The following is a 57,671-nucleotide window of genomic DNA, read 5'->3' as shown; positions in this document are numbered from 1 at the left end:
GGATTGCGCAGCAGAGGGATTCCGGCGGCGGCCCATTCGGCCGGCTCGAGCAGGCGACTGGCGGAAGCGGCGGACGCGGCGGTCGACAACGAGGCCGCCGAGGACGAGGCGAATCCGAAGGTCACGTTCCTCCCTTCGGCTACGCGCCCACACTGCGGGCGAGGTCGGATTCGAGGGACCGCGCACCGCAGCAGAGCCCGACCGATCACGGGCGAGCCGCGCGGGGAGCGGACCTCAATTCTTCCTGCCGAACTTGGATGCGGCAACGAGCAATTGGCGCCACCGACTGTTATCTGCTGGTGCGTGGCTTATATCCTTACCCAAAGCTCAGCCCGCTGACGCCTGAGGCGCCGGACCGTGTCACTGTACGGCGGCCGCCGCGGGTAAGCGGTCAGCCCTGGACGGCCAGGACCAGCGGCAACACCGCCCGCGCGCCGGACTTTCTGAGCAGACGTGCCGCGACCGCGAGCGTCCAGCCCGTATCCGTGAAGTCGTCGACCAGCAGCACCGGGCCGTCGGCCGCGGTGAGCGCCGCGGTGAGGGCGGGCGGTACCGTCAGCGCACCGTCGAGGGCCTTCAGCCGCTGCGCGCTGTTGCTGCGCGACATCCGCGGCACGTCGTCGGCGTACTCCACCGAGCCGAGCAGCGGCAGTCGGCCGATCTCGGCGATCCGGGCGCCCAGGGAGTGGATCAGCAAGGGCCGGGTTCGCGAGGCCACGGTGACGATGCCCACCGGCCGGGCCTGGGCGTCGGACACACCTGAGGTCCAGCCGCCGGGGCCCTTCGCCCAGTCGGCCAGGACACCGACCACGGCCCGTGCCACATCGTCCGGCACAGCGGTGTCCGGCGCCTGCGGTGCGAGGAGCGGACGCAGCCGGTTGCCCCAGCCGATGTCCGACAGTCGACCCAGAGCCCGCCCCGACGAGGCCTGTTCACCGGCCGGAATGCGTCCCTTGAGATCGATGCCGATGGCCGGCAGGCCCGTCGGCCACATGCGGCGGGGCTCCACCTCGACTCCGGCCCGGCCCAGGTCGCTGCGCGCGGCGTCCACCGCCGCCGTGGACGTGTCGGCGGTGAAGCGCGGGCCGGCGCAGTTGTCGCAGCGGCCGCAGGGTTTGGCACCCTCGTCGTCCAGTTGGCGCTGCAGGAACTCCATCCGGCACTCGGTGGTGGACGCGTAGGCGCGCATCGCCTCCTGCTCGGCCGCTCGCTGCCGCGCCACCCAGTCGTAGCGCTCGGTGTCGTACGACCAGGGCTGCCCGGTGGCGATCCAGCCGCCCTTGACGCGGCGGACCGCTCCGTCCACGTCGAGGACCTTCAGCATGGTCTCCAGCCGGGAGCGGCGCAGCTCGACCAGGGGCTCCAGCGCGGGCAGCGACAGGGGGCCGTCCGCCCGGGCGAGGACGTCCAGTGTCCGCCGGACCAGTTCCTCGGAGGGGAAGGCGAGCGACGCGAAGTACTGCCAGATCGCCTCGTCCTCCTTCCCCGGCAGCAGCAGTACCTCGGCGTGTTGGACTCCGCGGCCCGCCCGGCCGACCTGCTGGTAGTAGGCGATGGGGGAGGAGGGGGAGCCGAGATGGACCACGAAACCGAGATCCGGCTTGTCGAAGCCCATGCCGAGTGCGGAGGTGGCGACCAGCGCCTTGACCCGGTTGGCGAGCAGATCGTCCTCGGCCTGCTGGCGGTCGGCGTTCTCCGTCTTGCCCGTGTACGAGGTGACGGTGTGCCCGCGCTGGCGCAGAAACGCGGTGACCTCCTCGGCGGCGGCGACGGTGAGCGTGTAGACGATGCCGGAGCCCGGCAGGTCGTCGAGGTGGTCGGCGAGCCAGGCCATACGGTGCGCGGCGTCCGGCAGCCGCAGCACGCCGAGACTGAGGCTCTCCCGGTCCAGTGGCCCGCGCAGCACCAGTGCGTCCGAGGTGCCGCCGGTGCCCAGCTGCTCTGCGACATCGGCGGTCACCCGGGCGTTGGCCGTGGCGGTGGTGGCCAGCACGGGGACACCGGGCGGGAGGTCGCTGAGCATGGTGCGCAGCCGCCGGTAGTCGGGGCGGAAGTCGTGACCCCAGTCGGAGATGCAGTGGGCCTCGTCCACGACCAGCAGGCCGGTCGCGGCGGACAGTTTCGGCAGGACCTGGTCGCGGAAGTCCGGGTTGTTCAGCCGCTCCGGGCTGACGAGCAGGACATCGACCTGGCCGGCCGCGATCTCGGCCTGGACGGCGTCCCACTCCTCGGTGTTGGAGGAATTGATGGTGCGGGCGTGGATGCCGGCCCGGGCCGCGGCCTCCACCTGGTTGCGCATGAGCGCGAGCAGGGGCGAGACGATCACCGTGGGTCCACTGCCTCTGGCGCGCAGCAACGAGGTCGCCACGAAGTACACCGCGGACTTGCCCCACCCCGTGCGCTGCACGACCAGGGCCCGGCGCCGCTCGGCGACCAGCGCCTCGATCGCCCGCCACTGGTCCTCGCGCAGCCGGGCCGCGCCCGTGGCATCCCCGACAAGCCGGGCGAGGACGGCGTCAGCCTGCGCCCGGAGATCCGCGTTGCTCGTGTGCTCCATGCGTCCCATACAACAGGACGGGACCGACAATCGGGCGGGCCGCTGCCGCGGGCTGTGGACAACCGGGCCGCTCTTGTCGTGTCCCTGATCCGACTTGTCCACAGGCTCAACCGGAATCACAAGATCCGCGAGATCGTCTGCGCATGACGAATCACAGCGAAACCACCGGACCATTCGAAAACAGCGACATCCCGGGACAGGAGCCGTTCACCGGCCCGTCCGCGCACGACACGCAGGTCACCCTGCGCACCCCGGCCGAGCTGGCCGACGCCCTCCCCTACCTCCTCGGCTACCGGCCGGAGGACAGCATGGTGCTGGTGGCCCTGCACGACCGCGAAAGCCGGGGCAGGTTCGGCGGCCGCGCCCGGCTCGGCATCCCGCCGAACGAGGAGGACTGGGAGGCGGCCGCACGCCAGCTGGCCCACGGACTGGTGACCGGCAGTGAACGGCGGGGCGCCCGGCCCGAACAGATGGTGGCCTACGTCTGCCAGGAACCGGCCCCGGGAGAGTCGGGCCGCGACGTCAAACGACGGCTCGAGCGGCTGGCCCACCTGCTGCGCACCCAGTGCGGCGACCTCGACGTGCCGGTCATCGAGGCACTGTGCATCTCCGACGGCCGTTTCTGGTCGTACTGCTGCCCGATCGAGAGCTGCTGCCCCGAGGACGGCTCGCCCATGGGCCTTCCCGGCACCTCCGTCCTTGCCGCCGCGGCCACCTACGCCGGCATCCAAGTGCGCGGCACACTCAGGGAGTTGCGTGCCAGGCTGCAGCCCTGGGAGACGACCGCGGCTCTGGAGCAGGAGATCGCCCTCGACGCGGCCGGTATGACCCTGGTGCCCCGGATTCTCGAGGAGGCGTCCCGCGCGGAAGTGGCGGAGGAGACCCTGGACCTCGCCGAGCGGATCATCCACCGCTTCGCCGCCGCGGCACCGGTCTCCGGCACGCATCCGGCGGACCTGCGCGACGACCGCCTGCTCGCCCACGACGAGGCGGCGACTCTGATCCTCGGGCTCCAGGACCGCACGACCCGCGACCGGGCGGCCGCGTGGATGGAGGGCGACGAGGCGGGTCCGGCCCTCCGGCTCTGGCGCGCCCTGGCCCGCCGATGCGTCGGACCCTACGGCGAGCACGCCGCGGCCCCGCTGACCCTGGCCGGCTGGGTCGCCTGGTCGACAGGTGACGAGCTGGAGGCTCGTGAAGCGCTGGCCATGGCCCTGGGCGCGGATCCCGACTATCTGTTCGCCCGGCTCCTGCACCAGGCATGCAATGAAGGCCTCGACCCGGAAGCGATCCGCCGCTGCCTGCGCGGGGTCCCTGCCGGTCGCGCGAGTTGTACGCCGGCGGAGACGAGCTCACAGCCGCACGCGGAGGAGACAACGACTCGGGCCGAGCCCCCGGCAACCGAAGACACGACGCACGCGAGCGCCGGAGCGGACGACCGAGGCGCCGAAGCGGGCCGAGGGACCGGCACGCGCCGACGACGCCGTGCTCGATCCGCCGACGGGGGCGATGCCCCTCGCGCGGCCAGGCCCACGGGCGGACGGCGGAGGCCGGCCCGTTCCCACCCCGGCTCGTTGACGGCCGAACCCTCGCGCCCCGGCAGCCGCGGCCTCGGCAGCACACGCACCCGAGCGACGGAACCGGGCGGCACCACGACCGGCGCAGCCCTGTCGAAGAACGACCGCCGCAAGCCCGAAGGGGAGGGTTGATCGCTATGCGAGGGAGCACGGGCGGGTGCCTGGCCGAGCAGCACCCCTGGGATGCCGCACACGCCCCAGCGCGGCGCGCACACGAAGGGCCATCGCGTGCCCACTGGCGGAAGCGGCTCGCGGCGGGGTTGAGCGACGCCATTGCTCTCCTACGCCGCCATCCGGTCGGCCTCTCCGGGGCGAGCCGTGACCTGGACGAGCCCCCCTCCGTTCACCTGAGTGGCGGAACGCCTGGACGGGCCCGGCCGCCGTACGACCCTTGTCCGCCGGGGCGTCCCACGGGTCGCCCAGCATGTTCGAGGCGCCGCGAGCGCAGAGGAAGCCACCCCATGCACCAGCAGCCGACTCCGCCCTCCGCCGTCGATGACGAACGTCCGCCCTGGGACAGGGACGAGTGGCCGCGGCCGGACCGTGCCGAGGTCCCCGAACGGCTGATCATCGGCGCCTCGCCGGCACCCAAGGACGTTCGGGTGAACTCCTCGACGGACCAGGGCACACCACCGGCGCCGACGACCGTCCCAGGCCAGGGCAGGCCACCGGCGTCGACGCCCGTGCCACGCCGGGGAAGGTCACCCGTGCAGGCTCCGGCTGGGGGCCGAGGCGACGCACCGGTACCCACCCCGGTCATCCCGAGCCGCGGCCGCCGGTCCTCCGTGGCCCCGTCGGTGCGCACACCGCAGGGCAGTCGACCGGCGCCCGAGCTGCCGCCCACGCACACCGCCTTGATCTGTGTCGCCCTGCCCGGTCTCGCCATCTCCGATGGCGGGCAACTGACCGGCCGGGGACTGGAGGGGTTCTACCGTGCCGGCAGGCGCCTGCTCTCGCGGTGCCAGGTGCGCGTGGCCGGACGCGAACCGCTCGCCGTTCTGGCCAGGATGACCGGCGCCGACAGCGCCCGCTTCGTGGGGACACTGCAGGCTTCCCCGACAAGGGGTCCCGATCCGGATGTCGTGGTCGAACGGACCCGTCGTGCCGACGGCACCGAGCGGATCACGCTCCGCAGTGCCGCCGTGCGACCGCTGAGGCTGCCCGTCGAGGTGGCCCTTGGCACGGACCTCGCCGACCTCGGCGCCATCGCTTCCGGCAGGGCAGGCCCCGAACTCCCGGCCACCGTCCACGACTCCGGCCTGCGCTGGGCCACAGCCGGCACCGCCGCCTCCGTCATCGCCGACCCGCCTCCCGCCGCCGCCCTCGCATCCGCCGGACTGCTGCGCTGGGAACTGGAACTCCCGCCGGGCGGTTCGGCAGCCGTGGAACTAAGGGTGCGGCTCGACGGCGCCGGCCCCCTGCGGGCGGCGGCACAGGCCGCGACCAGCCCGTTCGCCCCCGCCCGGGCGAGGGGCGACGACCCCCGCGTAGCCCCGGTACTGGACTGGGCGATCGCCGATCTCCAGGCGCTGCTTCTGAGGAACCCCGCCCATCCCTCCGACACCCACCTTGCGGCGGGCGTGCCCTGGCGCTGCGCAATGTCCCCTGCCGAGGCCCTGGCCGCAGCCCGCATGGCCCTGCCGCTCGGCACTCGGCTCGCCGCGGGCACCCTGCGTACCCTGGCCCGTACCCAGCTCCCGGACCGCAGCCCACAGGCCGGCATGATCCCGGGGCCACGACGCGACGCCGGCCCCCTCCTCCCGCCCGGCTGCACGGGTACGGAGGCCACACTGCTCTTCCCCGCCCTGCTCGCCGAGGCCCGCCGCTGGGGACTGCCCGAGCAGCAGACAAGCGAGCTGCTGCCTGCGGCAGAACGCTGCCTCACCTGGCTGCGGACGACCGTCGACGAGCGTCCCTACCTCCGCGATCCCCAGCCCGGGGGCCCGGCCCGCTGCGAGACACAGGCCTACGCGCATCGGGCGGCCCTGCTCGGTGCCGACCTCCTCGACGCCTACGACCGTCCCGGCGCCACCGAGTTGCGCCAGTGGGCCCAGGCCCTGCAGACGGCATTCCGGGCCGACTTCTGGGTCGATGATCTTGGCGGCGGACGTCCGGCCGCGGCCCTGGCACCGGACGGCCGACCCGTGCCGCACCTGGGCTCCGCGGCAGTCCACCTCCTCGACACCGGCCTGCTCGGTTCCGGCCGGCTCGCACCGGGCCTGCTCGACTCCGCACAGACCGCACACCGCGCCCGGCTGTTCGGGGCCCCCGCCATGGACACGGGCTGGGGACTGCGAGGTCTCGGCGCCAAGGAGGCGGTGCACAACCCGTTCGGCCACCGGACCGGAGCCGTCCGGGTCCACGACACTGCAGTCGCCATCGCCGGACTGGCCGCCGCCGGCTACGAGAAGGAAGCCGGCGGCCTGCTGAAGGGACTGCTGGACGCGGCGGAACACTTCGGCCACCGGCTGCCCGAGATGTTCGCCGGGGAGCAGCGCTGCGCCGCAAGCGCTCCTCTCCCGCATCCCGCGGCCTGCCGGCCGGCGGCTACCGCGGCGGCGTCCGCGATCATGGTTCTCGCCTCGCTCGCGGGCATCCGCCCCGACACCCCCGCCCGCACGATCACCCTGTGCCCCGTGCGCAGCGCGCCGCTCGGCGAAATCGGCCTCACCGGGCTGCGCGTCGCCGGCGCCCCGTTCGCCGTGCGCATCAGCCGGCTGGGGCTCGCCATGGTCGAGGAGGCGGCGGACGGCCTGCAACTGGGAGTGTGACCTCGCACGACGCCACGCAGGTGAAGACGCGGAGCCGGTCCGGCGCCCGATCCCAGAACGAAGCGGAACCACCATCGATGCGGCCGGGGAAGGGAGTGTTTATCGTCAGGCAGACGACTATGATCGCGGCATGCCCTACGACCCGTCAGCCTTTCCGCCCTTCGCCGTCACCGTGGACCTGGTCGTGCTGACCGTGCGCCGCCATGCCCTGTGCGCGCTGGCGGTCCGCAGGGGCGAGCCACCGTTCCAAGGGCGCTGGGCACTGCCTGGAGGCTTCGTACGGGCCGATGAGGATCTCTCCCAGGCGGCGGCGCGCGAGCTCGCCGAGGAGACCGGCCTGTGTGCACACGACCCCTCGGCCCCGGTCCAGGACAACGGGGCTCATCTCGAGCAGCTCGCGACCTACGGGGACCCCAAGCGGGATCCGCGCATGCGCGTGGTGAGCGTCGCGCACCTCGCGCTCGCGCCCGACCTGCCCGCCCCGCGTGCGGGAGGCGACGCCAGCAACGCGCGCTGGGCGCCGGTCGAGGAACTGCTCCAGCAGAGCGGTTACGGCCGCGACGGCGAGCCCGTGGCACCGCTCGCCTTCGATCACGCCCAGATCCTCGCCGACGGGGTGGAACGGGCACGCTCCAAGATCGAGTACTCGTCGCTGGCCACCGCGTTCTGTCCGAGCGAGTTCACCGTCGGCGAGTTGCGCCGGGTGTACGAGGCGGTGTGGGGGGTGGCCCTGGACCCGCGCAACTTCCACCGCAAGGTCACCGGAACCCCCGGATTCCTCGTCCCCACCGGAGGAACGACCACGCGCCAGGGCGGTCGACCGGCGCAGCTCTTCCGAGCGGGCGGTGCCACCCTGCTCAACCCGCCGATGCTGCGCCCCGAGGTCTGAGGCGCACTCGGGACCGCGCGCCCGGACGATCAGGTGGGCCGACCGCACGGGCGGGGCGTCGGTTCACCCGAACGGCGGACGTGAACCGGGTCTATCGGCAGTATGTGTGGTAGCAGATCGAGTGATACCCGAAAAAACGGACACTCCGCGCTATCTTGCTGCAGGTGATCGAGGCCTTCGGACTGACCAGCAATCCCCGCAAGGCGCACCCGCCCGCCGTCGACGACCTCTCCTTCGAAGCGCGCGCGGGACATGTCACCGTGCTGCTCGGAGGCGACGGCGCGGGCAAGACGACGGCGCTCAGACTGATGCTCGAGCTTCAACATGGGCGCGGTGCCACCTACTTCAGGGGGCGGCCCCTGCACCGGATCGCCCATCCCTCGTGGGAGGTCGGCGTGCTCCTCGGCGATGTGCCGGGGCATCCGGCCCGCTCCGTCCGCGGGCATCTGCGCATGCTGTGCGCGGCATCGGGAGTTCCGGCGCGACGGGCCGACGAGGTCCTGGAAGTGGTCGGCCTTGTCAGCTTCCGCGAGGAACGCCTCGGCACGCTCTCGCGCGGGATGGACCGCAGGCTCGGCCTGGCGTGCGCTCTGCTGCCCGACCCGCACACGCTCGTACTGGACGAGCCCACCGACGGTCTCTCCGTCCGTGAGGCGCAATGGCTGCACGGCATGCTGCGAGCGCACGCCGGCCAGGGTGGCACGGTGCTCTTCACCACGGCCGACCCCAAGGAGGCCGCCCGCGCGGCCGACCGGGTCGTGACCCTCGATGGCGGCAGACTCGTGGCTGATCAGGAGGCCAGGGAGTTCGCCCGCACCCGGCTGCGCCCGCGCGTGGCCGTCCGCAGTCCGCACGCAACACGTCTCGCGGCCCTGCTCACCAAGGAGGCCCGCACCGGGCGCCGGTCCGTCGAGGTCGTGCGAGAGGGCGGCAATCGCCTCTCGGTGTACGGCTCCACGACCGCCGACGTCGGCGAGACGGCGTTCCGCCACGGCATCCTCGTGCACCAACTCGCGGACGAGGTCGGCGACATGGGGCCGGTATCCGGCGGCGGGGCCGCAGTCTCGTCCGGAGAGGCAGCCGCGGAGGCGGCGAACGAGCCACCTGCGGAGCGGGCGGACGTCGGGCCCGGTTCCTCACCCGTGGAGCCCGAGCCGACGGTCCATGGCTTGGCGACGGTGGAGACGTGCGCCTCGGAGGTCGGCCTGGCCGCGTCCGTGTCCGGTGTCCCGGCGCCCGGCTCACCGGCGGCCGAGTCCAGCGGGCCGTTGTTGGGCATGTCCGTGTCGAAGCAGGCCTCCATGGCGTCCGGAGTTTCGCAGGGGGAGCCGGGTGCCACGGCGTCGGGTTCCTCGGGGAGGGAACGGGGTGCGATGCCGTTCGGCTTCTCGGTGGGGGAACGGGAGGACTCCCCGGCGGACACCCCGGCGCCGCAGCGGGCTGTGTCCAGCGTCTCCTCGGGCGAACCGCTGGCCGGCGAGCGGGCACAGGCCCCCAGCGGCGAGCAGTCGCCGCTCGAGGAGACGTCCGAGGCCCGGCCGGGGACGGAGCACACGGAACCCATCCGGGGCGTACCGGCCGAGGGAGTGTCGCCGGACGACGCGGCACCGGGAACCGGCAGCGCGGCACACGGCGATGACAGGCCCGCTGATGACGACGTACTGGACGGAGGCGCCGCAGTGGTGCCCGCCGAAGTGCTCGCGGGAGTCGACGGCGGCCGGACCGCGGAGGCGGCCGCCACCACGGACTCCGGGAGCGATGCCGCCTCGGCTGTCCAGGCACCGCAGACCGGCAGCGCGAGCACTGCGGCAGCGGTCATCTCCACACTGCGCACCCACCTCCCCGGCGCCAGGAATCCCGGCACCCGTCAGGCGCAGGCCACCGGCGTTGTCCGCCCCGACGGTGTACGTTCCCTTGATTCCCTCTCGCCCCTGCCGCCCCCCATCTCCCCCCGCCCCGCCCCCAGCCCCCTGCGCCCTCTTCGCTACGAGATCCGACGCGCCGCCGGCATCGGCGTCGGCTTCCTCACCTGCGGTGCCGTACTGGTGGTGTCCGCGCTCACCGCCGTACTGCTGGCCAGGACCGGGCACACCCCGCAGGCGCGGCTGTTCGCCGCGTGGCCGCGTCAGCTGCCGCTGCCGCCCGCGGCGCTCGCGGCGGGGCTGCTCGGTGCACTGTCCTTCGGAGACGAGTTCCGCCACCCCGCCCTCGCGGCGGACCGCGGCACCGTGCCCCGCCGGCTGGGGCTGCTCACCGCGAAACTGCTCGTCTCCGGGGCCACCGCGGCCATGCTGGCCTTCCTCACCGTGGGCTGCGATGCCGAAGCGCTCTACATTCTCTACGGACGGGAGCTGACGCAAGTTCCCGCGGACTGGCTCTCGTTGGGCGCGAGTTGGTTCGGTCTGGTCGTCGGCTGCGCCTGGGCGGGTGTGCTGGCGGCCGGTGTGTTCCGGTCCACCGCGGGCGGCATGGCCGCCGTTCTCGCCGTACCCGTTGTCGTCGTCCCCCTCGTGCACGAGGCGCTGCAGGGGCCCGCCCCGCGCATGGCCGCCGGTTTCCCGGTGCGGATGCGAGAGGCCCTCTTGCTGCAGTGGCCCTTCGGCGGTGAGCGCTACCTGCTCGGGATGGCGCGGGTGCTCGCCCAACCAGTGGGCAGCGCACTGGCGTTGTCGCTGTCGGCGCTCCTGTGCGCGTATCTGTATGCGACGCTGCGCACCCGGTTCCGATGACGGACGTGCGTCCACTTCCGATCCCGCCGTGTGCACAACTCCCCGAGGAAAGCCCATTTCTTTCCGATAAGGCGTCAATTGCGACGGGGTGAGCGATCACCCTTTCGTGTGCTTTTCACCAAAGACCTCAAGGGAGTTGGAGGCGGCGCCGACAAAGGATCCGTGAGTACCCTTGCGCACACCATGATGACCGCCGCCCGCTCCACCGACTCCGGTCTGGCCGGCCCGGGCGAACTCGACCGCTACCCCTACGCAGAGCCCCAGGTGGCCGATCGCGTCGGAGCACCCTCCTGGGAGGGCGCGGACCCCGACCTGGGCCGCGTCGGCCGGCGCGCCGCGGGCAGCCGCGGACGCGGACTGCACGGCCAACTCGTTCAGCAGCTGGGACAGATGATCGTCTCGGGCGACCTGGGCGCGGACCGCCCGCTGGTCCCCGAGGAGATCGGCCAGCGCTTCGAGGTCTCCCGCACCGTCGTCCGCGAGTCCCTCCGTGTCCTCGAGGCCAAGGGCCTGGTCAGCGCCCGCCCGAACGTCGGCACGCGCGTGCGTCCCGTCAGCGACTGGAACCTGCTGGATCCGGACATCATCGAGTGGCGGGCCTTCGGGCCCCAGCGCGACGACCAGCGCCGCGAGCTGAGCGAGCTGCGCTGGACGATCGAGCCGCTCGCCGCCCGCCTCGCCGCCGGGCACGGGCGGGAGGACGTACAGCAGCGCCTCTGTGACATGGTCGAGATCATGAGTCACGCCATGGCTCAGGGCGACGCGCTGACGTACTCGCGCGCCGACAACGAGTTCCACGCACTGCTCATCCAGATCGCCGGCAACCGCATGCTGGAGCACCTCTCCGGGATCGTCTCGGCGGCCCTCCAGGTGTCGGGCGGTCCGGTCACGGGCTGCGACCGGCCGAACGAGGCGTCGCTCGCACAGCACGCGCGGATCGTCGACGCTCTCGGCACCGGCGACGGCGCGGCCGCCGAGACGGCCATGCGCCAACTGCTTACGGTCCACCCCGAGGTCGAGCGTGTGGTGCCCGCCCCGCGTGAGCACTGACCTCACGCGGTCGGCGCGGTGCGGTCGCCGGTGTGCGCCGTCGGCCTGACTGTCGTCGCGACCGTCTCGGCGCCGGGCTCGTTGACGGCCGCCGCTGGACCCCGCCGGACCCTGTGCGGTCCGGCGGGGTCCAGCGGCGCGACGGGCCCTGGGGTCATGGCGCGCGACGGGGCAGGGCGGCAACGGTGATCTCCTCTGCCCATGTCTGACCGTTTTTGACCGCTTACGGGGTGTGACTCGGGCCACGCAGATTGGGCGTAACGCTTGTGGGAACAGCGCGATGACCTAAGAGGTGACAGCCGCGGAGGGAATACGGACGCCATCACAGGCGCTGTGCACCTTCCCGGCCCCCGCCCGCGCCGTCGGCCCATCCCCAGGCCGGTGGTCGGCTCCTGTCCGAAGTGGACGGTGCCGGAAGCCGTTTTCCAACGTTCCGAGAGGTTGTTCGTGTCGGCCAGCACATCCCGTACGCTCCCGCCGGAGATCGCCGAGTCCGTCTCTGTCATGGCGCTCATTGAGCGGGGAAAGGCTGAGGGGCAGATCGCCGGCGACGATGTGCGTCGGGCCTTCGAAGCTGACCAGATTCCGGCCACTCAGTGGAAGAACGTACTGCGCAGCCTCAACCAGATTCTTGAGGAAGAGGGTGTGACGCTGATGGTCAGTGCCGCAGAGCCCAAGCGCACCCGCAAGAGCGTCGCAGCGAAGAGCCCGGCGAAGCGCACCGCCACCAAGACGGTCGCGGCGAAGACGGTGACGACGACGAGGAAGGCCACCGCCACCACGGCCGCCCCCGTGGCGCCCGTCGCTCCGGCCGCAGCCGATTCCGCCGAGGAAGCCGCACCCGCCAAGAAGGCCGCGGCCAAGAAGACCGTCGCCAAGAAGACGGCCGCCAAGAAGACCGTCGCCAAGAAGACGGCCGCCAAGAAGACCACGGCCAAGAAGGACGAGGCCGAGCTCCTCGAGGACGAGGTTCTCGAGGACACCAAGGTCGCCGAAGAGCCGGAAGGCGCCGAGAGCGCGGGCTTCGTCCTGTCGGACGAGGACGAGGACGACGCGCCCGCGCAGCAGGTCGCCGCGGCCGGCGCCACTGCCGACCCGGTCAAGGACTACCTGAAGCAGATCGGCAAGGTCCCCCTGCTCAACGCCGAGCAGGAGGTCGAGCTGGCCAAGCGCATCGAGGCGGGTCTGTTCGCCGAGGACAAGCTGGCCAACGCCGACAAGCTGGCGCCGAAGCTCAAGCGCGAGCTGGAGATCATCGCCGAGGACGGCCGCCGCGCCAAGAACCACCTCCTGGAGGCCAACCTCCGCCTGGTGGTCTCCCTGGCCAAGCGCTACACCGGCCGCGGCATGCTCTTCCTGGACCTCATCCAGGAGGGCAACCTCGGTCTGATCCGCGCGGTCGAGAAGTTCGACTACACCAAGGGCTACAAGTTCTCCACGTACGCCACCTGGTGGATCCGTCAGGCCATCACCCGCGCCATGGCCGACCAGGCTCGCACCATCCGTATCCCGGTGCACATGGTCGAGGTCATCAACAAGCTCGCGCGCGTGCAGCGCCAGATGCTCCAGGACCTGGGCCGCGAGCCCACCCCGGAGGAGCTGGCCAAGGAGCTCGACATGACCCCGGAGAAGGTCATCGAGGTCCAGAAGTACGGCCGCGAGCCGATCTCCCTGCACACCCCGCTGGGTGAGGACGGTGACAGCGAGTTCGGTGACCTCATCGAGGACTCCGAGGCCGTCGTCCCCGCCGACGCCGTCAGCTTCACGCTCCTGCAGGAGCAGCTGCACTCCGTTCTGGACACCCTGTCCGAGCGCGAGGCCGGCGTCGTCTCCATGCGGTTCGGTCTCACCGACGGTCAGCCGAAGACCCTCGACGAGATCGGCAAGGTGTACGGCGTGACGCGTGAGCGCATCCGCCAGATCGAGTCCAAGACCATGTCGAAGCTGCGCCACCCGTCGCGTTCCCAGGTGCTGCGCGACTACCTCGACTAGGTCGCGGTTGTACGGCGGCGAAGGCCCGGCCCCCTCGCGGGAGCCGGGCCTTCGTGCTGCGCGCCACGGCGCAGTGGATCACTCTGGGTGTCCCGGTAACACCGAGAGTGAGGAGTCTGTATGCGCCGTTCCTTTGGGCGGGCACTGATCGGGCCGCTGGCCCTGGCCGCCGCCATGACCGCCATACCGCTGGTGAGCGCGGCTCCCGTGGCCGCCGACAGCGTGGTGGTCGGGGGCTTTCCGATAGACGTCTCCCAGGCCCCGTGGACGGTCGCGCTGTCCAGCCGTGACCGGTTCGGAGGTACGCGGGCGGGCCAGTTCTGCGGCGGGGTCGCGATCGCACCGACGGCGGTACTCACCGCGGCCCACTGCCTGAGCGAGGACGTCCTCGGGGCGCCCCCGAACCGCGTGCCCGACTTCCGGGTGATCGCGGGACGCACCGATCTGCTGTCGGGAGAGGGCCAGGAGATCGCCGTACGCGACGCCCGGATCAATCCCGGGTACGACAGCGCGACCAACGCCGGTGACTTCGCCGTACTCACTCTCGCCAAACCGCTGCCGCAGAGCGCGGTCATTGGCATGGCGGGCGCGGGCGATCCGGCCTACAAGGCGGGAACGCAGGCCTTGGTCTCCGGATGGGGTGACACGACGGGCAAGGGCGCCTATGCGCACAGGCTGTACGCCGCACACGTGCGCGTGCTGCCGGACGACCTCTGCGCCCGCGCCTATCCGAGCGGTCCAGACGGCACCTACCGGGCCGGCAGCATGCTGTGCGCCGGAGAGGCCGCCGGCGGTCCGGACGCCTGCCAGGGAGACAGCGGCGGCCCGCTGGTGGCGGGCGGGCGGCTGATCGGGCTCGTGTCGTGGGGGAGCGGCTGCGGCAGGCGTGGAAGTCCCGGCGTGTACACACGCGTCTCCGAGGCCGTCAGAACCCTGGAAGGAGCCTCAGGGGGCCTGAAAGGGGCCCATGGGCACTCCTGAGGCGCCGGCACGGGACATGAGCACGGGCGGCCACTCCTGGGAAGGAGCGGCCGCCCGTTCACCGGCCTGTACCGGGGCTGGCTCGTCGTGTGTGCGAGATTCAGCGCTCTTCTTCGGAAGCGGTGTTCGGAGCGGAGGTGAGCCGCTCCGTCTCGTCCTGTATCTCAGCGGCGATCTTCTTGAGTTCCGGCTCGAACTTGCGACCGTGGTGGGCGCAGAAGAGCAGTTCTCCGCCGCTGAGCAGGACGACGCGCAGGTATGCCTGGGCGCCGCAGCGGTCGCAGCGATCGGCGGCCGTCAACGGGCTCGCGGGGGTCAGAACAGTAGTCACGTCGCCTCTTCTCTAGCTCGACGAGCTGTCGTACCAGGGTCAACATCCAACCAGCCCGTAAACGTTCCCGCTCGTGGCTTTTCCTCGAAAAAATCTTCCGGGGCGGCTGTCTGCTGCCGGTTGGCGGCGAATGTGCCGTAGTGCGTCTCTCGTGGTGCTTACGGTTTCGCGCGGTGTTGTATCTCGGTCCTCCAGGCCGGGTTGCCTGTTGTTCATGAGGACGTGCCCGGAGCCTAAATGGTTCATGCCTCCAATGGAACGTGATATGTACTTCACTCCATCGAGGGATCGAACATGCATGCGAGTCTGGACTAGTCTGAGTTCTCGACGAGGGTGGCGTTACACCGGCTCTACCAGGCCTCGGTACCCTCTGAGCGGCAACCGAAGCCGCCCCCTTACCCAGTAGGGGGTCAACTGAAATTCAGCGAGGAGCGAACCGCGTGACCGCCGACACGTCCGTGCCGTCCACAGCGCTGCTGGCAGGAGCAGACCGGGACGGTTCCAACTACACCGCGCGGCACCTGCTCGTCCTCGAGGGCCTCGAGGCCGTGCGCAAGCGCCCGGGCATGTACATCGGCTCGACCGACAGCCGCGGTCTGATGCACTGCCTGTGGGAGATCATCGACAACTCCGTGGACGAGGCCCTCGCGGGCGTCTGCGACCGCATCGAGGTGATCCTCCACGACGACGGCTCCGTGGAAGTGCGCGACAACGGCCGCGGCATCCCCGTCGACGTGGAGCCCAGGACCGGCCTGTCCGGCGTCGAGGTCGTCATGACCAAGCTCCACGCCGGTGGCAAGTTCGGCGGCGGCTCGTACGCCGCCTCCGGCGGTCTGCACGGCGTAGGCGCGTCCGTGGTCAACGCCCTCTCCGCCCGTCTCGACGTCGAGGTGGACCGCGGCGGCCACACGCACGCCATCAGCTTCCGGCGCGGCGTGCCCGGTGCCTTCGCGGCCGACGGTGCCGACGCCAAGTTCGAGGCCAAGAGCGGTCTGCGCAAGACCAAGAAGGTCCCCAGGACCCGTACCGGCACGCGCGTGCGCTACTGGGCCGACCGCCAGATCTTCCTCAAGGACGCCAAGCTCTCCCTGGAGAACCTCCACCAGCGCGCTCGGCAGACCGCCTTCCTGGTGCCGGGCCTGACGATCGTCGTCCGCGACGAGTTCGGCCTGGGCGACGGCGGCAGCAAGGGCGAGGAATCCTTCCGCTTCGACGGCGGCATCAGCGAGTTCTGCGAGTACCTGGCGGGCGACAAGCCGGTCTGCGACGTCCTCCGCTTCTCGGGCAAGGGCATCTTCAAGGAGACCGTCCCCGTCCTCGACGAGCACGGCCAGATGACCCCCACCGAGGTCACCCGTGAACTGGGCGTGGACATCGCGATGCGCTGGGGTACGGGCTACGACACGACCGTCCGGTCGTTCGTCAACATCATCGCCACCCCCAAGGGCGGCACCCATGTCTCGGGCTTCGAACAGTCCGTGACAGGCGTGTTCAACGATGTGCTGCGCGCCAAGAAGCTGCTGCGGGTGGCCGAGGACAACATCGTCAAGGACGACGCCCTCGAGGGCCTCACCGCCGTCGTGACCGTGCGCCTGGCCGAGCCGCAGTTCGAGGGCCAGACCAAGGAGGTCCTGGGCACGTCGGCGGCTCGCCGCATCGTGAACAACGTGGTCACCAAGGAGCTGAAGGCGTTCCTGACCAGCACGAAGCGGGACGCCGCCGCGCAGGCCCGCGTCGTCATGGAAAAGGTGGTGGCCGCCGCCCGCACGCGCGTCGCGGCTCGCCAGCACAAGGACGCCCAGCGCCGGAAGACCGCCCTGGAGTCCTCGTCCCTGCCGGCGAAGCTCGCCGACTGCCGCAGCGACGACGTCGACCGCAGCGAGCTGTTCATCGTCGAGGGCGACTCCGCGCTCGGTACGGCCAAGCTGGCGCGGAACTCCGAGTTCCAGGCCCTGCTGCCGATCCGCGGCAAGATCCTCAACGTGCAGCGTTCGTCGGTGACCGACATGCTCAAGAACGCCGAGTGCGGCGCGATCATCCAGGTCATAGGAGCCGGCTCGGGCCGCACCTTCGACATCGACCAGGCCCGCTACGGCAAGATCATCATGATGACCGACGCCGATGTGGACGGCTCCCACATCCGCTGCCTGCTGCTCACGCTGTTCCAGCGCTACATGCGGCCTATGGTCGAGGCCGGCCGGGTCTTCGCCGCGGTGCCGCCGCTGCACCGCATCGAGGTCGTCCAGCCGAAGAAGGGCCAGGACAAGTACGTCTACACGTACTCCGACCGCGAGCTGCGGGACAAGCTCATGGAGTTCCAGAGCAAGGGCATCCGGTACAAGGACTCCATCCAGCGCTACAAGGGTCTGGGCGAGATGGACGCCGACCAGTTGGCCGAGACCACGATGGACCCCCGTCACCGCACGCTGCGCAGGATCAACCTGTCCGACCTGGAGGCCGCCGAACAGGTCTTCGACCTGCTGATGGGCAACGACGTGGCGCCGCGCAAGGAGTTCATCTCCAGCTCGGCGGCGACGCTGGACCGGTCGCGCATCGACGCGTAGCGGCTGCGCCGGGCTTCGGCCGAGGGGGTTCGCCCGGGTTGGCCGACCTGGTTGGTCGGGGCCGTCGACGGGATGCGTGGCCGGCGGAGGGAGACGGTGGTCTTCCTCCGCCGGCCGGGTGGTTCCTTTCGGTTGGGCGGATGGTCTTCGGGGGGCCGGTGGGGTCGCCTTGCGCCCGGTGGTCTGGTGGTCTTCTGCGGTTGGCTGGAGGGGCTGGGCCGGTGGCCGGGTGGTCCTCTGCGTCCACCGGGGGTCCGGGCCGGTGGCCGGGTGGTCTTCCGAGGTCGGCTGATGAGCCTTGCGCCGGTCGTCGAGTGGTGTCCCTTCGCCGGTCGGGTGCGGCGGCCGGTGGGCCCTGGCCTGGACACGGCAGACCGCACCTTCGACTGCGGTGAGGACGCCTACGACCGCGACGACAGCGCCGGTGCCGGCCTCGCAGCCGACAGCGGGCACCGCACGCCACGCCCACCACCGCGTTTCCCGCGCAGCTGGCAGAATTCCGCCCAGCCGACGACGGCCTTGGTCGGCCTGCTCGCTCCCCGACGAGCACACTGCCCGGGACCGTGGCGCACTCCGGCTACGTCGTCTCCCCGGACAAGGCCTGGTCCGGCGCGGCTGGCGTGGGGCTCGCGGGTGTTTGTGGGCGCTGCCGTCAGCTCCCTCCCATTCCAGGCCCTGCCGTTGTGAGCAGCTGGAGGTCCCGGCGTTTCGGCGGATACCGGACGGCGGCGGTGGTGCCGGGCCTCGTGTGCACCCCGTCACCGGCCCTGTCGGCCATGGGGCACTGCCGCCCGGAGGCCCGCGCCGCTCACGGTCGGTCGCCGGAAACCTGGCCCAATCTGCCCTGACCGACCCCCGTCACTACCCCGGACCGGTAGGCGCACCCGCCGGATCTACACCCGTGGGTGGAGACGAGCCGCTCAGGGTTTCCACCCTTGATCCACCCCGGCTCCGATCTCCCGACCTGCGCTTTTCCGTAGCTTCGTAGGTGTCGGCAGCACCCGCTCCCGGCACCCCCCTCTCGCTCACGGAGGCTTTGATGTCCGGGCTCGTCAACGCGCTGGTGATCGTGGCCGTCGCCGCCATAGTGATCGTGCGGCAGTTCCGCGCCCGCGCGATCAACACCGACCGGCGCTGGTGGCTGATCCCCGCGGTCCTCGCCGTCGTCGCGCTGCGCGAACCCGGCATCCTCGACGCCCACCACCGTGTGGAATCCGCCGTGGTGCTCGCGGTGGAGCTGGTCATCGGTGTGGCCACCGGCGCCGGCTGGGCCTGGACGACCCGCATCTGGACGGAGCCGGACGGCGTCGTGTGGACCAAGAGCACCAAGGCGAGCGTTGCGGTATGGATCGTGGGCATAGCCCTCCGCATCGGTGTCTACGCCGTCGGTGCCGCACTCGGCCTGCACCAGGACAGCTCCGCCCTGATGTGCGCTCTCGCCGCCACCCTGCTGGTCCGCGGCGGAATCCTGGTCTGGCGGGCGCAGTCCCTCGGCACCGCGAACCACCCCGCTCCGGCGTACGGTGACGGCATGCGGTCGGTCGGGAGGGAGCGCGCGTGAAGGAGAACGCCTGGACACGCTGGCCGTCGCGGGAGGCGCTCGGCCGCCAGGGAACCTCCAGGCCCCGGCGCCTGATCGCCTGGTCCGTCAGGATCCTGGTGATCGGCATGCTCCTGTGGGGCGCGTACAACCAGAGGCACATCGGCCCCTGGGGCGGACTCGCCGCGATGGCCGGGGTCCTCGCCACCGCTCTCCTGGCCTGGGCCTTCTTCAGGACCACCTACCAGCACCGACTGGTGCCCTCCCTGGCGCTGATGGGCGCGATCATGGGCATCGCGGTCATGGCTGAGGCCACCGGGTTCAGAGGGCCGGCCCTCGTTATCTGGTGCGGCTGTGGGATCGGCGCCCTGGAGCGGCTGCCGCTCGCGGCCGCGGCTCCGGTGACCTCGGTGGGCCTGGCCGCGTACGCCGCATTCAACAACGACGTGTGGCTGACCACGGCCGCCTCGGTCGCTGGTATGGCCCTCGCCGGATACGTCCTGCGGCTGGACGCCGAAGCCCGCGGCCATGCGCAGCAACTGCTTGCCCAGGAGCGCGCTGCCCGGGCGGCCGAGGCGGAGTCCGCGGCGCTGGCCGAGCGAGCCCGCATCGCACGGGAGATCCACGACGTGCTGGCCCACAGCCTCTCGGCTCAGCTGGTGCACCTGGAGGCGGCCCGGCTGCTGATCGAGAACGGCGCGGACCGTGAACGCATCCTGGAGCGGGTGGTGGCCGCCCGGGGCATGGCGCGCGACGGACTCGCCGAGACCCGGCAGGCCCTGTCCGCGCTGCGGGGGGAGCTGACACCGCTGGAGGATTTCCTGGGCGAGCTCGTCAGCGGGGCCGACGGCGCCGAGGTCACCGTGACGGGTGAGCGCAGACCCCTGTCGGCCGAGGCCTCCCAGGCCGTGCGCAGGGTCGCCCAGGAGGCGCTGACCAACGTCCGCAAGCACGCGCAGGGCGCCAAGGTGCACCTGCGACTCGACTACAGCGAGCACGAAGTGACGCTGGACGTACGGGACTCGGGCGGACGGCCGGGCGAGCTCACGGGATCCGGAGGCGGGTACGGTCTGCTGGGGATGCGTGAGCGGGCCGAGCTGCTGGGCGGCTCACTGGACGCGCGGCCGGACGAGGAGGGGTTCGCGGTGACGCTGAAGGTGCCTGTATGACGGAGACGGAGGGGGAGAAGAAGCCCGCACGGGTGGTGGTCGCCGACGACCAGACCGTGGTCCGGGAGGGCATCGTGATGCTGCTCGGGCTGCTGCCCGGCGTGGAGGTCGTGGGTGCCGCGGGAGACGGCGAGGAGGCGGTGCGGCTCGTCGGGGAACTGGCCCCGGACGTCGTCCTGATGGACCTCAGGATGCCCCGATGCGACGGTGTGGAGGCCACCCGGCGGATCCGGGCGCAGTACCCGGGGACCCAGGTCGTGGTGCTCACCACGTACGCGGACGACGAATCGCTGTTCCCCGCGCTGCGTGCCGGCGCCCGGGGGTATCTGACCAAGGACGCGGGCGGTGACGAGATCGTGCGTGCCGTGGAGAGCGTGCTGTCGGGGGATGCAGGTCTGTCGCCGAGTGTCCAACGCCGGTTGCTGGAGCGGCTGTCACAGCCCGAGCCCGGCCCGTCGGCGACCGTCGAGGCGCCGCCCGACGGACTGACGGCGCGGGAGACCGAGGTACTGCTGCTGATCGCCGAAGGGCTCAGCAACCAGGAGATCGCCCGCAAGTTGCATGTGTCGACCGCGACCGTGAAGACACACATCAACAACCTCTTCGCCAAAACGGGCCTCAAGGACCGCGCGCAGGCGGTGCGTTACGCCTACAGCAAAGGGCTGGTGCGGCCGCCCACCCAGTGAATCACCTGATGGGGTGAAGAGCCGGAGGAAGAAGAGTCAGGGATCTTCCCGATCTGTCCATCCTTGGGCATGCAGTCAAGCAACGGTCGTGCCCGTGGAGCCGGGGACGGTCCCGACAGTTCGGCCGAGAACCAGCAGGACCACGGCGCGCCCTCCCGCGACGTGCCGTACGAAGACCCTTGGTACGACGCTCTGGCCTCCGGCTGGGGCGAGCTGGACGGCACCGGTGCGCCGGCGCCGGGGGTGCCCCCCGCTCGTGGGGAGCTGAGCGCAGCGGCGGTTCGCGCACGCGATGTGTACGTTGAGGTGCAGCGCAGCGCGGCGTTCCAGGAGGTGCGCGCCAGGTATCGGCGGTTCGTCGTGCCGGGAGTTGCCGCCTTCCTCGCCTGGTACGTGGGCTATGTCGTCACGGCCACGGCCGCGCCGGGGCTCATGGCCCGGCCCGTGGCGGGCGCGGTGAACGTGGCCATGCTGGCCGGGCTGGGACAGTTCCTCACCACGTTCCTGCTGACCTGGGCCTACGCCCGGCATGCGCGGCTGCGCCGGGACCGGGCGGCGCTGGAGTTGCGCTGGGACACCCAGGAACTGACCCGCGAAGTGCGGGGAGATGCCTCGTGACCGGTGAGCATCAGACGCTGGCGCTGCTGATGTTCAGCGGTTTCGTGGCCGTCACCCTCGGGATCACGACGTGGGTGAGTCGTCGCCGGCATGGTTCGGCGGAGGAGTTCTACGCGGGAGGGCGGCTGTTCTCTCCGATGGAGAATGGTTTTGCCATCGCGGGTGACTACATGTCGGCCGCCTCTTTCCTCGGGGTCACGGGGCTCATCGCGCTGTACGGGTACGACGGGATGCTGTATGTCGTGGGGTTCCTGGTGGCCTGGCTGGTCGTGCTGTTCCTGGTGGCCGAACTGGTGCGCAACTGCGGGCGGTTCACCTTGGCCGACGTGGTGGCCGCGCGGATGAGCGAGCGGCCGGTGCGGATCGCGGCGGGAACGTCCTCGGTCACGGTGTCCGTTCTGTATCTGGTGGCACAAATGGTCGGCGCGGGCAGCCTGGTGGCGCTGCTGCTGGGGCGGACGAGCGGAGCAGCGCAGGCCTGGGCGGTCGTCGGGGTCGGCGCGCTCATGGTGATCTATGTGTCGTTGGGAGGGATGCGGGCCACCACCTGGATCCAGATCGTGAAGGCGGTGCTGCTGCTCAGCGGCACCATCGCGCTGACCGTTCTCGTCCTGCTGCGCTTCCACGGCGATGTCGACCGCCTGCTGCTCACGGCCGCGGACCGCAGCGGTCACGGACGGGCGTTCCTGGCCCCGGGCCTGAAGTACGGCGGGAACTGGACCGCCCGCCTGGACTTCATCAGCCTGGGAATCGCCCTCGTGCTGGGCACGGGAGGCCTGCCGCACATCCTGTCCCGCTTCTACACCGTGCCCACCGCGCGGGCCGCCCGCCGTTCCGCGGTGTGGTCCATCGGGCTGATCGGCGGCTTCTACCTGATGACGATCGTCCTCGGCTTCGGGGCAGCCGCGGTGGTGGGGACGGACGCGGTGCGCGGGTCGAACGCGGCCGGGAACACCGCGGTGCCGCTGCTCGCCCTCGACCTGGGCGGTGGCGTCGGCTCCACCGGTGGCACGGTCCTGTTCGCGGTCGTCGCTGCCGTCGCCTTCGCCACCATCCTCGCGGTGGTCGCCGGCATCACGCTCGCCTCGTCGGCGTCGGTGGCGCACGACCTGTACGCGTCGCTGCGGCGCTCGCGCGGCACGGCACTCAGCGAGGTGGCGGTGGCGCGCTGGGCGGCGGTCGGTATCGGGGTCGTGGCGATCGCCCTCGGTCTGCTGGCCCGTGACCTCAACGTCGCCTTCCTCGTCGGACTGGCCTTCGCCGTCGCCGCGTCGGCGAACCTCCCGGTGCTGTTGTACTCGCTGTTCTGGCGCGGCTTCACCACCCGCGGCGCGGTCTGGGCCGTGTACGGCGGGCTGATCCCGGCGCTCGGGCTGGTGCTGCTCTCCCCCGTGGTGTCCGGCAGCCCCACATCGCTGTTCCCGGACGTCGACTTCCAGTACTTCCCGCTGCAGAACCCGGGCATCGTCTCCATTCCGCTCGGCTTCCTCGCCGGCTGGCTCGGCACGATCACCTCCGACGAGGTCGCCGACGAGGCCGGGTACGCCGAGACGGAGGTCCGGTCACTGACGGGCGCCGGCGCCGTGTAGCGCGCCGGACCGATCGCTACGGCGCCACCCAGGCGTACCGGTGCTCCGGCCGGCCGGTGTCGCCGTACTTCAGGGAGAGCCGGAGCCTGCCGGCCTGTTCCAGATGGCGGAGATAGCGCTGGGCCGTGGAGCGGCTCAGGCCGGTCCTGGCGGCCACCTCGTGGGCGGACAGCGGCTGGTCGGCGCGGTGCAGGACGCCGCAGATGAGATCGGTCGTGGGCTCCGAGTGGCCGCTCGGCAGGCCGGGCGCGGACGGCGCGGGAGACGTCCGCAGCGCCCCGAAGATCCGGTCGACCTGCTCCTGCCCGGTCAGGCCGTGGCCGCCGACCCGGTCCACCGTGCGGCGCAGCGCGGCGTAGGAGTCGAGGCGGGCCCGCAGGGCGGCGAAGGTGAAGGGCTTGACCAGGTAGTGCAGGGCACCCAGGCGCATCGCCTGCTGCACGGTCGTCACATCGCTGGCCGCGGTGATCATGATGACGTCCGTGCCGTGGCCCTGCTCCCGCATGCGGTGCACGAGATCGAGACCTGTCTGGTCCGGCAGGTAGTGGTCGAGCAGGACCAGGTCGATGGTGCCGCGTTCGACGGCGGCCAGCGCCTGGGCGGCGCTGTGTGCGCGGGCGGTCACCCGGAAGCCTGGAACCTTTCCCACGTACTTGGCGTTTATCTCAGCGACGCGGAAGTCGTCGTCCACGACCAGGACGTCAATCATCAGGCCTCTCCTCCAAGGCCGACGAGCGTTAAGCCCGTGTTTCGGCTCCGCAGTTGTAGCGCGAGCAAAAAGAGCACAACAGGCTCCTGCGAGCAAAAGAACGGCTTGTGCTCACAAGACTCCTGTTGTGGCCGGGGCCACACCTACCGTCCCGGCCATGAGCGCAGACACCAGCCCCGCCATCGAGCTGCGGGGCGCGACCAAGACCTTCAGAACCCCGTCAGGAGGACGGCACACGGCCGTCCGCGGTCTGGACCTCACCGTCGAACGCGGTGAGTTCGTGGCCGTCGTGGGCCCGACCGGCTGCGGCAAGTCCACCACGCTGACGCTGGTCAGCGGCCTGGAGGAGCCCACCGAGGGCGAGGTGCTGGTGGCCGGCGAGCCGGTCGACGGCGTCGGCGACAAGGTCGGTTTCGTCTTCCAGCAGGACGCCACCTTCCCCTGGCGCACGGTCCTGTCCAACGTCATGGCGGGCCCCCGCTTCCGGGGCCTACCGAAGGCCGAGGCCAAGGAGAAGGCCCGGGAGTGGCTGGCCCGCGTCGGCCTCGCCGCCTTCGAGGACCGTTACCCGCATCAGCTCTCCGGCGGTCAGCGCAAGCGCGTCGCGCTCGCCGCCACGTTCGTCAACGATCCCGAGATCCTGCTGATGGACGAGCCGTTCTCGGCGCTGGACGTGCAGACCCGGGCACTGATGTCGGACGAGCTGCTGGAGCTGTGGGAGGGCACGGGCGCCTCCGTCGTCTTCGTCACCCACGACCTGGAGGAGTCCATCGCGCTCGCCGACAAGGTCGTCGTGATGACCGCAGGACCCGCGACCGTGAAGCAGGTCTTCGAGATCGACCTGCCGCGGCCGCGCAAGGTCGAGTCGGTGCGCCTGGAGCCGCGGTTCATCGAGATCTACCGCGAGATCTGGGAGTCCCTCGGCGAAGAGGTCCGCATCACCCGTGAAAGGGGTGCCGCCCATGTCGCCTGACGTCATGCCCGAGGCCCAGGTCGCCCTGACCATGACGGAGCCCGCCGACAAGACGAACCGTGCGCAGACCCGCGCCCAGGCAGCCCGCCGCCGCAAGGCCCTCGTCGCCGCCATACGCGTGCTGCTGCTGGTGGCCGTCCTCGGGCTGTGGGAGGGACTGTCCCGGGCGAAGGTCATCGATCCGTTCAACTTCTCGATGCCCTCGAAGATCTGGGACCAGATCTGGACCTGGGTGATGCACGGGACGGCGCTCGGCTCCCTCGGCGAACAGATCTGGTACACGCTCTACGAGGCTCTGCTCGGCTGGGTCCTCGGTGTGGCCGGCGGTGTGCTCCTCGGTATCGCACTCGGACGGATCAGATTGCTCGCCGAGGTCCTTGGTCCATACATCAAGGTGCTCAACTCGATCCCCAGGATCGTCCTGGCACCGATCTTCCTGATCTGGTTCGGGCTCGGGCCGTCCTCGAAGGTCGCCTCCGCCGTCGTCCTGGTCTTCTTCCCGGTGTTCTTCAACGCCTTCCAGGGCGCCCGTGAGGTGGACCGCAATCTGGTGGCCAACGCCCGCATCCTGGGCGCCAGCGACCGCCGGGTGACGCTCCAGGTGGTCATCCCTTCGGCCACCTCCTGGATCTTCACCAGCCTCCACGTCAGCTTCGGCTTCGCGCTCATCGGCGCCATCGTCGGCGAGTACATCGGCGCGACCAAGGGCATCGGCCTGCTGGTCTCGCAGTCGCAGAACACCTTCAACGCGGCCGGCGTCTACGCCGCGATGGTCATCCTCGCCGTCGTCGCCCTCGCCGCCGAGGGGCTGCTGACCGTCGCCGAGCGCCGCATCTTCCGCTGGAAGCCCGCCGGTTCCGACAGCTGACCGGCCGCTCACCGGTCCATCCCGGCCCCTGTCCGGGCCGCCTCCGGGCCTTCCCGGACCAGCCCCCCACGCGTTCCCCGTACCGCCCTCTCACAAGGACGTGAACCGCATGCGCAAGACCGCCAGATACGCCTCCCTGGCCGCCGCCGGCCTGCTCGCGCTCTCCTCCCTCACCGCCTGCGCCAACGACGCGGCCAGTTCCACGGCCGACACCGGAAGCGACTCCGGCGGCGGGAAGGGCGAGAGCGTCAAGATCATGGTCGGCGGCCTGGACAAGGTCATCTACCTGCCCGCGATGCTCACCCAGCGCCTCGGCTACTTCCAGGCGGAGGGTTTGAACGTCCAACTCCTCAGCGAGCCCGCCGGTGTCCAGGCCGAGACCGCGCTCGTCTCCGGCCAGGTACAGGGCGCGGTCGGCTTCTACGACCACACCCTCGACCTGCAGACCAAGGGCAAGTCGGTGGAGTCGGTCGTGCAGTTCTCGCGTGCGCCGGGCGAGGTCGAGGTGGTCTCCGACAAGGCGGCCGGCGACCTCACGTCGCCCAAGGACTTCAAGGGCCGGAAGCTGGGCGTGACCGGGCTCGGTTCCTCCACCGACTTCCTCACCAAGTACCTCGCGGTCAAGAACGGCGTGAACGTCAGCGAGTTCACGCCCGTCGCCGTAGGCGCCGGACCGACCTTCATCGCGGCCCTCCAGAAGGGGGCGATCGACGGCGGTATGACCACCGACCCGACCGTCGCCACGATCCTGGACAAGAAGGCCGGCAAGGTCCTCATCGACATGCGCACCCCCGAGGGCTCGCAGAAGGCGCTCGGCGGGCCGTACCCGTCGTCAAGTCTGTACATGCAGACGGACTGGGTGAACGGACACAAGGACACCGTCCAGAAGTTGGTCAACGCATTCGTCAAGACGCTCAAGTGGATGTCCACCCACAACGCCGACGAGATCGCCGCAAAGATGCCGGCCGACTACTCCCAGGGCGACAAGGCGCTCTACACGCAGGCAGTCAAGAGCACCCTGCCGATGTTCACCGACGACGGTGTGATGCCCCAGGGTGGTCCGGAGACCGTTGAGAAGGTCCTCAAGTCGTTCAACCCCAACATCAAGAACGCCAAGGTCGACTTGGGCAAGACGTACACGACCGAGTTCGTCGACGCCGCCAAGTAGACCCTGTTGATCACAGACTCCGCTCAGCCGCGGGTCGCCCACACGTAACGGTGTTCCGGGCGGCCCGCGTCGCCGTACTTGAGGGTCAGCAGCGCCCGTCCCGTGCGCTCCAGGAGCTTCAGATACCGCTGGGCCGTCTGCCGGCTCACCCCCGTCCGCTCGGCGATCTCCTGGGCGGACAGCGGACCCTCGGCGTTCATCAGCGCCTGGCGCACCAGCTCGGCCGTCGTGGGGGAGTGCCCCTTGGGCAGCCCGGGCTCCGACGGCGCGGACAGGGCGCCGAAGATGCGGTCCACCTGCGCCTGTTCGGCCTCGCCGCCGCCGTCCAGCGTGCGCCGCAGCTGCGCGTACGCCTCCAGCTTGGCGCGCAGTCCGGCGAAGGCGAACGGTTTCACCAGGTACTGCAGCGCCCCCTGCCGCATCGCGGCCTGGACGGTCGACACGTCCCGCGCCGCCGTCACCATGATCACGTCGGCCTGGTGGCCGCGCCGGCGCATCTCCCGGACGACCGCGAGACCGGTGTCGTCGGGCAGGTAGTGGTCCATGAGGACCAGGTCCAGCCGCGGCAGCGTCTCCACCTGCCGCAGCGCCTCGGCGGCGCTGTGCGCCTCGCCGGCCACGTGGAATCCCGGCACCTTCGCCACGTACGCGGCGTTGACCCGGGCGACGCGCGCGTCGTCGTCCACGACCAGGACCTCGATCATCGGGCCTCCTCCTCGGCGACGGCAGCGGGCTCGAGGGACTTCTCGCGCACCGCGGGCTCCAGCTCCGGCTCGGTCAGCGCCTCCGGCAGGACCACGGTGAACTCCGCGCCGCCGCCGTCCGCCGCGTCCACCGTCGCGCTGCCGCCCTGCCGTTCGGCGAGCCGGCGCACCAGCGAGAGCCCGAGGCCCCGTTTGCCGTGCGCGGGCGGCTTCTTGGTGGACCAGCCCTCCGTGAAGACCAGCTCCCGCTGATCGGCCGGGATTCCGGGGCCCGTGTCGCGCACCCTGAGGACGACCGTACGGGCCTCCGTGCGCAACTCGACCTCCACGCGCGCGTGCAGCGTGCCGGCCACCGCGTCGACGGCGTTGTCCACCAGGTTGCCCACGACCGTGACCAGACCCCGCGGATCGATCAGCCGGTCGGGCAGCCGGGTGTGCTCCGACACCCACAGCGCGACGCCCCGCTCGGCCGCCACGGTCGCCTTGCCGACCAGCAGCGCCGCGAGCAGGGGATCCTGGATCTTCTCGGTGACCTGCTCGGCGGTGACCCGGTGGTCGCCGACCACCTCGCCGACGAACTCCACGGCGTCGTCGTACATGTCCAGCTCCAGCAGGCCGAGCAGGGTGTGCATGCGGTTGGCGTGCTCGTGGTCCTGGGCGCGCAGGGCGTCGATCAGCCCGCGCGTGGAGTCGAGTTCGCGCCCCAGCTGCTCCAGTTCGGTGCGGTCGCGCAGGGTCGCGACGGCGCCGCCGTCGTCGGTGGGCATACGGTTGGCGACCAGCACGCGCTGGCCGCGCACGGTGAGCAGATCGGTGCCGGTCACCCGGCCGGCCAGGACGTCCGTCGTACGGCCCGCGCCGAGCGCGTCGTCCGGGGTCTGCCCGACCGCCTCGTCGCCGATGCCGAGCAGCCGCCGCGCCTCGTCGTTGAGCAGGCGGATACGACCGCCGCGGTCGAGCGCGACCACGCCCTCACGGATGCCGTGCAGCATCGCCTCGCGCTCCGCGAGCAGCGCCGAGATGTCGGAGAAGGCCAGGTCCCGGGTCTGCCGCTGGACCCGCCGGGAGATCAGCCAGGCGGCCAGCGCGCCCACCGCGAGAGCGCCCCCGGCGTACGCGAACAGACCCGGGATCGCGCTGATCAGCCGCGCCCGCACGCTGTCGTAGGCGATACCGACCGAGACCGCCCCGATGATGCGGTCGTGCGCGTCGTACAGCGGCACCTTGCCGCGCGCGGAGCGGCCCAGGGTGCCGTTGTCGATCTCCATGACCTCATGACCGGCCAGGGCCGGCCTGGGGTCGGTGGAGACGTGCCCGCCGATCTCCGAGCGGGTGGTGTGCGACCAGCGCATGCCCCGCCGGTCCATCACCACGATGTACTCCGCGTGGGTGGCCCGTCGGATGCGCTCGGCCTCCTTCTGCACCGGACCGTTCGCGGTCGGCGGGGTGGTCAGGACGCCCTCGGCGATCTGCGGGTCCTGGGCCGTCGTCTGCGCGATGGCCAGGGCGCGGCGCTCCGCCTCCTGGTCCAGCTGCCTGCTCAGCGGCGCCAGGAACAGGCCGGTCGCGAGCACCGCGACCCCCGCGGCGATCGCCACCTGCATCAGCAGCACCTGCGAGAACACCCGCCGCGGCAGACCGAGGCGCAGACGGCGTGCGGGTGGAGTGGGGCTCATAGCCACGACGGTACGTGGGGTGGCCCGGCGCGCCCCAGAGGGTGTGGTGGGGATCTCTTGACCAGTTCTTGAAGGAGGCGGTCGCTGCGGCAGGGCGGTCGCTCAGCTCGCCAGCGCCGTCGGCCTCAGCTCGCGCACGGCCACGACATCCATCCGGGCCGGTGTGCCGAGCACCGCCGCGCCGCAGCTCTCCGGCCGGGGCGGCAGCGACGCCCGCTGCGCCACGGTCACCCGCCAGCGGCGGCCGTCGGCGTGCCCGACGGTGACCTCCCAGCGCGGAGCCGCACCCTCGGTCCGTACGACGCTCAGCAGCCCCGCCCGGTCCTCGCCCGCCACCGACCGGACGGCCAGCTCGGCCGCCTGACCGGGCCGTTCCCAGGCGGAGCAGCCGCGGCACCCCTCGGCCACCACGCGCCCCTCCTGCGCGCCGTGCAGCGCCTCCTTGATGGTGTGCGCCTCTGCGCGGCCGTAGGCGTAGCCGTACGGCAGGACGAGCACGGTCGGCGAGAAGCGATGTCCACCCAGATGGGTGACCTCCCAGACGCCGCGTACTCCCGAGGCGGACAGTTCGGTGGCGAGGGGACGGCCCAGGAGGGCGCAGCAGCGGTCGCGTTTGCCGTTGGTGCACACGAACGCGAGCGGGTCGCCGCGGTGCGGACGCCCGCCGAGCGCGGCGCCGAAGGAACGGTGGTCCCCCGCTCCCAGGGCCGCGAAGTCCAGGCCGAGCAGGCGGCGCGGATCGCGGGTCGTGGCGCTGTGCAGCCATACGCGGCCCGGCACGGTGTGCGCGGCGTACACCTGCCGGACCGCGGGCCGGCCGGGGTCGGCGTGACGTCCGGGGCGCCGGATGAGCGCGAGGCGTACGCCGGTTCCCCCGGCGGCCGCCTCCAGCGCCCGTCCGACAGCGGGGTCCAGGTGGCTCGACGTGAGCGCCTTGACGCCCCACGGGCCGGGCTGTTCCAGCAGCAGCCACGTCGTCGCCGTGGCCGCCGTACCGGAAACGGGCTCGTCGAGGCTCCGGGAGACGGTCGCACACCTACTCACAGAGGTGAGCCTAACCTGACTCTCCCTGGGGCGACTTCCGGCCGTGGTTGTGTCCTACTCCGGGAGGGTTTCGGGACCGAGCTGTTCCGGCAGTGGCTGCGGGGGCCGCGGACCAACGTACTGGCCCACCGGGCGCATGCGCAGCGGGCGCTCGCCGTACTCCTCCAAGGCGTGGGCGATCCAGCCCGCCGTCCGGGCGACGGCGAAGATCGTCTCGCCCGCCGTGGCGGGCATGCCGCTGGACGCGGTGAACACCGCGAGGGCGAGGTCGACGTTGGCGTGCAGCGGGGTGTGGCGGGCGGTGGTGGCGACGATGTCCCGGGCGGCGAGCAGGGCGGACTCTGCGCGCGGGACCTGCTCCAGGAGGCCGAACAGCACGCTCGCGCGCGGATCCTCGCCGGTGTAGAGACGGTGGCCGAGCCCCGGGACCCGGCGTCCTGCGCGCAGTTCGCCGGCGATCACCGGGACCGCCGTGCCCTGGTCGAGCACATCGAGGAGCATGCGGTGGGCGTCGCCGCTCGCGGCGCCGTGCAGCGGGCCCTCCAGGACGCCGAGCCCGGCGGAGACGGCCGCGTAGGCGTGCGCGCGGGCCGAGGCGGCGACGCGGACGGCGAGCGTGGAGGCGGCCAGATCGTGGTCGGCGAGCAGGGCGAGAGCGGTGTCCAGGACCCGCAGGGACGCCTCGTCGGCGGGACGGCCGGTCAGCCGGGCCCAGAGCCGGTGGGCGAGCGGAGTGTCGTCCTCGTGGTCGCGCCGGGCCGGCGGCAGCGCGGCGACGAGCGTGGGGATGAGGATCCGCGCGGTGTTCAGCACGGCCTCCTCGGACAGGTCGAAGCGCAGCGGGTCCTCCGCTGCCGCGGCGACGGCCGCCACGCGCAGCCGGTCGGTGGGGGAGGCGTGCTCGGACAGCGCGTTCACCGCGCGGCGCGCGATCTCGACGGTGGGGGCGGGCGCGGAAAAGGTCACGCCCGGGGTGAGCCGGCCCGTCCACAGCCACTCCGCGATCTCCTCGTAGGAGTGACGAAGCGCCAGCTCGACGGCGTCCACGCCCCGGAAGTAGTACCGGTCGTGCTCGATCAGTGTGATGCGGGTCCGGACGGACAGGTCGGCGCCGGAGCCCGGGGTTCCGGCCGCCTCCCGGCGGTGACGCCGGGCGAGGGCCTCGACCTCCTTCGCCTCGAAGGTGCTGGCACGGCCGCCGGGCTCGCGCCTGCTGTTGAGCAGGCCGCGGCTCACGTACGCGTACACCGTCTCCGGCTTCACGCCGAGCAGTTCGGCGGTCTCCTTGGTGGTCAGCCTGCGCCCGGGACGGCCGGGAGCGGGTTCGTGATCGCGCATGGGGGTCACCGTAGCCGCCTCTGCACATGTTGATCGGAATACATTGATTAAATCAATATTGACAAGAAATCAGTCAAGCATGGACAGTCGGATCAAGTCCAGGGAGGAGAAACCATGGCCATCAACAGGACCGCGACCCCGCTCATCGAGGCACCGCGCGGACTCGCCGGCGTCGTCGTCACCGAGACCGAGATCGGTGACGTCCGGGGGCGCGAGGGCTTCTACCACTACCGCCAGTACTCGGCCGTCGAACTCGCGCGGACCCGCGGCTTCGAGGACGTCTGGCACCTTCTGGTCCACGGCTCGCTCTCGGACGCGGAGCGCCGCGCCGCCTTCACCGCCGAGACCGCGGCGCTGCGGCGGCTGCCCGAGGAGGTCCGCGCGGCACTGCCCGCGATCGCCGCGGCGAGCCGCGTCTCCGGGCCGCTGTCCGGGCTGCGCACGGCCCTGTCCCTGCTGGGTTCGGCGCGGGGTCTGCGCCCGGTGTACGACATCGACGCCGACCGGCGCCGCGCCGACACCCTGGCCGTCTGCGCTGCCGTACCCACCCTGCTCACCGCGCTGTACCGGCTGGGGCAGGGCCTGGAGCCGGCCGAACCGCGCGACGACCTCCCGTACGCGGCCAACTACCTGTACATGCTCACGGGTGAGGAGCCCGAGCCGCGCCAGGCACGTGCGGTCGAGCAATATCTGATCTCAACCATCGATCACGGGTTCAATGCATCAACCTTCACGGCCCGCGTCATCGCCTCCACCGGAGCCGACGTGGCCGCCTGCCTGACCGGAGCGGTGGGTGCCCTGTCCGGGCCGCTGCACGGAGGCGCGCCCAGCCGGGCCCTGGACACACTCGACGCCATCGGCACGCCGGACCGGATCGACCCGTGGATCCGCGAGCGGGTGCTCGCCGGCGACCGGATCATGGGCTTCGGACACGCCATCTACCGCACGGAGGACCCCCGTTCGCGGATGCTGAGGGAGATCGCCCTCGGCTTCGGCGGTCCGCGCGTCGACTTCGCGGTGGAGGTCGAGCGCCGCGTCGAGGCGATCCTCGCCGAGCTGAAGCCCGGCCGTGAACTCCACACCAACGTGGAGTTCTACGCCGGTGTGGTCATGGAGCTCTGCGGACTTCCCCGCGAGATGTTCACCCCCACCTTCGCGGCGGCACGCGTGGTCGGCTGGAGCGCCAACATTCTGGAACAGGCGGCCGAATCGAAGATCATCCGTCCGGTGGCGCGGTATGTGGGGCCGACGCCGCCGGTCGCGGTACCGGCCGCGCTCTGACCCGGCCGGCCGACGCCGACGCCCTCTTATCCTGGTCCGGCAGCCGGTCCACAGGAGAGAGGTCACCCGTTGGGGAACAGCAGCGGTCCGCAGATCCCGGTCGTCGTGCTCGCCGGATTCCTGGGCTCCGGGAAGACCACGCTCCTCAACCACCTCCTGCACCGCAGCGGAGGCAGCCGGATCGGGGCGATCGTCAACGACTTCGGGGCCATCGAGATCGACGCGATGGCCGTCGCGGGCGCCCTCGGCGACTCGACCGTCTCCCTCGGCAACGGCTGCCTGTGCTGCGCCGTCGACGCCGGCGAACTCGACCTCTACCTGGAGCGGCTCGCCGACCCGGGCACCGGCATCGACGTGATCGTCATCGAGGCCAGCGGGCTCGCCGAGCCGCAGGAACTGGTGCGGATGGTACTGGCCAGCGAGCATCCGAGGGTCGTCTACGGCGGTCTGGTCGAGGTCGTGGACGCCGCCGAGTTCGACGACACCCGTGCCAGGCATCCGGAGATCGACCGGCATCTCGCCCTCGCCGACCTGATCGTGGTCAACAAGCTCGACCGGGCCGCCGACGGTGACCGGGTGCTCGGTCTGGTGCGCTCCCTCGCCGACCGCGCCGCCGTGGTCCCCGCCACCTACGGCCGGATCGACCCGGAGTTCCTCTTCGACTGCAGGCCGAGCGAGGAGCGGATCGGGCAGCTGTCCTTCGACGACCTGCACGAGCACATCGAGGGCGACGGGCACCAGGAGCACGCCGGTCATCTGCACACCGGCTACGACAGCCTCTCCTTCACCTCCGAGGCGCCCCTGGAACCCCGCCGGCTCATGCGGTTCCTGGACAGCCGCCCCGAGGGGCTGTACCGGATCAAGGGGTACGTCGGCTTCGGGCCGTACGACCCCCTCAACCGGTACGCCGTGCACGCCGTCGGCCGCTTCCTGCGGTTCTACCCGGAGCCCTGGGGCGCTGCCGGCGACCGCCTCACCCAGCTCGTGCTGATCGGTTCCGGCATCGACACCGAGGCCCTCGGCCAGGAGCTCAAGGGGTGCGAGAACGACGCCCCACACGCCGACGAACACGGCATGTGGGGCGTCCTGCGCTATGTCCAGGGCTCCGAGGAGGAGCCCGGCGCGCAGCCGTACGAGGCGTCGTACGAGGGCTAGAGCACCGGTCCCGCGACCACCGCCACCGTCTTCGGCAGCGACGTGCCCGAGCCGTCCCGGCGCGGGTCCAGCTCCGGCAGCTCCGCCGGGGTCCCGTTCTTCTGCGCCGCGCGTGCGGGAGTCGGGCCCGCCCAGGCCAGCGACAGGCAGTCCTCGCCCTTCAGGAACCGCTGGCAGCGCACGCCGCCGGTGGCCCGGCCCTTGCGCGGGTACTGGTCGAACGGGGTCAGCTTGGCCGTCGTCTGCACCGAGTCGTCCAGCGTGCCGCGCGAGCCCGCCACCGTGAACACCACCGCGTCCACCGCCGGGTCGACCGCCGTGAACGAGATCACCTTGGCGCCCTCGGTGAGCTTGATGCCCGCCATACCGCCCGCGGGACGGCCCTGCGGACGCACGATGGACGCCTGGAAGCGCAGCAGCTGCGCGTCGTCCGTGATGAAGACCAGGTCCTCCTCGCCGGTGCGCAGCTCCACCGCGCCGACGATCCGGTCACCGTCCTTCAGCGTGATGACCTCCAACTCGTCCTTGCTGGACGGGTAGTCGGGGACCACACGCTTGACGACACCCTGCTCGGTGCCGAGCGCCAGGCCCGGGGACGACTCGTCCAGCGTGGTCAGGCAGACCACCGTCTCGTCGTCCTCCAGGGAGACGAACTCCGCCAGCGGTGCCCCACCGGAGAGATTCGGCGCGGTCGCCGTCTCCGGCAGCTGGGGCAGGTCGACCACGTTGATCCGCAGCAGCCGGCCCGCCGAGGTCACCGCGCCGACCTCGCCGCGCGCGGTCGCCGGCACCGCCGAGACGATCACGTCGTGCTTGGCGCGCCTGGCGCCGGCCTGCTCGGGGAACGGCTCGGCGGTCGCCGTACGGGCCAGCAGACCCGTCGAGGACACCAGCACCCGGCACGGGTCGTCGGCGACCTGCAGCGGCACCGTGGCCACCGGGGCGCCCGCGGACTCCAGCAGGACCGTACGCCGGTCGGTGCCGAACTTCTTGGCCACGGCGGCCAGTTCGGCCGAGACCAGCTTGCGCAGCTCCGCGTCGGAGTCCAGGATCCGGGTCAGCTCCGCGATCTCCGCGGTGAGCTTGTCCTTCTCCGCCTCCAGCTCGATGCGGTCGTACCTGGTGAGCCGGCGCAGCGGCGTGTCGAGGATGTACTGCGTCTGCACCTCGCTCAGCGAGAACCGCTGCATCAGGCGCTCCTTGGCCTCCGCGGAGTTCTCGCTGGACCGGATCAGCCGGATGACCTCGTCGATGTCGACCAGCGCGGTCAGCAGACCCTCGACCAGGTGCAGCCGGTCGCGCTTCTTGCCGCGGCGGAACTCGCTGCGGCGCCGGACCACGTCGAAGCGGTGGTCGAGATAGACCTCCAGCAGCTCCTTCAGGCCCAGCGTGAGCGGCTGGCCGTCCACCAGCGCGACGTTGTTGATGCCGAAGGACTCCTCCATCGGGGTCAGCTTGTACAGCTGCTCCAGGATGGCCTCCGGCACGAAGCCGTTCTTGATCTCGATGACCAGGCGCAGGCCGTGCTCACGGTCGGTGAGGTCCTTGACGTCGGCGATGCCCTGGACCTTCTTCGCGTTGACCAGGTCCTTGATCTTCGCGATGACCTTCTCGGGGCCGACCGTGAAGGGCAGTTCGGTGACCACCAGGCCCTTGCGGCGGGCGGTCACGGTCTCGATCGAGACCGTCGCGCGCATCTTGAAGGTGCCACGGCCCGTCGCGTACGCGTCACGGATGCCGTCCAGGCCGACGATCCGGCCGCCGGTGGGCAGGTCCGGGCCCGGGACGTGCTTCATCAGCGCGTCCAAATCCGCGTTCGGGTACTTGATCAGGTGGCGGGCGGCCGCGATGACCTCGCGCAGGTTGTGCGGCGCCATGTTCGTCGCCATGCCGACCGCGATGCCCGAGGAGCCGTTGACCAGCAGGTTCGGGAAGGCGGCGGGCAGCGCCACCGGCTCGCGCTCCTGGCCGTCGTAGTTCGGCGCGAAGTCGACCGTGTCCTCGTCGATCGACTCCGTCATCAGGCTCGTCGCCTCGGCCTGGCGGCACTCGGTGTACCGCATGGCGGCCGGCGGGTCGTCGTTGCCCAGCGAGCCGAAGTTGCCGTGGCCGTCGACCAGCGGCACCCGCATGGAGAAGGGCTGGGCCATGCGCACCAGCGCGTCGTAGATCGACGCGTCGCCGTGCGGGTGCAGCTTGCCCATGACCTCGCCGACGACGCGCGCGCACTTCACGTAGCCGCGGTCGGGGCGCAGGCCCATCTCGTTCATCTGGTAGACGATCCGGCGGTGCACCGGCTTGAGGCCGTCACGGGCGTCCGGCAGGGCGCGCGAGTAGATGACCGAGTACGCGTACTCGAGGTAGGAGCCACGCATCTCGTCCACGACGTCGATGTCGAGGATCCTCTCCTCGAACGAGTCGTCGGGCGGCGGGGTCTTCGTGCTGCGGCGGGCCATCGCTGCCGGCTCCTTGCTGAAGCGATTGACTGATCTGACGCGGACCATTGTGGACCGCGGCACTGACAACCCGTGCCACGACCCGGTCCCCGGAGGTTTCCCAGCGTCCCCGGGCGGGTCCGGAGGGGGCCGCGGGATCCGCTGTGGGCGTACGTCCCGCCGGAACTTCGCCGAGGTCCCGCACGGTTTGCATACAGTGGCAGGAACGGCAGGAAAACCGCGGTTTCCACAACCGCCTCCGCTCGCGAAGGGATGTACATGCCCATGGGTCACACGACCACAGCCGAGGCAGGCTCCGGGGGCCTGACAGCGACCGAGCATCGCCTGGCCAACGGTCTGCGCGTGGTGCTCTCCGAGGACCACCTGACCCCGGTCGCGGCGGTCTGCCTCTGGTACGACGTCGGCTCCCGCCACGAAGTCAAGGGCCGTACCGGCCTGGCTCACCTTTTCGAGCACCTGATGTTCCAGGGCTCGGCGCAGGTCCAGGGCAACGGTCACTTCGAGCTCGTCCAGGGCGCCGGCGGCTCGCTGAACGGCACCACCAGCTTCGAGCGCACCAACTACTTCGAGACCATGCCCGCCCACCAGCTGGAGCTCGCACTCTGGCTGGAGGCCGACCGCATGGGCTCGCTGCTCGCCGCCCTGGACGACGAGTCCATGGAGAACCAGCGGGACGTCGTCAAGAACGAGCGCCGCCAGCGCTACGACAACGTGCCCTACGGCACGGCCTTCGAGAAGCTGACCGGCCTGTCGTACCCGGAGGGCCACCCCTACCACCACACGCCGATCGGCTCGATGGCGGACCTGGACGCGGCCACCCTGGAGGACGCCCGCCAGTTCTTCCGTACCTACTACGCGCCGAACAACGCGGTACTCTCCGTGGTCGGCGACATCGATCCCCACCAGACCCTCGCCTGGATCGAGAAGTACTTCGGGTCGATCCCGTCCCACGACGGCAAGCCCGCCCCCCGCGACGGCTCGCTGCCGGAGGTCATCGGCGAGCAGAAGCGCGAGGTCGTCGTCGAGGAGGTCCCGGCGCGCGCCCTGATGGCGGCCTACCGCCTCCCGCACGACGGCACGCGCGCGTGCGACGCCGCCGACATCGCCCTGACCGTCCTCGGCGGCGGCGAGTCCTCCCGCCTCTACAACCGGCTGGTGCGCCGCGACCGCACGGCCGTCGCGGCCGGATTCGGCCTGCTGCGGCTCGCCGGCGCGCCCTCCATGGGCTGGCTGGACGTGAAGACCTCCGGTGACGTCGAGGTGCCGGTCATCGAGACCGCCATCGACGAGGAGCTGGCCCGGTTCGCCGAGGAGGGCCCCACCCCCGAGGAAATGGAGCGCGCCCAGGCCCAGTTGGAGCGCGAGTGGCTGGACCGGCTCGGCACGGTCGCCGGCCGCGCCGACGAACTGTGCCGGTACGCCGTCCTGTTCGGCGACCCGCAGCTCGCCCTCACCGCCGTCAAGCGCGTCCTGGAGGTGACCCCCGAGGAGGTCCAGGAGGTCGCCAAGGCCCGCCTGCGCCCCGACAACCGCGCGGTCCTGGTCTACGAACCGAAGTCCCCGGAGCAGGCCCCGGACGCCGACGTGCCCGAGGACCCGGAGCAGGAAGCCACCGTAGAGGCCGGTAACGAGAACGAGGAGACGGCCAAGTGACCGAGCTCGCCACCATGGACTTCCACCCCCAGCCGCAGCCCGGCGAGGCCAAGCCGTGGGCGTTCCCGGCCCCCGAGCGGGGCACGCTCGACAACGGCCTGACCGTGCTGCGCTGCCACCGGCCCGGCCAGCAGGTCGTCGCCGTCGAGGTGCTGCTGGACGCACCCCTGGACGCCGAGCCGGCTGGCCTGGACGGCGTCGCCACGATCATGGCGCGGGCCTTCTCCGAGGGCACCGACAAGCACTCCGCCGAGGAGTTCGCCGCCGAACTGGAGCGCGCGGGCGCCACGCTGGACTCCCACGCCGACCACCCCGGCGTCCGGATCAGCCTGGAGGTGCCGGCCTCCCGCCTGGCCAAGGGCCTCGGCCTGCTCGCCGACGCGCTGCGCGCGCCCGCGTTCGCCGACAGCGAGGTGGAGCGGCTGGTCCGCAACCGCCTGGACGAGATCCCGCACGAGCTGGCCAACCCCTCGCGCCGGGCCGCGAAGGAACTCTCCAAGGAGCTGTTCCCGGTGGCCTCGCGCATGTCGCGCCCGCGCCAGGGCACCGAGGAGACGGTCGAGAAGATCGACGCCGCCGCCGTACGCGCCTTCTACAGCCGGCACGTACGCCCCGCCACGGCCACCGCGGTCGTCGTCGGCGACCTCACCGGCGTCGACCTGGACGCGCTGCTCGGCGACACCCTGGGCGCCTGGACGGGCACCCCGGGCGAGCCCCGGCCCGTGCCGCCGGTGACCGCGGACGACACCGGACGCGTGGTCATCGTGGACCGGCCCGGCGCCGTCCAGACGCAGCTGCTCATCGGCCGCGTGGGCCCCGACCGGCACGACCGCGTGTGGCCCGCACAGGTGCTCGGCACCTACTGCCTCGGCGGCACCCTCACCTCCCGCCTGGACCGCGTCCTGCGCGAGGAGAAGGGCTACACCTACGGTGTGCGCGCGTTCGGCCAGGTCCTTCGTTCCGCGCCGGACGGCACGGGCGCGTCGATGCTCGCCATCAGCGGCTCCGTGGACACCCCCAACACCGGCCCGGCGCTGGAGGACCTGTGGAAGGTGCTGCGCACCCTCGCCGCGGACGGCCTGACCGACGCCGAGCGGGACGTGGCCGTGCAGAACCTCGTCGGGGTGGCGCCGCTGAAGTACGAGACCGCGGCCGCCGTCGCAAGCACGCTGGCCGACCAGGTCGAGCAGCACCTGCCCGACGACTTCCAGGCGACGCTCTATCAGCAGCTCGCCGCGACGGGCACGGTGGAGGCCACGGCGGCCGCCGTGAACGCCTTCCCGGTGGACCGCCTGGTGACCGTCCTCGTCGGTGACGCCGCCCAGATCAAGGCGCCGGTGGAGGCGCTCGGCATCGGTGAAGTGACCGTGGTGGCGGCCGAGTAGTGGCCGCACGGACGGCTGCGTGACGGCACACGCGCGTGGGGCCCTGACGACCGACTCGTCGTCAGGGCCCCCGGCGTTCCACTCCCTTCCTCAGATGCCCGATTTGAGACGGAGGTTGCCTGTCTGCCCTGTGGGATGCGCTACAAAAGCCCGGATCGGTTTGGGGTTCGGAAGCAGGCTTTCGTAGCGTCGTCCGGGCTGTTCGTCAGCAGGCAGTGCGCCGCACCCGCGGCACCGGACAGCCATCGCCGAGTCCCCGTACGGCGCGAGCCAGGGGAGCCGGGGACCCACGCAGTCCCTGGGGTGAATCGGGCGCCCGCGCGAGCGCGAGGGAGTCCGTAGGAGACCTTCCTGCTCCGAACCCGTCAGCTAACCCGGTAGGCGAGAGGGAAGGAAAGGACCAGCCACTTCATGGCGTTCATGTGCGCCACCGGGAAGCACCGCAAGCCCGGCCGGGTCAAGCGCACCACCGCTCAGGCGGCAGGCGTCGCGGCCCTCACCACCACCGGTGTCATCGGCACCCTCGCCGCCTCCCCGGCACTCGCCGCCGAGAACACGGTGGAGCAGACCGGCCTCACGCCGGTCCTCGCCGTGAGCGACGACGTCGCCGAGCACATCGACGCACAGGCCGACGCGCAGCAGCAGGCCGCCGAGCAGAAGGCGGCCGAGAAGGCCGCCGCCAGGAAGGCGAAGGAGGAGCGCGAGGCCAGGGCCCGCGCCGCCCGGGAGGCCGAGCGCAAACGCCTGAACGCCTTCGTCGCCCCGATAGCCGGTTCCTACGTCTCCACCGGCTACCAGGCCAGCAGCTCCCTGTGGTCCTCCGGCCACCACACGGGCATCGACTTCCACGCCGCCAGTGGCACCCCCGTCCACGCGGTCGGCTCCGGCACGGTCGTCTCCACCGGCTGGGGCGGCGCGTACGGCAACCAGATCGTGATCCGGATGGCCGACGGCATGTACACCCAGTACGGCCACCTGTCGTCCATCGGCGTCTCGGTCGGTCAGCAGGTCAGCTCCGGGCAGCAGATCGGCCTGTCCGGCGCGACCGGCAACACCACCGGCCCGCACCTGCACTTCGAGGCCCGTACGACCCCCGACTACGGCTCGGACGTCGACCCCGTCGCCTACCTCCGCAAGCACGGCGTGAACGTCTGACGCCCCGTCGCGCCCCACGCGAAGCCCCGGCTCACGAGCCGGGGCTTTCGCCGTTTTCCGCGGGCCCCTCCCGACCCGCTGACCAAAAAATATCCATGGATTCCGGACCTCCGTCGGAAATTACGGCTCATTGGAATAGAGTCACGGAACACGCGTCCATCGTCGACGTTTCACGGGGATTAAGGCGGAGGTCGGTCATGCGTATTCCGGCGCACTCGGTGTGCACGGCCATCCGGGACGACATCGTCGCGGGTGTCTACGAGCGCGGCGGCCGGCTGACCGAGGAAGTCCTGGCCCGCCGCTACGGCGTCTCGCGCGTGCCTGTCCGCGAGGCCCTGCGCACCCTGGAGGCCGAGGGCTTCGTGGTGACCCGCCGGCACGCGGGCGCGTGCGTGGCCGAGCCGACCGAGCAAGAGGCCGCCGACCTGCTGGAGATGCGCCTGCTGCTGGAGCCGCTCGGGGCCGCCCGGGCCGCCCAGCGGCGCACCGAGGCCCATCTGAAGGTGCTGCGCGGCCTCGTCAGGCTGGGCCAGGAGCGGGCCCGCAGTGGCAACAGCGGCGATCTGCGCTCGCTGGGCGGCTGGTTCCACGAGACGCTCGCCCAGGCCTCGGGCAGCCCCTCGCTGACCGCGATGCTCGGCCAGCTGCGGCACAAGATCGCCTGGATGTACGCGGTGGAGGCGCCGTCGAGCCCGGTGGATCACTGGGCCGAGCACGGCGCCATCGTCGACGCGGTGGCGCGCGGCGACGGCGAGCGCGCGCGGGCGGTCGCGGCGCTGCACACCGAGCGCGCGACGGCCGCGCACCGGCTGCGTTTTTCCGGGAGCGCCGAACGTGTGAGGACTTCGCAACACGCCGTAAACATGTCGGGCCTTCGGCATTAACACGGGCGCCGTATACAAAGAAGAGGTATTCGGCTGCGGTCTATTTCCGCTGCTTCAATTCCGGTGTGCGCGCAATGAGCCCGGAAACGGCGGAGCCGCGCCGCCCGAAAAGGGCGACGCGGCTCCGCCGTATCAATGCGCTGGTGTTCAGACCGTCTCGGGCAGTTCCTCGAGGCCCTCGGAGACCAGCTTGGCCAGACGGTCCAGGGCGGCTTCGGCGCCCTCGGCGTCGGAGGCGAGGACGATCTCCTCGCCGCCCTGGGCGCCCAGGCCCAGGACAGCCAGCATGGAGGCCGCGTTGACGGGGTTGCCGTCAGCCTTGGCGATCGTCACCGGGACGCCTGCGGCCGTGGCGGCTCGGACGAAGATGGAGGCGGGGCGGGCGTGGAGACCCTCGGCCCAGCCGACGTTGACGCGGCGCTCAGCCATGTGTTGCTGCCCTTCAGTCTTCAGGGTTGTCTAGACCAGTTTCCCATATCGCGAAGCATGCCCGGAGCGGACCTTCGTCCGCTCCGGCGTGGCGTCGGAACCGCGGCCTCGGTTCCGGCTTCCGTCCTCCACAGACTGCCCCGCGCCGTTGTCGGACGCGAGCCGTACTCTGGGGCCCATGCAGACCTCGGCGGACCGGCAGGACCGGCACCAATACCCCGCCCACTGGGAGGCGGACGTGGTGCTGCGCGACGGGGGTACCGCGCGCATCAGGCCCATCACCGTTGATGACGCCGACCGCCTGGTCAGCTTTTACGAGCAGGTCTCGGACGAGTCGAAGTACTACCGCTTCTTCGCGCCGTACCCCAGGCTCTCCGCCAAGGACGTCCACCGCTTCACGCACCACGACTTTGTGGACCGGGTGGGACTCGCGGCCACCATCGGCGGCGAGTTCATCGCCACCGTACGCTATGACCGCATCGGCGCGGACGGCATGCCCGCGTCCGTACCCGCCGACGAGGCCGAGGTGGCCTTCCTGGTGCAGGACGCCCACCAGGGCCGCGGGGTCGCCTCCGCCCTGCTGGAGCACATCGCGGCGGTCGCCCGCGAGCGCGGCATCCGTCGCTTCGCCGCCGAGGTGCTGCCCGCCAACACCAAGATGATCAAGGTGTTCACGGACGCCGGCTACACCCAGCAGCGCAGCTTCGAGGACGGCGTCGTCCGCCTGGAGTTCGACCTCGAACCCACCGACCGCTCCCTCGCCGTGCAGCGCGCGCGGGAACAGCGCGCCGAGGCCCGCTCGGTACGGCGGCTGCTGATGCCCGGCTCGGTCGCGGTCGTCGGCGTCGGCCGCGCCCCCGGCGGCGTCGGCCGCAGCGTCCTCGGCAACATCCGGGACGCCGGCTACGGCGGCCGGCTGCACGCGGTGAACAAGGCATTCCCCGAGGACCTGCAGGAGGTCGACGGGGTGCCGGCACACCGGCGCGTGCGGGACATCGGCGGCCCGGTGGACCTCGCCGTGGTCGCCGTACCGGCCGAGCACGTGCCCGCCGTGGTCGCCGAGTGCGGGGAACACGGGGTGCAGGGGCTCGTCGTGCTCTCCGCCGGGTACGCCGAGAGCGGGCCCGAGGGCCGCGAGCGGCAGCGGGCGCTCGTCCGGCAGGCACGCGCGTACGGCATGCGGCTCATCGGCCCGAACGCCTTCGGGATCATCAACACCGCCGCGGACGTGCGCCTCAACGCCTCCCTCGCCCCGGAGATGCCCCGCCCCGGCCGCATCGGCATGTTCGCCCAGTCCGGCGCCATCGGCATCGCCCTGCTGTCCCGGCTGCACCGGCGCGGGGGAGGGGTCACCGGGGTCACCGGCGTGTCCACCTTCGTCTCCGCCGGCAACCGCGCGGACGTCTCCGGCAACGACGTCCTCCAGTACTGGTACGACGACCCCGAGACCGACGTCGTCCTCATGTACCTGGAGTCCATCGGCAACCCGCGCAAGTTCACGCGCCTCGCGCGCCGGACGGCGGCGGCCAAGCCGCTGGTCGTGGTGCAGGGGGTCGGCTCCGCGCCGCAGGGGCACGCGGTCCGGGCCACCCGGCTGCCGCACGCCACCGTCTCCGCACTGCTGCGGCAGGCCGGGGTGATCCGGGTCGACACGATCACCGAGCTGGTCGACGCGGGGCTGCTGCTCGCCCGGCAGCCGCTGCCGGCGGGGCCGAGGGTGGCGATCCTGGGGAACTCCGAGTCGCTGGGGGTGCTGACGTACGACCGGTGTGTGGCGGAGGGCCTGCGGCCCTCGCGCCCGCTGGACCTGACGACGGGGGCCACGGCGGAGGACTTCCACCGGGCGCTGGGTGCCGCGCTGGCCGACGAGACGTGCGACTCCGTCGTGGTGACGGCGATCCCCGCGATCGGGGAAGCCTCCCCGGGGGATGCGGAGCTGGCCGAGGCGTTGCGGTCGGCTGCGGCTGCCGTTCCGGGGAAGCCGGTGCTGGTGGTGCATGTGGAGCTCGGGGGGCTTGCGGAGGCGTTGTCGGCTGCGGCGAGCACTGCACCACAGGCCGTTTCCGGGGCGGCCGGTACCGAGGCCGGCGCCCGCCCTTCCCCGCTCTCGTCCTCGCTCGAGCGGGGGGACCCCCGTCGCCCTGCGGAACGGCCGCCCACCGCGGTGGCGGAGACCGGTGCGCCCACCGCGGCAGGGGATGCGACCGGTCCGCCGGAAGGCATGCACCTCATACCCGCCTACCCCGCCGCCGAGCGCGCCGTGCGGGCGCTGGCCGAAGCCGTCAAGTACGGGCAGTGGCGGAGGGAGGCGATGGATCCGGGGAAGGTGCCCGAGTACGAGGACATCGACGAGAAGGGGGCCGCGCGGCTGATCGGCGAGCTTCTCGCGCGGGGGGAAGGGCTCACCATCTCCGACGCGGAGACCTGCGAGCTGCTCGGCAAGTACGGCATCCCGGTGCGGCGCGCGCTGCCCGCACCCACCCCGGACGCCGCCGCCGAAGCCGCCCGCGCCCTCGGCTACCCGGTCGCCCTCAAGGCCACCGCCCCGCATCTGCGGCACCGCGCCGACCTGGGCGGCGTACGCCTCGACCTGGCGGACGAGGAGCAACTGCGCCGGGCGTACGCCGAGTTGACCGGGCTGTTCGGCAAGCCGGAGGAGCTGCGGCCGGTGGTGCAGGGCATGGCACCGCGCGGCGTCGACACCGTCGTACGGGCCGTGATCGACCCGGCGGCCGGGGCCGTGCTGTCGTTCGGGCTCGCCGGGGCCGCCTCCCAGCTGCTCGGGGACATGGCGCACCGGCTGGTCCCGGTCACCGACCGGGAGGCGACCTCGCTGGTGCGGTCGATCCGTACGGCACCGCTGCTGTTCGGCTGGCGCGGCTCCACACCCGTCGACACCCCGGCGCTGGAGGCGCTGCTGCTGCGGGTGTCCCGGCTGGTCGACGACCATCCCGAGGTGGTCGCCGTCACCCTGGAACCGGTCGTCGTCGCCCCGCACGGCGTGAGCGTCCTCGGCGCCACGGTGCGGGTCGCGCCCCCGCCCGTCCGCGACGACCTCGGCCCGCGCACGATGCCGGCCTACTGATCGGGGGAAGGGGTGGGGGCCGCATGGAGATCGCCGGGCCCGGCGGTTGCCCGAGGGCGGCTGCGCCTGTCGGCTCGGGGCTTCCGGTGCGTGCGCGGGTGCGGGAACGTGAGGGTTCTCGCGCCCACGCGGCGGAGCCCATATCGAGCGCGGCCGCGTGTCCCTGAGGCCGACCGCCTCCGCCTCGGCTCCCAGTGGCCGCGGCCCGCCCCCGGTCTGCGCGACTGGCCCGGACCCCCCGTGCCCACGGATTAGGATGGACGCCATGGCCAAGACCAGTACGACGACCCAGGGGCTGCGCGCAGCGATCGAGCGCAGCGGCTACTACCCGGCCCTCGTGGCCGAGGCGGTGGAGGCCGCTGTGGGCGGCGAGCCCATCCGGTCGTACCTGGTCCACCAGGAGACCACCTTCGACCAGAACGAGGTGCGGCGGCATGTGACCGTGCTCGTTCTCACCGGCAACCGCTTCATCGTCAGCCACACCGACGAGCAGGCCGCCGACAGCACCTCCCCGACGCCGTACGCCACCACCTCCACCGAGTCCGTGAAGCTCGGCCGGATCTCGTCGGTCGTGGTCAGCCGGGTGGTCGCCAATCCCGAGCAGTACGCGCCGGGCACCCTGCCCCGCGAGGTCGTGCTGACCATCGGCTGGGGCGCGGTCAGCCGCATCGACCTGGAGCCCGCGGCCTGCGGCGACCCCAACTGCGACGCCGACCACGGCTACACCGGCAGCTCCACGGCGGACGACCTCAGCCTGCGCGTCAGCGAGGCCGGGGACGGCCCGGAGACGGTGCGGCAGGCGCTCGTCTTCGCACAGGCCATCTCGGAGGCGACCGCGGACATCGCCCGCTGATGTCCCAGCTCTCCGCCTGGGACCACCCGGAACCGCTCGCCCTGGACACCGCGCCGCTGCCCGAGTACGGCACCGGCTCCCTCGCCGACCTGCTGCCCACCCTGGCCGCCGGCATGGGCGTCCCCGGCATGACCGCCACGATCCGGGAACTGACCGCTGCCGACCGGGTCTGCGTCCTCCTGATCGACGGGCTCGGCTGGGAGCAGCTGCTGGCCCACCGGGACGAGGCCCCCTTCCTGAGCTCGCTGCTCGGCACCTCACGCGGCGGCACGGGCCGCCCGCTCACCGCCGGCTACCCGGCGACCACCGCCGTCTCCCTCGCCTCCGTCGGCACCGGCCTGCCGCCCGGCGCGCACGGCCTGCCCGGCTACACCGTGCGCAACCCGGCGACCGGCGAGCTGATGAACCAGCTCCGCTGGCAGCCGTACACCGATCCGCGCGCCTGGCAGCCGTACCCCACCGTCTTCCGGCTGGCGCAGGACGCAGGGGTGCACGCCGCCCAGGTGACCTCGCCCGTCTTCGAGCACACCCCGCTCACCAGGATCGCGCTCAGCGGCGGCAGCTTCCACGGCCGGCTGAGCGGCGAGGAGCGCATGGACCTCGCGGCCGAGCAGCTGGCCGCCGGGGACCGCTCGCTGGTCTACACGTACTACTCCGAGCTGGACGGCGCCGGACACCGCTACGGTGTCGCCTCCGACACCTGGCGCGGCCAGCTGATGTACGTCGACCGGCTCGCCCAGCGCCTCGCCGAGCAACTGCCGCCGCGCAGCGCGCTCTACGTCACCGCCGACCACGGCATGGTCGACGTCCCCTTCGACGACGAGCACCGCATCGACTTCGACACGGACTGGGAACTGCGCGCCGGGGTCGCCCTGCTGGGCGGCGAGGGCCGGGCGCGGCACGTGTACGCGGTGCCGCGCGCCGAGAACGACGTACTGACCGTCTGGCGCGAGGTGCTCGGCGAGCAGTTCTGGGTGGCCTCGCGGGACGAGGCGATCGCGGCGGGCTGGTTCGGGCCGCACATCGACGAGCGGGTGTACCCACGGCTCGGGGACGTGGTCGCGGCCGCGCACGACGATGTGCTGATCATCGCGTCCGAGCGCGAACCGAAGGAGTCGGCGCTGGTCGGCAACCACGGTTCGATGACGCCCGCCGAGCAGCTGGTCCCGCTGCTCGAAGTACGCTCCTGACGCTCGCCTCCCCCGTGACTACTCGTGTGACTACTCGCCGAAAGGTGCTCAACTCCTCATGCCCGAGCTGGTGTTCTTCTCCGGAACGATGGACTGCGGGAAGTCGACCCTGGCTCTGCAGATCGAGCACAACCGCTCCGCGCGCGGTCTCGTCGGCATGATCTTCACCCGGAACGACCGCGCGGGCGAGGGCAAGCTGTCCTCCCGGCTCGGCCTGGTCACCGACGCGGTGGAGGTCGCCGCCGACCAGGACCTGTACGCCTCTCTCGTGGAGCACCTCTCGCAGGGCCGCCGGGCCGACTACGTGATCGCGGACGAGGCGCAGTTCCTCGCGCCCGAGCAGATCGACCAGCTCGCGCGCGTGGTGGACGATCTCGGCCTTGACGTGTACGCCTTCGGGATCACCACCGACTTCCGCTCCAAGCTCTTCCCCGGCTCGCAGCGGCTGGTGGAGCTGGCCGACCGCATCGAGGTGCTCCAGGTGGAGGCGCTGTGCTGGTGCGGCGCCCGTGCCACGCACAACGCCCGCACGATAGGCGGCGAGATGGTGGTCGAGGGCGCCCAGGTGGTCGTAGGCGACGTCAACCAGGCGGCCGACGAGGTCGGCTACGAGGTGCTGTGCCGCCGCCATCACCGCCGTCGGATGACCGCGGCGACCGCACGGGCGGCGGCCCTCTCCCCGGACGTCCTGCCGGTCTCGTCCGGCTGAATCCGACGCGGGCGACCGACTGGTTCCACCCCGGTGCTCAGTGCGGGTTCTGGATCACCGAGAACTCCGCGCCCTCCGGGTCCGCCACCGTCGCCACCCGGCCGTGCGGGCTGTCGTGCGGCTGTCTGATGACGCGGCCGCCGAGGTCCGCCACGTGCCGCACCGTCGCGTCGGCGTCGGCGACCTCGAAGTACGTCTGCCAGTGCGGTCCGCGATCCCGGGGCAGGGCGTGGCCTACTCCGTGCAGCCCGGCCACCGGGCGGCCGGCGAGATACAGGGTCACGTAGTCGAAGTCGGCGGAGATCATCGGCTCCCGCTCGTAACCGAACACGGTCGCGTAGAACTTGGAGACGCTCTCCGTCTCGAAGGTCACCAGCTCGTTCCACGCGGGCGTGCCGGGCACCCCGGTGATCGCGGAACCCAGGTGCGCGACGCCCTGCCAGATGCCGAAGACGGCCCCGGAGGGATCCGCGGCGATGGCGATCCGCCCGGCCTCGGCGGCGTCCAGCGGTCCGACCGCCACGGTGCCGCCGCACTCCCGTACCGTGTCGGCCGTCTGGTCCACGTCCTGCGAGGCGAGGTACGGCGTCCAGGCGATCGGCAGCCGGCGGTCCGGCGGCAGCTGGCCCATGCCGGCCACCTCGTGCCCGTCCAGCAGCGCCCGCACATACGGGCCGAGCTGCTGCGGGCCCGGCCGGAACTCCCAGCCGAACAGCTCACCGTAGAACTCCTCGGTGGCGGCCAGCCCGTGTGCCATCAGGCTCACCCAGCAGGGCGTGCCGGGCGCACGCCGCGCGTGCGGGCCGGCCGGCTCCCGTGCCTCGGTCATCGATCACTCTCTCCCCGGCCCCTCGCGGTGGCCGTGTCGCTTCCGCTCCCCGGAAGGGGTGTCCACGCCGGCGGCGGGTACGCCCGTGCCGGTGCCCGCATCCTCCACGCCGCGACGGGACTTACCGCGTCGACGCTCGGCTGTACCTCCGGGAGGATGCCCGGTCTGCCGTCTTTCGCCGCTTCCTGACGATGGCCGGCGGGTGTCCGCCGGTTGTACAACACGTGCTCGATCCCGTACGCCCGGTGATCGAGCCTGCCCGGCCGAGCAGAGTAGCCGGACCTGGACGCCGCGGCCACCCCTGGCGTATGCATGGCGGCATGACAGCCATCATCACCGCATCCGATCTCGCACACGAGCTCACCGGGGACCGCCCTCCGGTGCTGCTGGACGTGCGCTGGCAGCTGAGCGTGGCGAAGGCGGCGGGCGCGCCGGCCTTCGACGGGCGGGCCGAGTACGAGGCCGGGCACATTCCCGGCGCGGCCTTCGTCGACCTGGACCGGGAACTGGCCGGAGAGCCCGGGGAGAACGGCCGGCATCCGCTGCCGGACCTCGCGGAGTTCGGCGCCGCGATGCGCCGCGCGGGCGTGTCGGCCGGCCGGCCGGTCGTCGTGTACGACGGCGGCCAGGGCTGGGCGGCGGCGCGGGCCTGGTGGCTGCTGCGCTGGACGGGTCACCCGGACGTGCGGGTCCTCGACGGCGGATTGCCCTCCTGGAAGGGCGAGCTGTCGAACGAGGTGCCGGATGTGGCCGAGGGCGACTTCCGGCCGGTGCCGGCCGTGTCGGGGCTGCTGGACGCGGACGGGGCCGCGGCCCTGGCCCGCGCGGGTGTGCTGCTGGACGCGCGGGCGGGGGAGCGGTACCGCGGTGAGGTGGAGCCGATCGACCGGGTCGGCGGCCACATCCCGGGCGCGGTGTCGGCGCCGACGACGGAGAACGTGGGCCCCGACGGCCGTTTCCTGCCCGCGGCGGAACTGCGGGACCGCTTCAAGGCCCTGGGCGTCTCCACGGACGCCGAGGTCGGTGTGTACTGCGGCTCGGGCGTCTCGGGCGCCCACGAGGTTCTCGCGCTCGCGGTGGCCGGCATTCCGGCGGCCCTGTACGTCGGTTCCTGGTCCGCATGGTCCTCGGACCCGTCCCGTCCGGTGGCGGTGGGCGCGGATCCGCAGTAGCGGCAGTCGGGAAGCGGGGTAGGCACGCGCGCGGCCGGAAAGCCGCGCACGCACGCGTGAGGGCTCACAACCGCGCACGCACGCGTGCGGCCTGAAAACCGGTCACGCACGCGTGCAGCCGGAAATGGGGGCACGCACGCGTGCCCCCACTGTTCCGTTCCCGTACGGCCGGTTACTCCTGCTTCTTGCGGCGCGTGCCGAACACGATCTCGTCCCAGCTCGGCACGGCGGCACGGCGGCCGGGGCGGACGCCGTCGGCCTCGGCCTGACGGTCGGTGGCGCCGATGAGCCGGTCGCGGTGGCTGCCGACGGAGCGGGGCATGAGGACGTCCGCGTAGGCCGAACCGGCCGAGGCGGCGGGGGCCGGCGGCTCCTCGGCGGCGGGCTCGCCGTCGGGCTCCTCCGGTGTCTCCGCCGGGCGCTCCGGGACCACCAGGTCACCCCGGAAGCTCGGCACGGCCTCCAGCAGGCTGGTCAGCGAGTCGCGTTCGCCCGTGCTCTCCTCGGCGGGCTCGGACGGCTGCGCGGGCAGACTCGGCCGCTCCCGCTCGCCCCGGTCCAGCGCGCGGTCCATCGAACGCTCGCGTGGCAGGCGGGCGATGCGCGGGACGAACGGGAAGCTCGGCTCGGGCACGGCCAGGTCGTCGGACTCGCCGATCAGCGAGCGCGCCTCGTCGTCCACGGCCTGCACGAGCCGCCGGGGCGGGTCGTACGTCCAGCTCGCCGAGTGCGGTTCGCCCGCGACCCGGTAGACGAGGAGCACCTCCCAGGTGCCGTCGTCGCGGCGCCAGGAGTCCCACTGCACGGTGTCCTTCTCGGCGCCGCGCAGCAGCAGCCGCTCCTGCACCGCCTCGCCGAGCAGCGGCCCGGAGTTCTCGCCTGGCCGGCGGACCGGGGTCTTGCGGGCACGCTCGGCCATGAAGGCGCGCTCGGCCAGCACGGGACCCTCGAAGCGGCGGACCCGGTCGACGGGGATCCCGGCGAGCTGCGCCACCTCTTCCGCGGTGGCACCGGCACGTATACGCGCCTGGATGTCACGGGGGCGGAGATGGCTCTCGACCTCGATCTCGATCTGGCCGAGGCGCGGCCGGTCGCCGCGCACGGCGGCGCGCAGCCGTTCGTCGATCGGAAGGGTGTACTCCGTTGCGTCGGCAGCCTTGAGCACCAGCCGTGTGCCGTCATTCGAGACGGCCACGACACGCAGTTCGGGCATGGGGACCTCCCGGGTGGTGCCTGCCGACGTCACGTGCGTCGCTGCTTCCGCTAGTCGAGTGTGGCCTGCCCGGGTGCAGCCTGCCACAACCTTGCCGAGTTGCCCGGCGTGTCGGGCACGGGCCCTGGGCCGCCGTTATGGCACGGTTACCTATTCGCAACGCTAAGTGACGAAATCTGTCACCCTGTGCAACTAGCCCCCTCCCGGCGGTCCTTCAAGGCCGCGGACACCCTGGTGGGAGACCGGACCCAGGGCTCGCAACAGTACTCCATTTGGACCATGTGCGTGGATGGGCGCGCCGCCCAACTTCAGGCAAGGCTTGCGACTTGGCCGTCGGCAACCGGTTTTGCGGCTCGCGAACGTGGCGAACTTCACGTAATCCCCAGAAACGGAACTAATGGTTTCTGTTGTGCGTCCCTATCTCGTGCAGCTGGTGGCCCAATGTCGATCAAGTACGGGAAAGGCAGGCAGGTTCCGGGTATGCGTGAAACGCCCGATGCGGGTCGCAAACGGATCGACCTGAGCGTCCCCCAGGTCGCGGGCGGCGCCCTCGCCGCCGTCGTGGCGGCCAAACTGGCGTCGTACTTCGGGGTGTACGGCACGATCCTCGGCGCGGGAGTCGTCAGTGCCGTCGCCACCTGCGGCGGCACCCTGTTCCAGCACTTCTTCAAGCGGACCGGGGAGCAGCTGAGGGACGCGACGGCCACGGCCCGTCCCAGGGAACAAGTGCCACCGGCTGCGGGTGAGTTCACCGAGGGCACCGTCTACCGCGCGCGGGTGAGGAGCCGGCGGCGGCCGGTGGTCGCGGCCGCCGTCGTGTTCGGGGTGACCATGGCCGGCATCACGACGTACGAACTGGTGTCCGGTAACGCCTTCGGGGGCGGCAGGGGCACGACGGTCAGCGACGCCGTCACCGGCCGGAGCTCGTCCTCCTCGACGTCCGATGTGCCCGCCGGCTCCGAGGAGACGCCAGTGCCTTCGCGCACCCCCTCTCGCGAGCACGCACCCGATACCGGCGGCGGTACGGCCCACAGCGCGACGCCGACGCCCGGCGACTCCCCGGGCGGGGAGGCGAGCGGCGGTCCGAGCCCGTCCCCGACCCCCACGCCCAGCGGGTCCACCCAGGCGCCTACGACCCCAGAACCCTCCGCAAGTAGTCGTTCTGGAACAGACGTTCCGGGTCGAGGCGGTCCCTCAGCGCAGTGAACTCGCCGAAGCGCGGGTAGACGCGCGCGAAGTACTCGGCGTCCCGGGTGTGCACCTTGCCCCAGTGCGGCCGGCCCTCGTGCGCCGTGAAGATCCGCTCGGCGGCGGTGAAGTAGGCCTGGTACGGCGTGCCCCGGAACATGTGGACGGCGATGTAGGCGCTGTCCCGCCCCGAGGCGGTGGAGAGGGTGATGTCGTCGGCTGGGGCGGTGCGCACCTCGACGGGGAAGCTGACGCGCAGCCCCGAGCGCTCGACCATGGACTTCAGCTCGCGCAGCGTCTCCGCCAGGGCCGCGCGGGGGACGGCGTACTCCATCTCCACGAAGCGCACCCGGCGCGGCGAGGTGAAGACCTTGTAAGGGATGTCGGTGTACATCCGCGCGGACAGGGCCTTGCTGGAGATCTGCGCGACGGCGGGAATGCAGGCGGGGGCGGCGCGGCCGACCCACTGGGCCACCTGGAAGACGCCGTTGGAGAGGAACTCGTCCTCGAACCAGCCGGCCAGCTGCCCCACGGGCTGTTCGGGACCGGCGCTGCGGTTGTTCCGCTTGGTGTTGGTGTTGCCGGTGTGCGGGAACCAGTAGAACTCGAAGTGTTCGTTCTCCGCCCAGAGTTGATCGAACTCGGCGAGGACCCGGTCGAGGGGCATCGGCTCCTCGCGCGCGGTGAGCAGGAAGACCGGCTCCACGGCGAAGGTGATCGCGGTGACGATGCCGAGGGCGCCGAGGCCTATTCGGGCAGCCGCGAAGACCTCGGGGTTCTCCTTCTCGGAGCAGGTCAGCACCGAGCCGTCGGCCGTGACGAGTTCGAGTCCTGTGATCTGGGCGGCGATCGAGGCGGACTCGCGGCCCGTGCCGTGCGTGCCGGTGCTGATGGCCCCGGAGACCGTCTGCTCCATGATGTCGCCCATGTTGGTGAGCGACAGACCCTCGCGCGCCAGAGCCGTGTTGAGTCTCTTGAGCGGGGTGCCGGCCTCCACCGTGACCGTCATGGCTTCACGGTCGATCTTGCGTATTCCGGTCAACAGTTGAGGGCGGATCAACACACCGTCGGTGGCCGCGATCGACGTGAAGGAGTGCCCGGTCCCGACCGCCTTCACCTTCAGGCCGTCCTCGGCGGCCCGGCGCACCGCCGCGGCCAGCTCCTCCACCGACGCCGGCGTGACCTGCCGGGCGGGCCGGGCGGAGACGTTGCCGCCCCAGTTACGCCAGGTGCCGTTCTTCCCGTTCGCTGTGCTGCTCAACGGTGCCTCCCCGACCCGCGGCCGGCCTGCGCAGCCGGCGGTACCCGAGAAAACCGACCGCGACCGCGACGGCCCCGGACACGGCCGGAACCCCGTACCCGGCCCGCGCCCCGGCGGCGTCGATCACCGAGCCGGCCACGGAGGAGCCGAGCGCGACACCGACCGCGAGGCCGGTGCTCACCCAGGTCATGCCCTCGGTGAGCCGCGCGCGAGGTACGTGCTCTTCGATGAGGGACATCGTCGTGATCATCGTCGGTGCGATGGACAGCCCCGCAACGAACAGCGCCACGGCCAGAAGCGGCAGGTTTCCGACCAGTAGGAGGGGGATCATACTCACGGCCATCGCCGCCACGCCCAGCAGCCAGCGGCGTTCCGGCGCTCCGGTGAACCGCAGCAGCCCGAAGACCACCCCGGCCGCGCAGGAACCGGCCGCGTACAGCGCCAGGACCACACTCGCGGCGCCCTTGTGGCCGCGCTCGTCGGCGAAGGCGACGGTGACCACGTCCACCGACCCGAAGATCGCGCCGGTCGCCACGAAGGTCGCCCCCAGCACCTGGAGGCCGGGTGAGCGCAGGGCCGTACCGCCGCCGTGGCGCTCACGCGGGTGCGGCTGCGGCTCGGTGGCGCGCTGGGCGGTGAGCCAGAAGACGCCGGCGGCCAGGAAGCAGGCGGCGAGCAGCGGCCCGGCCTCCGGGAACCAGGCCGTGGACAGGCCGATGGAGATGATCGGGCCGAAGATGAAGCAGATCTCGTCGACGACCGACTCGAACGAGTACGCGGTGTGCAGTTTGTCGGTGCCCCGGTACAGCGCCGCCCAGCGGGCCCGGATCATCGCGCCCAGGCTCGGCACGGAGCCGATCCCGGCCGCGCACACGAACAGCACCCAGTCCGGCCACTTCGCGTGCGCGGCGAGCAGCAGTCCGGCCGCCGCCGTGAGGGCCACCAGGGTCGCGGGGCGCAGCACCCGGCGCTGCCCGTGCTGGTCGACCAGCCGGGAGATCTGCGGCCCGATCACCGCGGCGGACAGCGCGATGGTGGCCGACAGCGCGCCCGCGAGCCGGTACCGCCCCGTCAGCTGGGAGACCATCGTGACCACGCCGATGCCCATCATCGACAACGGCATCCGGCCGAGGAATCCCGCGGCGGAGAACGCCTTGGTGCCGGGCTCGGTGAACAGGGCTCTGTAGGGGCTGGGCACGGGGTCTCCGAAGCGGCTCGGTAAGGCGCGAATGCGGCTGATACAGGTTACGAGTTAGGTGACCCTAATCGCACCTGGTTTGACGGCCGGAAAAACCGGCATAAACCGACTGGAACCCGACTCGTCACCCGGCTGTTTCCTGGCCGTCAGTACCGAGTGGCAGGATCGAGACATGCCAGACGCGCTCGATGTCACCCCGTACGACGCCCTGCTCCTGCTCTCCTTCGGCGGCCCCGAAGGCCCGGACGACGTGGTCCCGTTCCTGGAGAACGTCACGCGCGGGCGCGGCATCCCGAAGGAACGCCTGAAGGAAGTCGGTCGGCACTACTTCCTGTTCGGCGGGGTCAGCCCCATCAACGGCCAGAATCGCGCCCTGCTGGACGCCCTGCGCAAGGACTTCGCCGAGCACGGCCTGGACCTGCCCGTCTACTGGGGCAACCGCAACTGGGCGCCGTATCTGACGGACACCCTGCGCGAGATGGTCGCCGACGGCCGCCGCCGCATCCTCGTGCTCGCCACCAGCGCCTACGCCTCCTACTCGGGCTGCCGCCAGTACCGCGAGAACCTCGCGGACGCGCTCGCCACGCTGGAGACGGAGGGCCTGGAGCTGCCGAAGATCGACAAGCTCCGGCACTACTTCAACCACCCGGGCTTCGTCGACCCCATGATCGACGGCGTGCTGCGCTCCCTCGAAGATCTCCCCGAGGACGTCCGCGCGGGCGCCCACATCGCCTTCACCACCCACTCCATCCCGGCCTCCGCCGCCGACACCTCCGGGCCCGTGGAGGTCCACGGCGAGGGCGGCGCCTACGTCGAGCAGCACCTGGACGTGGCCCAGCTGATCGCCGACGCCGTCCGCGAGCGCACCGGCGTCGACCACCCCTGGCGGCTGGTCTACCAGTCGCGTTCCGGCGCCCCGCACATCCCGTGGCTGGAGCCGGACATCTGCGACCACCTCGAGGAGCAGCACGCGGCGGGCGTCCCGGCCGTGGTCATGGCGCCCATCGGGTTCGTCTCGGACCACATGGAGGTGCTGTACGACCTCGACACCGAGGCCAGGGCCAAGGCCGAGGAGCTGGGCCTGCCGGTGCGCCGCTCGGCCACCGTGGGCGCCGACCCCCGGTTCGCCGCCGCCGTCCGCGACCTGATCGTGGAACGCGCCGCCGCGGAGCGCGGCCAGGAGGTCACCCCGTGCGCCCTCGGCACGCTGGGCGCGAGCCACAACCTCTGCCCGGTCGGCTGCTGCCCCGCCCGTGCGCCCCATCCGGCCGCCGCCGGCGCCGACAGCCCCTACGCGTGAGGAGACCCGTGACCGACCCCCTGCACCGGGAACTGCTGGAACTGGCCCGGGAGGCCGCTCGCCGCGCCGGTGAGCTGCTGCGGGACGGCCGCCCGGCCGACCTGGCCGTGGCGAGGACCAAGTCCAGCCCGATCGACGTCGTCACCGAGATGGACATCGCGGCGGAGAAGCTGATCACCGATCTGATCTCCGCCCGGCGGCCCGACGACGGCTTCCTCGGCGAGGAGGGCGCCTCCGTGGCGGGCACCAGCGGCGTGCGCTGGGTGATCGACCCGCTCGACGGCACGGTGAACTACCTGTACGGGCTGCCGACCTGGGCGGTGTCCATCGCGGCCGAGCGGGACGGGGAGACGGTCGTCGGGGTCGTCGCGGCCCCGATGCGCGGCGAGACGTACCACGCGGTACGTGGCGGCGGCGCGTGGGCCACTGGCGCATGGGAGGGCGAGCGGGCGCTCGCCTGCCGTCCCGCGCCCCCTCTCGACCAGGCCCTGGTCTCCACCGGGTTCAACTACGTCGCCGAGGTCCGCACCCACCAGGCCGAGGTGGCCGGGCGGCTGATCCCGTTGCTGCGGGACATCAGGCGCAGCGGCTCGGCGGCGGTCGACCTGTGCGACGTGGCCTGCGGCCGGCTCGACGGGTACTACGAGCGGGGGCTCAACGCGTGGGACTTCGCGGCGGGTGACCTGATCGCCCGGGAGGCGGGCGCGCTGGTCGGTGGCAGGCCGGGAGAGCGCCTTTCGCGGGATCTGACAGTCGCCGGGTCACCGGGAGTGTTCGAGCCCCTGCAGGGGCTGCTGGAGGAGTTCGGGGCGTGGCACGACTGAACGCGACCGTCCCCGGTCGCTGAACGCAAGGCGCTGAACGCAAAGGGACCCCGGCGCTGGATTCGCCGGGGTCCCCTCTTGCGCTTTCGGGCCGATCAGACGCGTGACGCGCCGACCTCCACACCGTGTTCGGCGGCGAGGCGTCGCAGGTCGTCGAGCTCTGCCTGCTCCACTTCGACGAGGAAGTCGTCACCCTCGTCACGAGCCCGCGACAGGTCGGACTCGGTCGCCCTTATGCGCTGCAGAAGTCCTGCGGTGAAAGCGTCCATGCTGCGCCCCCTCGTCCTGGGTCGTGGGTCGGTGGCACGGGGGTGTGCCTGTTGGGAAAGGGGCGATCACGTCTCTCACGGGTGCCCAGCGCTGCCCTGCTGGGCGGCGACGGTGCCGGACACCCGCGCCCACTCTGCGGAAGCGGATCGCCATGTACCGCATGGTGCTGCGGCACATGCAGAGCGTGATCGCGGGGTGTAAAGCCGTCCTCCCCCCGCTCCCTCACCCGGAAACCTCAACCGGAGGAGAAAATCTCGTATTCCCGCCCCGGGGCACCGATCTGTGCGGTCCACAACCCGCCTTACAGCCGACTTACGGCCGAAAAGGGCAGGATGGAGGTCACACCCCACGAACACCCCTGCCCGCACGCGCCCACGGCGCGCTACGCGGGTGGACATCAGGAAGGACAAGCGACGTGCGCGTACTCGTCGTCGAGGACGAGCAACTGCTCGCCGATGCGGTGGCCACCGGACTGCGCCGGGAGGCCATGGCCGTCGACGTCGTGTACGACGGTGCGGCAGCCCTGGAGCGCATCGGCGTCAACGACTACGACGTGGTCGTCCTCGACCGCGACCTCCCGCTGGTGCACGGCGACGACGTCTGCCGCAAGATCGTCGAGCTCGGCATGCCCACCCGCGTGCTCATGCTCACGGCGTCC

General features: G+C 71.7%; 46 protein-coding genes and 1 riboswitch (2 of these 47 only partly in view). Of the genes, 30 read left to right on the top strand and 16 right to left on the bottom strand.

The window, feature by feature from the left end; genetic code table 11:
• Positions 1–125: the beginning of a hypothetical protein gene (locus LMU33_RS01910; RefSeq protein WP_228616699.1), read on the bottom strand. It extends 496 nt beyond the left edge of the window; only the first 125 of its 621 coding nucleotides appear in the window; the start codon lies at positions 123–125; the stop codon falls past the left edge of the window.
• Positions 126–391: 266 nt separating this feature from the next.
• A complete protein-coding gene (locus tag LMU33_RS01905; RefSeq protein ID WP_228616697.1) occupies positions 392–2,557 on the bottom strand; it encodes a RecQ family ATP-dependent DNA helicase in 2,166 nt (721 codons plus the stop codon).
• A 143-nt stretch (positions 2,558–2,700) separates the two neighbouring features.
• On the opposite strand from LMU33_RS01905, the gene LMU33_RS01900 reads away from it, so the two are divergent.
• From LMU33_RS01900 to LMU33_RS01870, 7 genes are all read left to right on the top strand, one after another.
• Complete coding sequence (locus tag LMU33_RS01900) at positions 2,701–4,266, top strand: DUF4192 domain-containing protein (protein WP_228616695.1); 1,566 nt, start codon at positions 2,701–2,703, stop codon at positions 4,264–4,266.
• A gap of 329 nt (positions 4,267–4,595) precedes the next feature.
• Positions 4,596–6,905: a glycogen debranching N-terminal domain-containing protein gene (locus LMU33_RS01895; protein ID WP_228616693.1), complete on the top strand. Its 2,310-nt coding sequence runs from the start codon at positions 4,596–4,598 to the stop codon at positions 6,903–6,905.
• 130 nt (positions 6,906–7,035) lie between these two features.
• On the top strand, positions 7,036–7,794 hold the full coding sequence (locus LMU33_RS01890) for an NUDIX hydrolase (protein WP_228616691.1): 759 nt from the start codon (positions 7,036–7,038) through the stop codon (positions 7,792–7,794).
• 164 nt (positions 7,795–7,958) lie between these two features.
• The gene (locus LMU33_RS01885) at positions 7,959–10,523 is read left to right on the top strand and encodes an ATP-binding cassette domain-containing protein (RefSeq protein WP_228616689.1); all 2,565 of its coding nucleotides are present in this window, start codon (positions 7,959–7,961) and stop codon (positions 10,521–10,523) included.
• Positions 10,524–10,685: 162 nt separating this feature from the next.
• Positions 10,686–11,573: a FadR/GntR family transcriptional regulator gene (locus LMU33_RS01880; protein ID WP_055706109.1), complete on the top strand. Its 888-nt coding sequence runs from the start codon at positions 10,686–10,688 to the stop codon at positions 11,571–11,573.
• 447 nt (positions 11,574–12,020) lie between these two features.
• Positions 12,021–13,565, top strand: coding sequence for an RNA polymerase sigma factor (locus LMU33_RS01875; RefSeq protein ID WP_228616687.1), 1,545 nt, complete (start codon positions 12,021–12,023; stop codon positions 13,563–13,565).
• 120 nt (positions 13,566–13,685) lie between these two features.
• Complete coding sequence (locus tag LMU33_RS01870; protein WP_228616685.1) at positions 13,686–14,546, top strand: serine protease; 861 nt, start codon at positions 13,686–13,688, stop codon at positions 14,544–14,546.
• Between the two features lie 100 nt (positions 14,547–14,646).
• Here LMU33_RS01870 and LMU33_RS01865 read toward each other — a convergent pair whose 3' ends face one another.
• On the bottom strand, positions 14,647–14,877 hold the full coding sequence (locus tag LMU33_RS01865) for a DUF7455 domain-containing protein (protein WP_146463514.1): 231 nt from the start codon (positions 14,875–14,877) through the stop codon (positions 14,647–14,649).
• A gap of 440 nt (positions 14,878–15,317) precedes the next feature.
• Here LMU33_RS01865 and LMU33_RS01860 point away from each other — a divergent pair, with 440 nt between their 5' ends.
• From LMU33_RS01860 to LMU33_RS01835, 6 genes are all read left to right on the top strand, one after another.
• Entirely contained in the window at positions 15,318–17,441 is a 2,124-nt protein-coding gene (locus LMU33_RS01860; protein WP_228616683.1) for a DNA gyrase/topoisomerase IV subunit B, read from the top strand.
• A gap of 1,039 nt (positions 17,442–18,480) precedes the next feature.
• Positions 18,481–19,002, top strand: a complete 522-nt coding sequence (locus LMU33_RS01855; protein WP_228616681.1) for a CcdC protein domain-containing protein — start codon at positions 18,481–18,483, stop codon at positions 19,000–19,002.
• The gene (locus LMU33_RS01850) at positions 18,999–20,150 is read left to right on the top strand and encodes a sensor histidine kinase (RefSeq protein ID WP_228616679.1); all 1,152 of its coding nucleotides are present in this window, start codon (positions 18,999–19,001) and stop codon (positions 20,148–20,150) included. Before LMU33_RS01855 ends, LMU33_RS01850 begins: the two co-directional genes overlap by 4 nt.
• Positions 20,147–20,836: a response regulator transcription factor gene (locus LMU33_RS01845; protein WP_228616677.1), complete on the top strand. Its 690-nt coding sequence runs from the start codon at positions 20,147–20,149 to the stop codon at positions 20,834–20,836. Before LMU33_RS01850 ends, LMU33_RS01845 begins: the two co-directional genes overlap by 4 nt.
• A gap of 69 nt (positions 20,837–20,905) precedes the next feature.
• On the top strand, positions 20,906–21,454 hold the full coding sequence (locus LMU33_RS01840; RefSeq protein WP_228616675.1) for a DUF485 domain-containing protein: 549 nt from the start codon (positions 20,906–20,908) through the stop codon (positions 21,452–21,454).
• On the top strand, positions 21,451–23,043 hold the full coding sequence (locus LMU33_RS01835) for a monocarboxylic acid transporter (RefSeq protein ID WP_228616673.1): 1,593 nt from the start codon (positions 21,451–21,453) through the stop codon (positions 23,041–23,043). Before LMU33_RS01840 ends, LMU33_RS01835 begins: the two co-directional genes overlap by 4 nt.
• Before the next feature lie 16 nt (positions 23,044–23,059).
• On the opposite strand, the gene LMU33_RS01830 is transcribed toward LMU33_RS01835, so the two are convergent.
• Positions 23,060–23,752 carry a response regulator gene (locus tag LMU33_RS01830; RefSeq protein ID WP_228616671.1) on the bottom strand — a complete coding sequence of 231 codons (693 nt, stop codon included), beginning with the start codon at positions 23,750–23,752 and terminating at the stop codon, positions 23,060–23,062.
• Between the two features lie 157 nt (positions 23,753–23,909).
• Between LMU33_RS01830 and LMU33_RS01825 the strand changes: the two genes are divergently transcribed.
• The 3 genes from LMU33_RS01825 to LMU33_RS01815 all read left to right on the top strand — a co-directional run bounded on the left by LMU33_RS01825 (position 23,910) and on the right by LMU33_RS01815 (position 26,761).
• Entirely contained in the window at positions 23,910–24,725 is an 816-nt protein-coding gene (locus LMU33_RS01825) for an ABC transporter ATP-binding protein (protein ID WP_228616670.1), read from the top strand.
• Positions 24,715–25,593, top strand: coding sequence for an ABC transporter permease (locus tag LMU33_RS01820; RefSeq protein ID WP_228616668.1), 879 nt, complete (start codon positions 24,715–24,717; stop codon positions 25,591–25,593). Before LMU33_RS01825 ends, LMU33_RS01820 begins: the two co-directional genes overlap by 11 nt.
• A 109-nt stretch (positions 25,594–25,702) precedes the next feature.
• A complete protein-coding gene (locus tag LMU33_RS01815) occupies positions 25,703–26,761 on the top strand; it encodes an ABC transporter substrate-binding protein (RefSeq protein ID WP_228616666.1) in 1,059 nt (352 codons plus the stop codon).
• Positions 26,762–26,784: 23 nt separating this feature from the next.
• Here LMU33_RS01815 and LMU33_RS01810 read toward each other — a convergent pair whose 3' ends face one another.
• The 4 genes from LMU33_RS01810 to LMU33_RS01795 form a co-directional block, all read right to left on the bottom strand.
• Positions 26,785–27,465, bottom strand: coding sequence for a response regulator (locus LMU33_RS01810; protein ID WP_228616664.1), 681 nt, complete (start codon positions 27,463–27,465; stop codon positions 26,785–26,787).
• Complete coding sequence (locus tag LMU33_RS01805; protein ID WP_228616662.1) at positions 27,462–29,141, bottom strand: ATP-binding protein; 1,680 nt, start codon at positions 29,139–29,141, stop codon at positions 27,462–27,464. Before LMU33_RS01805 ends, LMU33_RS01810 begins: the two co-directional genes overlap by 4 nt.
• A 102-nt stretch (positions 29,142–29,243) precedes the next feature.
• On the bottom strand, positions 29,244–30,185 hold the full coding sequence (locus LMU33_RS01800; protein WP_228616660.1) for a ferredoxin family protein: 942 nt from the start codon (positions 30,183–30,185) through the stop codon (positions 29,244–29,246).
• Between the two features lie 54 nt (positions 30,186–30,239).
• The gene (locus LMU33_RS01795) at positions 30,240–31,523 is read right to left on the bottom strand and encodes a citrate synthase (protein WP_228616658.1); all 1,284 of its coding nucleotides are present in this window, start codon (positions 31,521–31,523) and stop codon (positions 30,240–30,242) included.
• A gap of 114 nt (positions 31,524–31,637) precedes the next feature.
• On the opposite strand from LMU33_RS01795, the gene LMU33_RS01790 reads away from it, so the two are divergent.
• Positions 31,638–32,804, top strand: a complete 1,167-nt coding sequence (locus tag LMU33_RS01790; RefSeq protein WP_228616656.1) for a citrate synthase/methylcitrate synthase — start codon at positions 31,638–31,640, stop codon at positions 32,802–32,804.
• 69 nt (positions 32,805–32,873) lie between these two features.
• Positions 32,874–33,959: a CobW family GTP-binding protein gene (locus LMU33_RS01785; RefSeq protein ID WP_228616654.1), complete on the top strand. Its 1,086-nt coding sequence runs from the start codon at positions 32,874–32,876 to the stop codon at positions 33,957–33,959.
• Here LMU33_RS01785 and LMU33_RS01780 read toward each other — a convergent pair.
• The gene (locus LMU33_RS01780) at positions 33,956–36,415 is read right to left on the bottom strand and encodes a DNA gyrase/topoisomerase IV subunit A (protein ID WP_228616652.1); all 2,460 of its coding nucleotides are present in this window, start codon (positions 36,413–36,415) and stop codon (positions 33,956–33,958) included. The two genes, LMU33_RS01785 and LMU33_RS01780, sit on opposite strands and share 4 nt — an antisense overlap.
• A 258-nt stretch (positions 36,416–36,673) precedes the next feature.
• Here LMU33_RS01780 and LMU33_RS01775 point away from each other — a divergent pair, with 258 nt between their 5' ends.
• From LMU33_RS01775 to LMU33_RS01760, 4 genes are all read left to right on the top strand, one after another.
• The gene (locus LMU33_RS01775) at positions 36,674–38,068 is read left to right on the top strand and encodes a M16 family metallopeptidase (RefSeq protein WP_228616651.1); all 1,395 of its coding nucleotides are present in this window, start codon (positions 36,674–36,676) and stop codon (positions 38,066–38,068) included.
• A complete protein-coding gene (locus LMU33_RS01770) occupies positions 38,065–39,453 on the top strand; it encodes a M16 family metallopeptidase (protein ID WP_228616649.1) in 1,389 nt (462 codons plus the stop codon). Before LMU33_RS01775 ends, LMU33_RS01770 begins: the two co-directional genes overlap by 4 nt.
• Before the next feature lie 236 nt (positions 39,454–39,689).
• Positions 39,690–39,852, top strand: a riboswitch (cyclic di-AMP (ydaO/yuaA leader).
• 12 nt (positions 39,853–39,864) lie between these two features.
• Positions 39,865–40,608, top strand: coding sequence for a M23 family metallopeptidase (locus LMU33_RS01765; RefSeq protein ID WP_228616647.1), 744 nt, complete (start codon positions 39,865–39,867; stop codon positions 40,606–40,608).
• Positions 40,609–40,805: 197 nt separating this feature from the next.
• Complete coding sequence (locus LMU33_RS01760) at positions 40,806–41,492, top strand: GntR family transcriptional regulator (protein ID WP_228616645.1); 687 nt, start codon at positions 40,806–40,808, stop codon at positions 41,490–41,492.
• 147 nt (positions 41,493–41,639) lie between these two features.
• On the opposite strand, the gene LMU33_RS01755 is transcribed toward LMU33_RS01760, so the two are convergent.
• Positions 41,640–41,921 carry an HPr family phosphocarrier protein gene (locus tag LMU33_RS01755; RefSeq protein WP_228616643.1) on the bottom strand — a complete coding sequence of 94 codons (282 nt, stop codon included), beginning with the start codon at positions 41,919–41,921 and terminating at the stop codon, positions 41,640–41,642.
• Between the two features lie 178 nt (positions 41,922–42,099).
• Between LMU33_RS01755 and LMU33_RS01750 the strand changes: the two genes are divergently transcribed.
• From LMU33_RS01750 to LMU33_RS01735, 4 genes are all read left to right on the top strand, one after another.
• Complete coding sequence (locus tag LMU33_RS01750; protein ID WP_228616641.1) at positions 42,100–45,006, top strand: bifunctional acetate--CoA ligase family protein/GNAT family N-acetyltransferase; 2,907 nt, start codon at positions 42,100–42,102, stop codon at positions 45,004–45,006.
• Between the two features lie 265 nt (positions 45,007–45,271).
• The gene (locus LMU33_RS01745; protein WP_228616639.1) at positions 45,272–45,859 is read left to right on the top strand and encodes a DUF5998 family protein; all 588 of its coding nucleotides are present in this window, start codon (positions 45,272–45,274) and stop codon (positions 45,857–45,859) included.
• Complete coding sequence (locus LMU33_RS01740; RefSeq protein ID WP_228616637.1) at positions 45,859–47,049, top strand: alkaline phosphatase family protein; 1,191 nt, start codon at positions 45,859–45,861, stop codon at positions 47,047–47,049. Before LMU33_RS01745 ends, LMU33_RS01740 begins: the two co-directional genes overlap by 1 nt.
• A 58-nt stretch (positions 47,050–47,107) precedes the next feature.
• Positions 47,108–47,758, top strand: a complete 651-nt coding sequence (locus LMU33_RS01735) for a thymidine kinase (protein ID WP_228616635.1) — start codon at positions 47,108–47,110, stop codon at positions 47,756–47,758.
• A gap of 37 nt (positions 47,759–47,795) precedes the next feature.
• Here LMU33_RS01735 and LMU33_RS01730 read toward each other — a convergent pair whose 3' ends face one another.
• Positions 47,796–48,587 (bottom strand): VOC family protein, encoded by a 792-nt coding sequence (locus tag LMU33_RS01730; RefSeq protein ID WP_228616633.1) that lies wholly within the window; start codon positions 48,585–48,587, stop codon positions 47,796–47,798.
• 320 nt (positions 48,588–48,907) lie between these two features.
• Between LMU33_RS01730 and LMU33_RS01725 the strand changes: the two genes are divergently transcribed.
• Positions 48,908–49,759, top strand: a complete 852-nt coding sequence (locus LMU33_RS01725; protein WP_228616631.1) for a sulfurtransferase — start codon at positions 48,908–48,910, stop codon at positions 49,757–49,759.
• Between the two features lie 172 nt (positions 49,760–49,931).
• Here the strand turns inward: LMU33_RS01725 and sepH are convergent, their stop codons facing one another.
• The 4 genes from sepH to LMU33_RS01705 form a co-directional block, all read right to left on the bottom strand.
• Entirely contained in the window at positions 49,932–50,972 is a 1,041-nt protein-coding gene (sepH, locus tag LMU33_RS01720; protein WP_228616629.1) for a septation protein SepH, read from the bottom strand.
• A gap of 764 nt (positions 50,973–51,736) precedes the next feature.
• Positions 51,737–52,078 (bottom strand): hypothetical protein, encoded by a 342-nt coding sequence (locus LMU33_RS41590; protein ID WP_308280742.1) that lies wholly within the window; start codon positions 52,076–52,078, stop codon positions 51,737–51,739.
• Positions 52,079–52,101: 23 nt separating this feature from the next.
• Entirely contained in the window at positions 52,102–53,421 is a 1,320-nt protein-coding gene (locus LMU33_RS01710; protein ID WP_228616628.1) for a D-arabinono-1,4-lactone oxidase, read from the bottom strand.
• Positions 53,381–54,619 carry an MFS transporter gene (locus LMU33_RS01705; RefSeq protein WP_228616626.1) on the bottom strand — a complete coding sequence of 413 codons (1,239 nt, stop codon included), beginning with the start codon at positions 54,617–54,619 and terminating at the stop codon, positions 53,381–53,383. The genes LMU33_RS01710 and LMU33_RS01705 overlap by 41 nt, the downstream gene beginning before the upstream one ends.
• A 172-nt stretch (positions 54,620–54,791) precedes the next feature.
• On the opposite strand from LMU33_RS01705, the gene LMU33_RS01700 reads away from it, so the two are divergent.
• Positions 54,792–55,919 (top strand): ferrochelatase, encoded by a 1,128-nt coding sequence (locus tag LMU33_RS01700; protein ID WP_228616624.1) that lies wholly within the window; start codon positions 54,792–54,794, stop codon positions 55,917–55,919.
• An 8-nt stretch (positions 55,920–55,927) separates the two neighbouring features.
• Entirely contained in the window at positions 55,928–56,743 is an 816-nt protein-coding gene (locus LMU33_RS01695) for an inositol monophosphatase family protein (protein WP_228616622.1), read from the top strand.
• 95 nt (positions 56,744–56,838) lie between these two features.
• Here LMU33_RS01695 and LMU33_RS01690 read toward each other — a convergent pair whose 3' ends face one another.
• Positions 56,839–57,012, bottom strand: a complete 174-nt coding sequence (locus LMU33_RS01690) for a hypothetical protein (protein ID WP_023546087.1) — start codon at positions 57,010–57,012, stop codon at positions 56,839–56,841.
• 416 nt (positions 57,013–57,428) lie between these two features.
• On the opposite strand from LMU33_RS01690, the gene LMU33_RS01685 reads away from it, so the two are divergent.
• A protein-coding gene (locus LMU33_RS01685; protein WP_023546086.1) for a response regulator transcription factor crosses the window boundary here: on the top strand, positions 57,429–57,671 show its start. The gene runs 411 nt beyond the window's last position; the window shows 243 of its 654 coding nt (coding positions 1–243); its start codon is at positions 57,429–57,431; the stop codon falls past the right edge of the window.

The organism is Streptomyces barringtoniae (assembly GCF_020819595.1).
In the GTDB taxonomy this organism is placed as follows: domain Bacteria; phylum Actinomycetota; class Actinomycetes; order Streptomycetales; family Streptomycetaceae; genus Streptomyces; species Streptomyces barringtoniae.
The sequence above is the reverse complement of the archived record's forward strand: the minus strand, read 5'-3'. Positions and strand labels throughout refer to the sequence as shown.

Excerpts from the sequence above, each read along its gene's own strand:
- LMU33_RS01870 (WP_228616685.1), top strand. The coding sequence starts at position 13,686 with ATGCGCCGTTCCTTTGGGCGGGCACTGATCGGGCCGCTGGCCCTGGCC.
- sepH (WP_228616629.1), bottom strand. The coding sequence starts at position 50,972 with ATGCCCGAACTGCGTGTCGTGGCCGTCTCGAATGACGGCACACGGCTG.
- LMU33_RS01900 (WP_228616695.1), top strand. The coding sequence starts at position 2,701 with ATGACGAATCACAGCGAAACCACCGGACCATTCGAAAACAGCGACATC.
- LMU33_RS01820 (WP_228616668.1), top strand. The coding sequence starts at position 24,715 with ATGTCGCCTGACGTCATGCCCGAGGCCCAGGTCGCCCTGACCATGACG.
- LMU33_RS01745 (WP_228616639.1), top strand. The coding sequence starts at position 45,272 with ATGGCCAAGACCAGTACGACGACCCAGGGGCTGCGCGCAGCGATCGAG.
- LMU33_RS01765 (WP_228616647.1), top strand. The coding sequence starts at position 39,865 with ATGGCGTTCATGTGCGCCACCGGGAAGCACCGCAAGCCCGGCCGGGTC.
- LMU33_RS01690 (WP_023546087.1), bottom strand. The coding sequence starts at position 57,012 with ATGGACGCTTTCACCGCAGGACTTCTGCAGCGCATAAGGGCGACCGAG.
- LMU33_RS01840 (WP_228616675.1), top strand. The coding sequence starts at position 20,906 with ATGCAGTCAAGCAACGGTCGTGCCCGTGGAGCCGGGGACGGTCCCGAC.
- LMU33_RS01700 (WP_228616624.1), top strand. The coding sequence starts at position 54,792 with ATGCCAGACGCGCTCGATGTCACCCCGTACGACGCCCTGCTCCTGCTC.
- LMU33_RS01790 (WP_228616656.1), top strand. The coding sequence starts at position 31,638 with ATGGCCATCAACAGGACCGCGACCCCGCTCATCGAGGCACCGCGCGGA.
- LMU33_RS01725 (WP_228616631.1), top strand. The coding sequence starts at position 48,908 with ATGACAGCCATCATCACCGCATCCGATCTCGCACACGAGCTCACCGGG.
- LMU33_RS01795 (WP_228616658.1), bottom strand. The coding sequence starts at position 31,523 with ATGCGCGATCACGAACCCGCTCCCGGCCGTCCCGGGCGCAGGCTGACC.
- LMU33_RS01740 (WP_228616637.1), top strand. The coding sequence starts at position 45,859 with ATGTCCCAGCTCTCCGCCTGGGACCACCCGGAACCGCTCGCCCTGGAC.
- LMU33_RS01810 (WP_228616664.1), bottom strand. The coding sequence starts at position 27,465 with ATGATCGAGGTCCTGGTCGTGGACGACGACGCGCGCGTCGCCCGGGTC.
- LMU33_RS01845 (WP_228616677.1), top strand. The coding sequence starts at position 20,147 with ATGACGGAGACGGAGGGGGAGAAGAAGCCCGCACGGGTGGTGGTCGCC.
- LMU33_RS01890 (WP_228616691.1), top strand. The coding sequence starts at position 7,036 with ATGCCCTACGACCCGTCAGCCTTTCCGCCCTTCGCCGTCACCGTGGAC.
- LMU33_RS01895 (WP_228616693.1), top strand. The coding sequence starts at position 4,596 with ATGCACCAGCAGCCGACTCCGCCCTCCGCCGTCGATGACGAACGTCCG.
- LMU33_RS01735 (WP_228616635.1), top strand. The coding sequence starts at position 47,108 with ATGCCCGAGCTGGTGTTCTTCTCCGGAACGATGGACTGCGGGAAGTCG.
- LMU33_RS01830 (WP_228616671.1), bottom strand. The coding sequence starts at position 23,752 with ATGATTGACGTCCTGGTCGTGGACGACGACTTCCGCGTCGCTGAGATA.
- LMU33_RS01905 (WP_228616697.1), bottom strand. The coding sequence starts at position 2,557 with ATGGAGCACACGAGCAACGCGGATCTCCGGGCGCAGGCTGACGCCGTC.
- LMU33_RS01730 (WP_228616633.1), bottom strand. The coding sequence starts at position 48,587 with ATGACCGAGGCACGGGAGCCGGCCGGCCCGCACGCGCGGCGTGCGCCC.
- LMU33_RS01825 (WP_228616670.1), top strand. The coding sequence starts at position 23,910 with ATGAGCGCAGACACCAGCCCCGCCATCGAGCTGCGGGGCGCGACCAAG.
- LMU33_RS01750 (WP_228616641.1), top strand. The coding sequence starts at position 42,100 with ATGCAGACCTCGGCGGACCGGCAGGACCGGCACCAATACCCCGCCCAC.
- LMU33_RS01755 (WP_228616643.1), bottom strand. The coding sequence starts at position 41,921 with ATGGCTGAGCGCCGCGTCAACGTCGGCTGGGCCGAGGGTCTCCACGCC.
- LMU33_RS01855 (WP_228616681.1), top strand. The coding sequence starts at position 18,481 with ATGTCCGGGCTCGTCAACGCGCTGGTGATCGTGGCCGTCGCCGCCATA.
- LMU33_RS01780 (WP_228616652.1), bottom strand. The coding sequence starts at position 36,415 with ATGGCCCGCCGCAGCACGAAGACCCCGCCGCCCGACGACTCGTTCGAG.
- LMU33_RS01760 (WP_228616645.1), top strand. The coding sequence starts at position 40,806 with ATGCGTATTCCGGCGCACTCGGTGTGCACGGCCATCCGGGACGACATC.
- LMU33_RS01815 (WP_228616666.1), top strand. The coding sequence starts at position 25,703 with ATGCGCAAGACCGCCAGATACGCCTCCCTGGCCGCCGCCGGCCTGCTC.
- LMU33_RS01775 (WP_228616651.1), top strand. The coding sequence starts at position 36,674 with ATGCCCATGGGTCACACGACCACAGCCGAGGCAGGCTCCGGGGGCCTG.
- LMU33_RS01805 (WP_228616662.1), bottom strand. The coding sequence starts at position 29,141 with ATGAGCCCCACTCCACCCGCACGCCGTCTGCGCCTCGGTCTGCCGCGG.